Origin of the sequence: Pseudomonas sp. NFPP07, assembly GCF_900115645.1 — a bacterium.
Lineage (GTDB): Bacteria > Pseudomonadota > Gammaproteobacteria > Pseudomonadales > Pseudomonadaceae > Aquipseudomonas > Aquipseudomonas chlororaphis.
Genome location: NZ_FOXG01000002.1, coordinates 1 through 57,137 on the forward strand (window position 1 = coordinate 1; position 57,137 = coordinate 57,137).

50 protein-coding genes (1 of these 50 running past the window's edge) are annotated in these 57,137 nt (G+C 63.3%); 19 read left to right on the top strand and 31 right to left on the bottom strand.

Going from position 1 to position 57,137, the window contains the following annotated elements; genetic code table 11:
• Positions 1-349: 349 nt before the first annotated feature.
• The 7 genes from BM019_RS04955 to aceK form a co-directional block, all read right to left on the bottom strand.
• Positions 350-649 (bottom strand): hypothetical protein, encoded by a 300-nt coding sequence (locus BM019_RS04955; RefSeq protein WP_092417753.1) that lies wholly within the window; start codon positions 647-649, stop codon positions 350-352.
• A gap of 235 nt (positions 650-884) precedes the next feature.
• Positions 885-2,228 carry an OprO/OprP family phosphate-selective porin gene (locus BM019_RS04960; protein WP_092417754.1) on the bottom strand — a complete coding sequence of 448 codons (1,344 nt, stop codon included), beginning with the start codon at positions 2,226-2,228 and terminating at the stop codon, positions 885-887.
• A 952-nt stretch (positions 2,229-3,180) separates the two neighbouring features.
• Positions 3,181-3,414 carry an anti-sigma factor family protein gene (locus BM019_RS04965; protein WP_092417755.1) on the bottom strand — a complete coding sequence of 78 codons (234 nt, stop codon included), beginning with the start codon at positions 3,412-3,414 and terminating at the stop codon, positions 3,181-3,183.
• Entirely contained in the window at positions 3,408-4,022 is a 615-nt protein-coding gene (locus tag BM019_RS04970) for an RNA polymerase sigma factor (protein ID WP_007926857.1), read from the bottom strand. The genes BM019_RS04965 and BM019_RS04970 overlap by 7 nt, the downstream gene beginning before the upstream one ends.
• 65 nt (positions 4,023-4,087) lie before the next feature.
• On the bottom strand, positions 4,088-5,209 hold the full coding sequence (locus BM019_RS04975; RefSeq protein ID WP_092417756.1) for a beta-ketoacyl-ACP synthase III: 1,122 nt from the start codon (positions 5,207-5,209) through the stop codon (positions 4,088-4,090).
• Between the two features lie 331 nt (positions 5,210-5,540).
• Positions 5,541-9,452, bottom strand: a complete 3,912-nt coding sequence (gene hrpA, locus BM019_RS04980) for an ATP-dependent RNA helicase HrpA (RefSeq protein ID WP_092417757.1) — start codon at positions 9,450-9,452, stop codon at positions 5,541-5,543.
• Positions 9,453-9,674: 222 nt separating this feature from the next.
• Positions 9,675-11,396: a bifunctional isocitrate dehydrogenase kinase/phosphatase gene (gene aceK, locus BM019_RS04985; RefSeq protein ID WP_062823316.1), complete on the bottom strand. Its 1,722-nt coding sequence runs from the start codon at positions 11,394-11,396 to the stop codon at positions 9,675-9,677.
• A 200-nt stretch (positions 11,397-11,596) separates the two neighbouring features.
• On the opposite strand from aceK, the gene BM019_RS04990 reads away from it, so the two are divergent.
• Positions 11,597-12,511 (top strand): DMT family transporter, encoded by a 915-nt coding sequence (locus tag BM019_RS04990; protein ID WP_092417758.1) that lies wholly within the window; start codon positions 11,597-11,599, stop codon positions 12,509-12,511.
• Between the two features lie 712 nt (positions 12,512-13,223).
• Positions 13,224-16,967, top strand: a complete 3,744-nt coding sequence (locus tag BM019_RS04995; protein ID WP_092418005.1) for an autotransporter domain-containing protein — start codon at positions 13,224-13,226, stop codon at positions 16,965-16,967.
• 179 nt (positions 16,968-17,146) lie between these two features.
• On the opposite strand, the gene BM019_RS05000 is transcribed toward BM019_RS04995, so the two are convergent.
• The 4 genes from BM019_RS05000 to cysK form a co-directional block, all read right to left on the bottom strand.
• The gene (locus tag BM019_RS05000; protein ID WP_092417759.1) at positions 17,147-17,533 is read right to left on the bottom strand and encodes a hypothetical protein; all 387 of its coding nucleotides are present in this window, start codon (positions 17,531-17,533) and stop codon (positions 17,147-17,149) included.
• A 233-nt stretch (positions 17,534-17,766) separates the two neighbouring features.
• Entirely contained in the window at positions 17,767-18,630 is an 864-nt protein-coding gene (locus BM019_RS05005) for a DMT family transporter (RefSeq protein ID WP_092417760.1), read from the bottom strand.
• Positions 18,631-18,975: 345 nt separating this feature from the next.
• A complete protein-coding gene (locus tag BM019_RS05010) occupies positions 18,976-19,914 on the bottom strand; it encodes an aspartyl/asparaginyl beta-hydroxylase domain-containing protein (RefSeq protein WP_009042631.1) in 939 nt (312 codons plus the stop codon).
• 261 nt (positions 19,915-20,175) lie between these two features.
• Positions 20,176-21,150, bottom strand: a complete 975-nt coding sequence (gene cysK / locus BM019_RS05015) for a cysteine synthase A (RefSeq protein WP_007926882.1) — start codon at positions 21,148-21,150, stop codon at positions 20,176-20,178.
• 133 nt (positions 21,151-21,283) lie between these two features.
• On the opposite strand from cysK, the gene BM019_RS05020 reads away from it, so the two are divergent.
• The 3 genes from BM019_RS05020 to BM019_RS05030 all read left to right on the top strand — a co-directional run bounded on the left by BM019_RS05020 (position 21,284) and on the right by BM019_RS05030 (position 24,537).
• Positions 21,284-22,357 (top strand): DUF748 domain-containing protein, encoded by a 1,074-nt coding sequence (locus tag BM019_RS05020; RefSeq protein ID WP_092417761.1) that lies wholly within the window; start codon positions 21,284-21,286, stop codon positions 22,355-22,357.
• A gap of 143 nt (positions 22,358-22,500) precedes the next feature.
• Positions 22,501-23,346, top strand: a complete 846-nt coding sequence (locus tag BM019_RS05025) for an AAA family ATPase (RefSeq protein ID WP_007926885.1) — start codon at positions 22,501-22,503, stop codon at positions 23,344-23,346.
• A gap of 12 nt (positions 23,347-23,358) precedes the next feature.
• On the top strand, positions 23,359-24,537 hold the full coding sequence (locus BM019_RS05030) for a vWA domain-containing protein (protein ID WP_092417762.1): 1,179 nt from the start codon (positions 23,359-23,361) through the stop codon (positions 24,535-24,537).
• Between the two features lie 128 nt (positions 24,538-24,665).
• On the opposite strand, the gene BM019_RS05035 is transcribed toward BM019_RS05030, so the two are convergent.
• From BM019_RS05035 to BM019_RS05050, 4 genes are all read right to left on the bottom strand, one after another.
• Positions 24,666-25,583 (bottom strand): 5-oxoprolinase subunit C family protein, encoded by a 918-nt coding sequence (locus BM019_RS05035; protein ID WP_092417763.1) that lies wholly within the window; start codon positions 25,581-25,583, stop codon positions 24,666-24,668.
• Positions 25,580-26,287, bottom strand: coding sequence for a 5-oxoprolinase subunit B family protein (locus tag BM019_RS05040; RefSeq protein ID WP_092417764.1), 708 nt, complete (start codon positions 26,285-26,287; stop codon positions 25,580-25,582). The genes BM019_RS05035 and BM019_RS05040 overlap by 4 nt, the downstream gene beginning before the upstream one ends.
• Positions 26,284-27,033: a 5-oxoprolinase subunit PxpA gene (locus BM019_RS05045; protein WP_092417765.1), complete on the bottom strand. Its 750-nt coding sequence runs from the start codon at positions 27,031-27,033 to the stop codon at positions 26,284-26,286. Before BM019_RS05045 ends, BM019_RS05040 begins: the two co-directional genes overlap by 4 nt.
• A 68-nt stretch (positions 27,034-27,101) precedes the next feature.
• Entirely contained in the window at positions 27,102-28,388 is a 1,287-nt protein-coding gene (locus tag BM019_RS05050) for an MFS transporter (RefSeq protein WP_009042625.1), read from the bottom strand.
• 140 nt (positions 28,389-28,528) lie between these two features.
• Here BM019_RS05050 and BM019_RS05055 point away from each other — a divergent pair, with 140 nt between their 5' ends.
• Positions 28,529-29,443, top strand: coding sequence for a LysR family transcriptional regulator (locus BM019_RS05055; protein WP_009042624.1), 915 nt, complete (start codon positions 28,529-28,531; stop codon positions 29,441-29,443).
• Between the two features lie 296 nt (positions 29,444-29,739).
• Here BM019_RS05055 and BM019_RS05060 read toward each other — a convergent pair whose 3' ends face one another.
• Genes BM019_RS05060 through BM019_RS05070 form a run of 3 tightly spaced genes read right to left on the bottom strand, consistent with a single transcriptional unit; the run spans position 29,740 to position 31,590 of the window.
• A complete protein-coding gene (locus tag BM019_RS05060) occupies positions 29,740-30,282 on the bottom strand; it encodes a DUF2937 family protein (RefSeq protein WP_009042623.1) in 543 nt (180 codons plus the stop codon).
• Positions 30,283-30,293: 11 nt separating this feature from the next.
• Positions 30,294-31,070: a class II glutamine amidotransferase gene (locus BM019_RS05065; RefSeq protein ID WP_092417766.1), complete on the bottom strand. Its 777-nt coding sequence runs from the start codon at positions 31,068-31,070 to the stop codon at positions 30,294-30,296.
• A gap of 25 nt (positions 31,071-31,095) precedes the next feature.
• Positions 31,096-31,590, bottom strand: coding sequence for a hypothetical protein (locus tag BM019_RS05070; protein WP_007926901.1), 495 nt, complete (start codon positions 31,588-31,590; stop codon positions 31,096-31,098).
• 101 nt (positions 31,591-31,691) lie between these two features.
• On the opposite strand from BM019_RS05070, the gene BM019_RS05075 reads away from it, so the two are divergent.
• Both BM019_RS05075 and BM019_RS05080 read left to right on the top strand, forming a co-directional pair.
• Positions 31,692-33,746, top strand: coding sequence for a S9 family peptidase (locus BM019_RS05075; RefSeq protein ID WP_092417767.1), 2,055 nt, complete (start codon positions 31,692-31,694; stop codon positions 33,744-33,746).
• Positions 33,747-33,991: 245 nt separating this feature from the next.
• On the top strand, positions 33,992-34,465 hold the full coding sequence (locus BM019_RS05080) for a cyclic nucleotide-binding domain-containing protein (protein ID WP_007926904.1): 474 nt from the start codon (positions 33,992-33,994) through the stop codon (positions 34,463-34,465).
• On the opposite strand, the gene BM019_RS05085 is transcribed toward BM019_RS05080, so the two are convergent.
• The gene (locus BM019_RS05085) at positions 34,462-34,767 is read right to left on the bottom strand and encodes a hypothetical protein (RefSeq protein WP_009042619.1); all 306 of its coding nucleotides are present in this window, start codon (positions 34,765-34,767) and stop codon (positions 34,462-34,464) included. The two genes, BM019_RS05080 and BM019_RS05085, sit on opposite strands and share 4 nt — an antisense overlap.
• Before the next feature lie 75 nt (positions 34,768-34,842).
• Here BM019_RS05085 and BM019_RS05090 point away from each other — a divergent pair, with 75 nt between their 5' ends.
• The 4 genes from BM019_RS05090 to BM019_RS05105 all read left to right on the top strand — a co-directional run bounded on the left by BM019_RS05090 (position 34,843) and on the right by BM019_RS05105 (position 37,074).
• Positions 34,843-35,529: a spermine/spermidine synthase domain-containing protein gene (locus BM019_RS05090; RefSeq protein WP_092417768.1), complete on the top strand. Its 687-nt coding sequence runs from the start codon at positions 34,843-34,845 to the stop codon at positions 35,527-35,529.
• Positions 35,530-35,578: 49 nt separating this feature from the next.
• A complete protein-coding gene (locus BM019_RS05095) occupies positions 35,579-35,944 on the top strand; it encodes a YajD family HNH nuclease (RefSeq protein ID WP_007926907.1) in 366 nt (121 codons plus the stop codon).
• 184 nt (positions 35,945-36,128) lie between these two features.
• Entirely contained in the window at positions 36,129-36,596 is a 468-nt protein-coding gene (locus BM019_RS05100; RefSeq protein WP_007926908.1) for an RNA methyltransferase, read from the top strand.
• A gap of 100 nt (positions 36,597-36,696) precedes the next feature.
• Positions 36,697-37,074: a YgaP family membrane protein gene (locus tag BM019_RS05105; protein WP_007926910.1), complete on the top strand. Its 378-nt coding sequence runs from the start codon at positions 36,697-36,699 to the stop codon at positions 37,072-37,074.
• A gap of 125 nt (positions 37,075-37,199) precedes the next feature.
• Here the strand turns inward: BM019_RS05105 and BM019_RS05110 are convergent, their stop codons facing one another.
• A complete protein-coding gene (locus tag BM019_RS05110) occupies positions 37,200-38,438 on the bottom strand; it encodes a hypothetical protein (protein ID WP_092417769.1) in 1,239 nt (412 codons plus the stop codon).
• A 46-nt stretch (positions 38,439-38,484) separates the two neighbouring features.
• The gene (locus BM019_RS05115; RefSeq protein WP_007926912.1) at positions 38,485-38,934 is read right to left on the bottom strand and encodes a YcgN family cysteine cluster protein; all 450 of its coding nucleotides are present in this window, start codon (positions 38,932-38,934) and stop codon (positions 38,485-38,487) included.
• Positions 38,935-39,214: 280 nt separating this feature from the next.
• Here BM019_RS05115 and BM019_RS05120 point away from each other — a divergent pair, with 280 nt between their 5' ends.
• Positions 39,215-39,808: a nitroreductase family protein gene (locus BM019_RS05120; RefSeq protein WP_092417770.1), complete on the top strand. Its 594-nt coding sequence runs from the start codon at positions 39,215-39,217 to the stop codon at positions 39,806-39,808.
• Between the two features lie 161 nt (positions 39,809-39,969).
• On the opposite strand, the gene BM019_RS05125 is transcribed toward BM019_RS05120, so the two are convergent.
• The 5 genes from BM019_RS05125 to BM019_RS05145 all read right to left on the bottom strand — a co-directional run bounded on the left by BM019_RS05125 (position 39,970) and on the right by BM019_RS05145 (position 44,994).
• Positions 39,970-40,902, bottom strand: a complete 933-nt coding sequence (locus BM019_RS05125; RefSeq protein WP_009042614.1) for a D-2-hydroxyacid dehydrogenase — start codon at positions 40,900-40,902, stop codon at positions 39,970-39,972.
• A gap of 127 nt (positions 40,903-41,029) precedes the next feature.
• Complete coding sequence (locus BM019_RS05130) at positions 41,030-41,323, bottom strand: YcgL domain-containing protein (RefSeq protein WP_007926915.1); 294 nt, start codon at positions 41,321-41,323, stop codon at positions 41,030-41,032.
• A complete protein-coding gene (gene rnd / locus BM019_RS05135) occupies positions 41,320-42,453 on the bottom strand; it encodes a ribonuclease D (protein ID WP_092417771.1) in 1,134 nt (377 codons plus the stop codon). Before rnd ends, BM019_RS05130 begins: the two co-directional genes overlap by 4 nt.
• 123 nt (positions 42,454-42,576) lie before the next feature.
• Complete coding sequence (locus BM019_RS05140; RefSeq protein ID WP_092417772.1) at positions 42,577-43,260, bottom strand: class I SAM-dependent methyltransferase; 684 nt, start codon at positions 43,258-43,260, stop codon at positions 42,577-42,579.
• A gap of 84 nt (positions 43,261-43,344) precedes the next feature.
• Positions 43,345-44,994, bottom strand: a complete 1,650-nt coding sequence (locus tag BM019_RS05145) for a phosphoethanolamine transferase (RefSeq protein ID WP_092417773.1) — start codon at positions 44,992-44,994, stop codon at positions 43,345-43,347.
• Positions 44,995-45,259: 265 nt separating this feature from the next.
• Between BM019_RS05145 and BM019_RS05150 the strand changes: the two genes are divergently transcribed.
• Positions 45,260-46,042, top strand: coding sequence for a transporter substrate-binding domain-containing protein (locus BM019_RS05150; RefSeq protein WP_085530084.1), 783 nt, complete (start codon positions 45,260-45,262; stop codon positions 46,040-46,042).
• Here BM019_RS05150 and cynR read toward each other — a convergent pair.
• On the bottom strand, positions 46,015-46,929 hold the full coding sequence (gene cynR / locus BM019_RS05155) for a transcriptional regulator CynR (protein WP_092417774.1): 915 nt from the start codon (positions 46,927-46,929) through the stop codon (positions 46,015-46,017). The genes BM019_RS05150 and cynR overlap by 28 nt on opposite strands.
• 123 nt (positions 46,930-47,052) lie before the next feature.
• Between cynR and BM019_RS05160 the strand changes: the two genes are divergently transcribed.
• The 5 genes from BM019_RS05160 to BM019_RS05180 all read left to right on the top strand — a co-directional run bounded on the left by BM019_RS05160 (position 47,053) and on the right by BM019_RS05180 (position 51,756).
• A complete protein-coding gene (locus BM019_RS05160) occupies positions 47,053-47,712 on the top strand; it encodes a carbonic anhydrase (RefSeq protein ID WP_092417775.1) in 660 nt (219 codons plus the stop codon).
• A 74-nt stretch (positions 47,713-47,786) separates the two neighbouring features.
• Positions 47,787-48,257, top strand: coding sequence for a cyanase (gene cynS, locus BM019_RS05165; RefSeq protein WP_092417776.1), 471 nt, complete (start codon positions 47,787-47,789; stop codon positions 48,255-48,257).
• Between the two features lie 263 nt (positions 48,258-48,520).
• Positions 48,521-49,705, top strand: coding sequence for a cyanate transporter (locus BM019_RS05170; RefSeq protein WP_092417777.1), 1,185 nt, complete (start codon positions 48,521-48,523; stop codon positions 49,703-49,705).
• A gap of 16 nt (positions 49,706-49,721) precedes the next feature.
• Positions 49,722-50,633 carry a DMT family transporter gene (locus tag BM019_RS05175; protein ID WP_092417778.1) on the top strand — a complete coding sequence of 304 codons (912 nt, stop codon included), beginning with the start codon at positions 49,722-49,724 and terminating at the stop codon, positions 50,631-50,633.
• A 184-nt stretch (positions 50,634-50,817) separates the two neighbouring features.
• On the top strand, positions 50,818-51,756 hold the full coding sequence (locus tag BM019_RS05180) for a LysR family transcriptional regulator (protein ID WP_092417779.1): 939 nt from the start codon (positions 50,818-50,820) through the stop codon (positions 51,754-51,756).
• A gap of 24 nt (positions 51,757-51,780) precedes the next feature.
• Here the strand turns inward: BM019_RS05180 and BM019_RS05185 are convergent, their stop codons facing one another.
• The 4 genes from BM019_RS05185 to BM019_RS05200 all read right to left on the bottom strand — a co-directional run.
• Entirely contained in the window at positions 51,781-52,143 is a 363-nt protein-coding gene (locus BM019_RS05185; protein WP_009042603.1) for a 5-carboxymethyl-2-hydroxymuconate Delta-isomerase, read from the bottom strand.
• A gap of 93 nt (positions 52,144-52,236) precedes the next feature.
• Entirely contained in the window at positions 52,237-53,166 is a 930-nt protein-coding gene (locus BM019_RS05190; protein WP_007928849.1) for a LysR substrate-binding domain-containing protein, read from the bottom strand.
• Positions 53,167-53,260: 94 nt separating this feature from the next.
• On the bottom strand, positions 53,261-54,496 hold the full coding sequence (locus BM019_RS05195) for a fimbrial protein (RefSeq protein WP_239691042.1): 1,236 nt from the start codon (positions 54,494-54,496) through the stop codon (positions 53,261-53,263).
• Positions 54,497-54,619: 123 nt separating this feature from the next.
• On the bottom strand, positions 54,620-57,137 hold the 3' portion of the coding sequence (locus BM019_RS05200; protein WP_092417780.1) for a two-partner secretion domain-containing protein. It continues 524 nt past the right edge of the window; only the last 2,518 of its 3,042 coding nucleotides appear in the window; its start codon lies off the right edge, out of view; its stop codon occupies positions 54,620-54,622.

The following is a 57,137-nucleotide window of genomic DNA, read 5'->3' on the forward strand; positions in this document are numbered from 1 at the left end:
GCGGCACCCATGAAGTTGATGTTTATGTCACTGGAAGCGGAGGTAATCGAGGTGGTGCCATGACCTGGAAGTGGGCAGACGTGTTTGTCGCCCAGACGAGCAGAAGAGAGCATTCATCATCCTTGCGTTGCTGATCCATGGATAACTATGGCCCTTTGTAGGGCCTTGCGAGGCTATCAAGGTTCCGCAGTCAGGGCTGTAGGACGATTCTGAACTATTGTTCCGTGGCTGTTGTGGTTGTAGACGTGACCTCCGTATTTGCTCTTACGTGGCATGGTCTGATTTTCCTGCTTACTTCTCGGCTTCCTGTTCCTGGGTCAACACATGGGTCATGGCTACTTTTCCGTGGTCAATGGGGTAATTCGTTGCCGATAGCCGCAACCCGCTTATTGAACTTGTCCATGGCTGCAAATTTCATAGCGACCCGACCCGCAAAGGCAGATAGCCGTACATGCCTTGAGCGGCCCACTCCTGCAAAAGCATCTGCTAGTTCTAGAAGTTCGCGCAGATCGAAAGCGATTTTCTTGCCATCAGTCGTGATGGTACTAACGATGTACAGCATGTCTACGTCACCTTTCAGCATTGTCCCTACCGATGGTTTCACCGTTTGCCAGCACAGCAATGGTTTGAGGCCCGGTGCGATAGTCATTCGCCATTCTTTGCATGTCATTTCCATTGTGTCTGTGACTGTCGGTAGCCGACTCGCTGAATCAGCTCTCGACAGGCCTAGTAAGCTTCAGGCCTGCATTCGCTTAAATTTCAGTAGCCGACATTCACTCCAGCACGGTCTGAGGGACAGGCAAAAAAAAGCCCCGCCGAAGCGGGGCTGAAACGAAAGGAGCTTTAACGGATGAGAAAGAGCTCTTTACAGCGGTAAATGAACCTTAGAACACGTACTGCGCGCGTACGATGAAACCGTCGCCGTCGTCGTCACCGGTACGCGCGGCTGGAGTACCACCGCTGGCGGCCGTGGCGTTGGTAACCTTGTCGGTCTTGGCCTTGACGTAGGTGGCGGAGATTTTCACCGCTTCGTTGGCGTACCAGTTCACACCCAGGTTGTGCACCTTGACTTCGGCATCGCCGACGTCGCGGGTCAGGCTGGCGGTGGTGATGTTGTCGTCTTCGACGGTCATGCTGTCGTAGCGATAGAACAGTTCCCAGGCACCGAAAGCCTTGTTAGCCGGCTTGATGGCGTCGAACTTGCCCACCTTGTAGCCGCGGGATTCGCCGGTCAGGGTGTAAGCGCCCTGCACATAGAAGCCGTGGCCCTTGATATCTTCGTAGGCGTTGGAATCAGCCTTGGTCTTGCGGGTGATGTATTCACCCTGGATCGAGGCCGGGCCCATGGCGAACGCGGCTTCCAGACCCAGCGCGGTGTCACGGTCGAAGGAGCCGGCCGGCGAAGAGGAGCTGCCGCCCAGCACCGGACGGTTGCCATTACCACCGGCATCGTTACCGCCCAGGGTCTCGACGCCACGCATGCCCATGCGGGTGCGATAACGGGAGTCGAACGCGGTGTCGGAGACATCACGCGAAGCCACGTTCACACCGAAGTGCAGGACGTTGCCGGCATCGTGCATCGGAGCGAAGACGAAGCGACCGTTGACCTGCTTGACGCTGTCGCCGTCGGTGTCGTCGGTGTCCTTGCTGAACACGCCAGCCGAGGCATAGAAGGAATCGGCGAAGGTGCTGGAAGCCTGCAGACCCATACCGTTCTGGTGGGTGTTGGCCCAGTCGACCATGTCGTAGGCGATGTTACGTTCCGGCGCGGTGACCCACTTGGAGCTGGTGGCTTTTTCCAGGCCGAAGTCCGGGTCGAAGCGACCGACCTTGATCGACACCGGCTTGAAGCCGTTGTAAGCCAGCGAGGCTTCGTCGAAGTAGCCGTTATCGGAGTCGCCGGTGTTGTGGGAGAAGTCGTAGTTGATGGTGTAGGCCCAGTCGGTGTACAGCACGCCGGACAGTTCGAGGAAGGCGCGACGGAAGTAAGCGGCGTCGGCGGTGTCACCGTTCTTGGTGTAGACACCGTCGAAGCGGCTGTAGTCGGCTTGCAGGCGGCCACCGAGCTTGAAGCTGAACTCTTTGTCTGTGGTGGCGACCTCAAGGCCGCCCTTGGTCTTGACTACGATATCGGCGCCATCGGTGGTAACGGTGCCAGCGAAAGCCTGGGCGGTAACTGCCAGGGCCAGGGCGCTGGCGGCAAAACCGGCGAAGTGCTTACGGATCATCGAAGATTTCCCCTAATTGGTGGTCTGTAGCGCTGGAAAAAACACGCGAGTCAGGCCCGCTTGTGTTGGGAGGGAATCTTGGCGGCGGGTTATTTCAGGGGAGTTGCCGATAGATAAAGATTTGATGACAGCGGAACTTTTTTACTTCTAAACGAAATAAGGCAAAAAGCCTGTACTAGAGCGGTCGGCGGGGTATTTGGGGGGAAACGAAAACCCTGTAGCCGCTGGCGAAGCCTGCGATCGGCCGAACGGCCGCAGCGACTTCAAGATCGCTGAAGGCCTTCGGCCTTATCGCAGCCTGCGGCAGCGGCTACAGGAACTCGTCCACCTTGCAGACGTTGGTGTAGCCGCTGGCGAAGCCTGCGATCGAGCGCGAAGCGGTCGCAGTGACTTCAAGATCGCTGAAGGCCTTCGGCCTTATCGCAGCCTGCGGCAGCGGCTACAGGAACTCGTACACCTTGCAGGCGTTGGTGTAGCCGCTGGCGAAGCCTGCGATCGAGCGCGAAGCGGTCGCAGTGACTTCAAGATCGCTGAAGGCCTTCGGCCTTATCGCAGCCTGCGGCAGCGGCTACAGGAACTCGTCCACCTTGCAGACGTTGGTGTAGCCGCTGGCGAAGCCTGCGATCGAGCGCGAAGCGGTCGCAGCGACTTCAAGATCGTTGAAGGCCTTCGGCCTTATCGCAGCCTGCGGCAGCGGCTACAGGAATTCGTACACCGTGCAGGCGTTGGTGTAGCCGCTGGCGAAGCCTGCGATCGAGCGCGAAGCGGCCGCAGTGACTTCAAGATCGTTGAAGGCCTTCGGCCTTATCGCAGCCTGCGGCAGCGGCTACAGGAACTCGTACAACTTGCAGGCGTTGGTGTAGCCGCTGGCGAAGCCTGCGATCGAGCGCGAAGCGGTCGCGCTCTTGAGGGCCTCGAGGCTTCAGCGGCTACAGGAGGATGGTCGGGTGAATCAGGCGTTGCGCTTGCGCTCGGCAGCCAGGCGTTCGGCCAGGGCGTCGATATCGGCGACAGGCGCTTGCGGCATCTTGCGCAAGGTGGCCTGCATCAGGCGCATCTGCCGCAGGAAGCGCCGGCAATTGGGGCAGAACAACAGGTGATGGCGCTGGATCAGGCGCTGGCGAAAGCTCAGCTGACCATCGAGATAGTCGCTGGTGCGTGCCACTTGTTCCTTGCAGGTCAGCATTGGCCGGTCTCCTCGAAGTGCTCCACGGTGGCAAAAATCTTCAGCCGTGCCCGGTGCAGCAGCACCCGGACATTGGAGAGGGAAATGTCCAGAAGATTACAGATCTCCTCCAGCTCCAGGCCCTGGCGCTCACGCAGGGTCAACACGCTGCCTTGCAGTTCCGACAGGCTCAGCAAAGTGTGCTCCAGGCATTCGCGCAGCTCGGCCTCGGTGAGCAGGGCTTCCGGGGTGTCGGCGTGCCAGGCGAACGGCGCCACCAGCCAGTGCCCGTCAGAGGAAGAAAAACGCTCGTCGCCGATAGTGCCGTGGGGTGCCGGCAGGTCATCCAGCAGGACTTCGCGGCGGTTCTGTTTGTAGCGGCTTTTCGCCGAGTTGGCGGTGATGGTCAGCAGCCAGGTCTTGAGGCTGGAACGCCCCTGGAAACCGGCCAGGTTGCGCACCACCGACAGCCAGGCATCCTGCACCACTTCGTCGGCGTGGCGCTGGCCGACAATGGCGTAGGCCACGGCGCGCATGGCGCTCTGGTAGGTGCCGACCAGTTCCTTGTAGGCCTTTTGCTCGCCGGCCAACAGGCGTTCAAGCAGTTGCGTGTCGTCAGCTGCGGACATTCATGCCTCGTAATCGGAATCCAGGATCGCAACCGCTGAATCAGCGGCTGCGATCCATAAGACTGTCAACGCTTGCGCAGAAGCACACTGCCAATCGAATAACCGGCGCCGAACGAGCTGAGCACCGCCAGCGAGCCGCTGCTCAGGTCATCCTGGTTCTTGTGGAACGCGATCACCGAACCGGCCGAACTGGTGTTGGCGTAGGTGTCGAGAATCACCGGTGCTTCCTCTTCGGTGGCCTCGCGGCCCAGCAGCTTCCTGACGATCAGGTGGTTCATGCTGAGGTTGGCCTGGTGCAGCCAGAAACGCTTCACGTCGCTGACGTTCAGCTGGTTTTCCTGCAGGTGCTCGGCGATCAGTTCCGCCACCATCGGGCAGACGTCGCGGAACACCTTGCGGCCTTCCTGCACGAAGAGTTTGTCCGGCGCGCCGATGCCCTCTTCCGCGGCGCGGTTGAGGAAGCCGAAGTTGTTGCGGATGTTGTTGGAGAACTTGGTCAGCAGCTTGGTGCTGATGATGTCGAACTGGTACGGCGAGGTAGCCAGGTCTGCCCGTTCGATGATCACCGCGGTGGCCGCGTCGCCGAAGATGAAGTGGCTGTCGCGGTCACGGAAGTTCAGGTGGCCGGTGCAGACTTCCGGGTTGACCATCAGGATCGCCCGGGCCTGGCCCAGTTGCACGCTGTTGCAGGCCGCCTGGATGCCGAAGGTGGCCGAGGAGCAGGCCACGTTCATGTCGAAACCGAAACCAGCGATGCCCAGGGCTTCCTGGACTTCGATGGCGATGGCCGGGTAGGCGCGTTGCAGGTTGGAGCAGGCGACGATCACCCCGTCGATGTCCGCGGCGGTCTTGCCGGCGCGTTGCAGGGCCTGTTCGGCGGCGCCGATGGCCATCTGGCAGAGCACCGACCATTCGTCGTTGGAACGCTCGGGCAGGCGCGGAGCCATGCGCTGCGGATCGAGGATGCCGTCCTTGTCCATGACAAAGCGGCTTTTGATGCCGGAGGCCTTCTCGATGAAGGCCGCGCTGGATTCGGTCAGGGCCTGAACCTCGCCGCGCTCGATCGCTTGCGCGTTGTCGGCGTTGAACTGATGCACGTAGGTGTTGAAAGACTCCACCAGCTCTTCGTTGGAGATGCTGTTGGCCGGGGTGTACAGGCCAGTGCCGCTGATGACGACGTTATGCACGGTCGTTCCTCTATTCTGTTCAGGCAGAAGGTATTGGCACCGTCGTACCAAACCGTAAATGGTCTATCCCGACTGGCGGAACAGGACCTGACATCGCTTTATTCCGCTTTGCCCGGGCGGCGAACGCTCAAAACCGCGGGGCCGGCATTTATAACGGCGAAGTTTGCCATAAACGCCGGCGTTTGGCCCCATCGGCAAGCGTAATCGGCGCAACATCGCCGATCCTGTAGCCGCTGGCGAAGCCTGCGATCGAGCGCGAAGCGGTCGCGCTCTTGAGGCCCTCGAGGCCCCTGCGGGGCCTTACGCAGCCTGCGGCAGCGGCTACAGCGCATCAGGCTTCCACCTGGCTCCACTGTTTGTTCAGGCGCTTGTCGGAAATCGGCGCCTTGGTGCCCAATTGCTGGGCGAACAGCGAGACCCGGTATTCCTCCAGCCACCAGCGGTACAGCTCCAGCTGCGGGTCGCGCTTGCCTTCCTGGGCATGTTTGCTCGCCCGCGCCTGGTACTGGTTCCACAGGCCGGCCAGTTCGGTACTCCAGACCCGGTCCTTCTGCACCTGGCTGCCGAGTTTCTCGAAACGCAACTCGACGGCCTTGAGGTAACGCGGCAATTCCTTGAGCCACTGCGCCGGGGTCTCGCGGACAAACCCCGGGTACACCAGATGGCTTAGCTGCGACTTGATGTCGTTCAGCGCCACCGCCTGGGCCAGGTCGATCTTGCCCTTGAAGCGCTTTTGCAGGCCATGCCAGAGCTTGAGGATCTCCAGGGTCAGGCGCGCCAGGCGCTCGGCGTGCTCGGTCCAACTGCCGCGCTTGCGCTCGGCCAGCGAGGCCAGGCCGGCGCCATCGCGCGGCAGGCTGTCCTCGCCGTCCAGCACGCAGCTGTCGAGGCTGGCCAGCAGGATGTCTTCTACCAGGGCATCGACGCGCCCCAGTTCGCGATACAGCAGGCCCAGCTCGGTCAGCCCCGGCAGCTTGTTGCGCAGGAACTTGGCCGGCTCGGCCAGCTGTTGCAGCAACAGGCGCTGCAAGGCGCGGCGATGCTGGAACTCGGCTTCGGCCGGGGTCGAGAAACGCCCCTCCTTGACGGTCCCACCTTCTTCTACCAGCGCCGGATACACCGTCATCGACAGCCCGGCGATCTTCTGCTGGGTTTTCTCCGCCACCGCGGCGAACACCTTGGCTTCCACCGGCTGCTGGCTTTTCGCGGTTTGTGGCACGGCCAGGGCGGCCTGGCTGGCCTCGGCGAAACGCGCGGTCAGCTCGGCCAGGTCGCGGCCTTCGCCGAGAAACTTGCCCTGGGCATCGACGATTTCCAGGTTCATCCGCAGGTGGCTTTCCACCTGTTGCGCCGACTCGGCCCAGGCCTCGTCGCTGACCCGCGCCCCGGTCATGCGCAGCAGTTCGCGGCCCAGGGCCTGGGGCAGCGAGCCCTGGGCGAAGTCGATACGCGCCAGGGCCGCCTTGACGAAGTCCGGCACCGGTACGAAGTTCTTGCGCAGCGCCTTGGGCAGGTTGCGCACCAGGGCGATGCACTTGGCTTCCACCAGCCCCGGCACCAGCCATTCCAGGCGCTCGGCGGGCAAGGCCGGCAGCAGCGGCGCCGGCACCCGCAGGGTTACGCCGTCTCGTGGATGGTTGGGCTCGAAGTGGTAACTCAGGGCCAGTTCCAGATCGCCGATCTGCAGGGTGTCCGGGTACTGCATGGCGGTGACTTCGCTGGCCTCGCGGGCCAGCACGTCTTCCTCGCGCATGATCAGCAACTGCGGGTCTTTCTGGCTATGCACCCGGTACCAGCTGTCGAAGGTCGCGGTCTGGTGGATCTCCGCCGGCAGGCGCGCGTCGTAGAAGGCGAACAGGGTTTCCTCGTCGGCGAGGATGTCGCGGCGCCGGGCCTTGGCTTCCAGTTCGTCGAGCTGCTCGAGCAGCCGCGTATTAGCGCTCAGGCACTTGGCTTTCGACTGGATCTCGCCACGCACCAGGCCTTCGCGGATAAACAGCTCGCGCGACACCACCGGGTCCACCGGGCCGTAATGCACCGGGCGGCGGCCGACCACGATCAGGCCGAACAGGGTGATCTGCTCGTAGGCCACCACCTGCCCACGCTTCTTCTCCCAATGGGGTTCGAAGTGGTTTTTCTTGATCAGGTGCCCGGCCAGCGGCTCGATCCAGTCGGCGTCGATCTTCGCCACCATGCGCGCGTAGAGCTTGGTGGTTTCCACCAGTTCGGCGGTCATCAGCCATTGCGGGCGCTTCTTGCCGATCCCCGACGACGGGTGAATCCAGAAGCGCCGCTGGCGGGCGCCGAGGTAGTCGCCCTCCTCGGTCTTCTGGCCGATCTGGCTCAGCAGCCCGACCAGCACCGCCTTGTGCAGCTTCGGATAATCGGCCGGCTCCTTGTTCAGGCTCAATTGCAGGTCGCGGCAGATCAGGCTCAACTGGCGATGGGAGTCGCGCCACTCGCGCAGGCGCAAGTAGTTGAGGAAATTCTTGCGGCACCAGTTACGCAACGGGCTGGCGGTCAGCGCCTGGCGCTGCTCTTCGAAGCCGCGCCACAGATTGACCAGCCCGGCGAAATCCGAGTCGGCGTCCTTCCACTGCGCGTGGGCCTGGTCGGCCGCCTGCTGGCGCTCCGGCGGCCGCTCGCGCGGGTCCTGGATCGACATGGCGCTGGCGACGATCAGCACTTCCTGCAGGCTACCCAGCTTCGCCGCTTCCAGCAGCATGCGGCCCATGCGCGGGTCCACCGGCAGGCGCGCCAGCTGGCGGCCCAACGGTGTCAGCTGGCTGTTGCGGTCCACCGCCGAGAGCTCTTGCAGCAGGTTGAAACCGTCGCTGATGGCCTTGCCATCCGGCGGCTCGATAAAGGGGAACGCGGTGATTTCACCGAGGCGCAGATGGAGCATCTGCAGGATCACCGCCGCCAGGTTGGTGCGCAGGATTTCCGGGTCGGTGAATTCCGGACGGCCGTTGAAATCCTCTTCGCTGTACAGGCGCACGCAGATGCCCGGCTCGACCCGGCCGCAGCGGCCTTTGCGCTGGTTGGCGCTGGCCTGGGAAATCGCCTCGATGGGCAGGCGCTGGACCTTGGCCCGGTAGCTGTAGCGGCTGATGCGCGCGGTGCCGCTGTCGATCACGTAGCGGATGCCCGGCACGGTCAGCGAGGTCTCGGCGACGTTGGTCGCCAGCACTACCCTGCGGCCCGGGTGCGACTGGAAAATCCGCTGCTGCTCGGCCGGCGACAGGCGCGCGTACAGCGGCAGGATCTCGGTGTGCTTGAGCTGGGCCTTGCGCAGCATTTCGGCGGCGTCGCGAATCTCCCGCTCGCCCGGCAGGAACACCAGCACGTCACCCGGGCTGCGGCGCTCGCTGCGCTCATGGGCGGCGATTTCATCGAGGGTGGCGAGGATCGCCTGGTCCACCGTCAGGTCGTCCTCGACCCGGTTGCCCTCTTCGTCCTGCTCCAGGGTCAGCGGGCGGTACCAGGTTTCCACCGGGAAGGTGCGGCCGGAGACCTCGACGATCGGCGCGTCGTCGAAGTGCCTGGAGAAGCGCTCCAGGTCGATGGTCGCCGAGGTGATGATGACCTTGAGGTCCGGACGCCGCGGCAGCAGGGTCTTCAGGTAGCCCAACAGGAAGTCGATGTTCAGGCTGCGTTCGTGGGCTTCGTCGACGATGATCGTGTCGTAGCGTTCCAGGTAGCGGTCGTTCTGGGTTTCCGCCAGCAGGATGCCGTCGGTCATCAGCTTGATCAGGGTGTTGGAATCGCTCTGGTCTTCGAAGCGCACCTGATACCCCACCAGGGCACCCAGCGGCGTCGCCAGCTCTTCGGCGACCCGGCTGGCGACGCTGCGCGCGGCGATCCGCCGGGGCTGGGTGTGGCCGATCAGGCCGTGCTGGCCACGACCGATTTCCAGGCAGATCTTCGGCAACTGGGTGGTTTTGCCCGAGCCGGTTTCGCCAGCGATGATCAGCACCTGGTGCTTTTGCAGCGCCGCCTTGATCTCGTCGCGCTTGGCGGCGATCGGCAGGCTGTCGTCGTAGCGAATCGACGGCACGCTGGCGCGCCGCGTCAGCACCTGGGCGCAGGACGCCTGCATGCGCTCGACCCACTGCCCAAGCTTGGCCTCGTCGGGCTTCTTGCGCAGCTCAAGCAGTTGCCGACGCAACCGGTGGCGGTCGGCGAGCATGGCGTGGTCGAGGTTTTTCAGCAGTTGGTCGATTGCAGGCGATTCGGAAGTCATCGGGTACGCAAGGGTCGTCTTAATTTATGCAGGGGGCGGATTGTCGCAGATTTAACGAGCGAACGAGATCCTTGTAGCCGCTGGCGCAGCCTGCGTTCGGTTGCGAAGCCGCCGTAAACCTGCTTCCCGCGTATTGCTGATGTATTGCGAGCAGCGGTTTTGCGAGGACTTCGTCCTCGGACGCAGGCTTAGCCAGCGGCTACAGGGGCGCGCGGCGCTGGCTTATTCGCTGTCCCGGTCCTTGCGCCGGTACGGGAACACATCGATCACCTTGCCGGCGCGAATGGCGTCCTGCAGGCCTTTCCAGTAATCGGCGTTGTACAACTCGCCGTGCAACTGGTCGAACAGCTTGCGCTGCCCGGCGTCGGCGAACAGGAACGGTGGGAACTCCTCGGGGAACACGTCCAGCGGGCCGATGGAATACCAGGGCTCGGAGGCCATCTCGTCCTCCGGGGTACGCGGCGCCGGAATGTGGCGGAAGTTGGCTTCGGTGAGAAAACAGATCTCGTCGTAGTCGTAGAACACCACCCGGCCATGGCGGGTGACGCCGAAGTTCTTCAGCAGCATGTCGCCGGGAAAGATGTTGGCCGCGGCCAGTTGCTTGATCGCCAGGCCGTAGTCCTCCAGCGCCTCGCGCACCTGGGCCGGGTTGGCGTTATCCAGGTAGAGGTTGAGCGGGGTCATGCGCCGCTCGGTCCAGCAGTGGCGGATCAGCACCGTATCGCCCTCCACCGACACCGTGGACGGCGCGACTTCCAGCAGTTCCGCCAGGCACGCCGGATCGAACTTGCCCAGGGGAAAGCGGAAATCGGCGAACTCCTGGGTATCGGCCATGCGCCCGACCCGGTCGACGCTTTTCACCAGGCGGTACTTCTCGATCACCGTGGCGCGGTCGACGTTTTTCGACGGCGAGAAGCGGTCCTTGATGATCTTGAACACGGTGTTGAAGCCCGGCAGGGTGAACACGCTCATGACCATGCCGCGCACGCCCGGGGCCATGATGAACTGGTCGTCGGTGTTGGCCAGGTGGTTGATCAGCGCCCGGTAGAACTCGGACTTGCCGTGCTTGTAGAAACCGATGGAGGTGTACAGCTCGGCGATGTGCTTGCCCGGCAGGATGCGCTTGAGGAAACCGATGAACTCCGCCGGCACCGGCACGTCGACCATGAAATAGGAGCGGGTGAAGGAAAAGATGATTGATACATCGGCTTCGTCGGTGATCAGCGCGTCGATCTGGATCCCCCGCCCTTCGCGGTGCAGCAGCGGAATCACCAGAGGCCACTGCTCGTCATGGGTGTAGATGCGGCCCACCAGGTAGGCACCCTTGTTGCGGTACAGCACCGAGGAAAACAACTCCACCGCCAGCTCCGGGTCCTTGCACACCCAGTCCGGCAGGTTCTCCCGCAGCTGCGACTCTAGGCGCCGCAGGTCGCCGGGCAGGTCGGCGTAGGCTTCGCTGAAGCTGTAGTCGACGAAAATCTGTTCGAGCATCGTCGACAGATGACCTTGCGGCCGGTAGGTGCGGGTCTGCGCGGCCCGGGCGCGGCGCAGGCTCGGCCGCGTGGTGTGGATGAACATGCAGCCGTCGCTGATCAGGTCATGGCTGAACAGGCCGCAGAAGGCCGAGTTGTACCAGGTCTCGGACAGCTCATCGTCGAAGCGCAGGTCGATCAGGCTGATATAGGCGCTTTTCACCAGCGGCCATTGATTGACGTCGAGCAGGGTCTCCAGGTCGAAGGTCGCGCGCAGCCGCTCCACGGTCTCGCTGACCTTTTCCTCGTACAGGTTGATCCGTGCCGCCGAGGCGGTCTGCGCCTCCTGCCACTGCGCCTGCTCGAAGCGCGCCCGGGCACCGTCGGTGATCTGGCGAAAATGCTCGCGGTAATCGTCGAAGCCATCGAGGATCGTTCGAGCGATATCGGCGGCGGGCCATTTCTGCGGCATGGTGAGACCTCTACGGGAATTCGGAAAGGCCTGAGCTTAGCCAGTGAACCGGGTACAGGAGAAGTGCAATTTTGCGCAGATAGCGAAGGCGGCCGCCCATTCAACCGCAAGATAGCGATTGCCCGCGCCCTATCTCTCGGCAACACTCTCGCCCTGCTGAAAAAAGGGCCGTTGAACGGCCTATTAAAAGGAGTTGCGCCGTGAGACTTGTCGATACCCTGCGTTTGTTGTCCCTGGCCGCGATCTGGGGCGCGAGTTTTCTGTTCATGCGCATCATCGCTCCAGTGATCGGCAGCATTCCCACGGCCTTCTTTCGTGTCTCCATCGCCGCCACCGGCCTGTTGGTGATCCTCGCGCTGATGCGCATCAGCTGGGACTTCCAGGGCAAGTTCAAGACCGTGCTGCTGCTCGGCGTAATCAACTCCGGCATCCCCGCCACTATGTATTCGGTGGCGGCCCTGGTGCTGCCGGCTGGCTATTCGGCGATCTTCAATGCCACCACGCCGTTGATGGGCGTGCTGATCGGCGGGTTGTTCTTCCATGAAAAACTGACCCCGCCAAAAATCGCCGGGGTCAGCCTGGGCCTGTTCGGCGTGGGTATCCTGACCCGTGCCGGCCCCATGGCATTCGACCTGGAACTGCTGCTGGGCGCGCTGGCCTGCCTGCTCGCCACCACCTGCTACGGCTTCGCCGGCTTCCTCGCGCGGCGCTGGCTGGACCAGGCCGGCGGCCTCGACAGTCGCCTCTCGGCCCTGGGCAGCATGCTCGGCGCCAGCCTGTTCCTGCTACCGATCTTCGCCTACAGCGCCATCAGCCAGCCGCCCGCCAGCTGGGGCGGCTGGAGCGTCTGGCTGTCGTTGCTGGGCCTGGGCCTGGCCTGCACCGCCTTTGCCTACATCCTGTATTTCCGCCTGCTGAGCTCGATCGGCCCGGTCAAATCCATGACCGTGACCTTCATGATCCCGCCGTTCGGGGTGCTGTGGGGCGCGTTGCTGCTGGACGAGCCGCTGTCCATGGCTCACCTGTATGGCGGCGTGCTGATCGCCGCGGCCTTGTGGCTGGTCCTCAAGCCAGGGGCCCGGGTCGCCTCGCCCCGGGAACTGGCGGATCGTTGATCGCGTCGATTCCCCGGCATTGCGAGCGGTCCTGAAACATGGGCGCGCTCGCCACTTGCATGACAGTCTCGATCAGGCTTGAGCAGAATCGAACCGCATATCGGACACCGTAACTTCCGCCCCTCGGCAAAAGAACTTAAAACAATAAAAAATCATCGCCTTCTAAAAACAAATACTGATCTCTCGACAAAAACATCCCTTCAAGCAAAAAAACCATTACCCCGCCGTCTTTATTTTTTACCCCCTTCTTTACCCCCCTCGTCCAAACGCCATAAAACTTGAACACAATTCGCAAAAGAAGCCCGCGCCAGACAGTTCCACTGATAACAACAACGAACTAACCACAACCAACAAAGATTATTCTCGATCACCATAAAGATATTTCTGAAAAGTTTAAAAAAAGTTCCCAACCTCTCTCCCTACGTATATTCCCGCCTTCTTCTTTATTAAGTTACCGGCCCGTTCACAACTTCCCCGGACAACTTGATCAGTTATTCAACGCTTATGAACAGATCACTCAGGCCGCACTGTTACAGCACCGGTCCTATTGCACTTCATAGCCAGAAAACTCCTCTCCCGGCCAGGAAGCGCCTCGCGCCTCTGTGCAGCCATCGAACGCTTTCAACCCCCGGCGCGCGCCGCTGATCCATAGCGCACTCAACGCCATTTCCACCCCTCCGACCACACAGGCACCGCCTTGGAAAAGAAAACCATGACACCCCACAGCTTCAGACCCTCCAGCACCGCGCTCGCCGTCGCACTGGCGTTGAGCTCCTTCGCCCCGGCCGTACTCGCTACGACGAACTGGACCGGAGACGCGCATCACATTGCCTATGACCAGGACGGCAATCCCTATCGCGTCGACGACAGCAACGCCTGGGAAAACAGTGGCAACTGGAGCAACGGCGCTCCCGCCAGCAATGACGTCGTCAACATCGACCGACCGCTCGCCGGGCGCAACAACCAGGTCGCGCAACTGGACAGCGCGCGAACGGTCGGCAGCCTGAACGTCGGCACCGCCAACAATGGCCTGGGCCAGTTGAATGTCGGCGCCAACGGCAAGCTAAACATCGGTGACAGCTTCACCCTGGGCACCGTCCAGGGCTCCACGGGCAAGGCCACCTTCAACAACGGCGCGACAGTGAACAGCGGCGGCGACCTGATCGTCGGCAAAGGCGGATCGGCCGACCTGTCCCTCAAAAACGGCTCCAAGGCCCGCTCCCAGGGCGACACCCTGATCGGCGCAGACCGCGGTGCCTCCGGCACCCTTATCGTCGACAGCGGCTCGACGCTGACCAGCGACAAGCGGCTGGTAGTCGGCGGCGCCGGCAACGGCACCCTGCAGGTCAAGAACGGCGGCCAGGTCACCAGCCAGGACAGCATCATCGCCGCCGACCTGGGTTCCAATGGCAGCGCCAGCCTCGATGGCGCCGACAGCCTGTGGAAGACCCTCGGCGACATGATCGTCGGCCAGTCCGGCAACGGCTCGCTGTCGCTCACCAATGGCGCCAAGGTGCAGACCGCTGGCAATACCGTCCTTGGTGCGCTCAGAGGCGGTAGCGGTACGGTCGGCGTCGACAACGGCACGCTGTCCACCGACAAGACCCTGATCGTCGGCGGCGCCGGCAACGGCACCCTGCAGGTCAAGAACGGTGGCCAGGTCACCAGCCAGGACAGCATCATCGCCGCCGACCTGGGTTCCAATGGCAGCGCCAGCCTCGATGGCACCGACAGCCTGTGGAAGACCCTGGGCGACATGATCGTCGGCCAGTCCGGCAACGGCTCGCTGCTACTCACCAATGGCGCCAAAGTGCAGACCGGCGGCAACACCGTCCTCGGTGCACACAAAGGCTCAAGCGGTACGCTCAGTGTCGACAACAGCACGCTGTCCACCGACAAGACGCTGCTGGTTGGCGGCGCCGGCAACGGCACCGTGGAAATCAAGAACGGCGGCCAGGTCACCAGCCAGGACAGCATCATCGGTGCCAACCAGGGCACCAATGGCAGCGCCAGCATCGACGGCGCGGGCAGCCTCTGGGAAACCCTCGGCGACCTGACCGTGGGCCAGGGCGGTAATGCCAGCCTGGTGCTCGCCAACCAGGGCGTGGCCAAAGTCGGCAGCGGCATCCTGCGGATCGCCGCCGACGGCACCTCCAATGCCGCTCTTTATGTGGGAGCGACCAGCGACAAGGCCGCCGACGCCAAGGGCGCGGGCAGCCTGGAAGCCAAGCGCGTGGTCTTCGGCCAGGGCCAGGGCCTGGTCCAGTTCAACCACAACGACCAAAACTACCAGTTCGATGCCGGCTTCGAAGGTCAGGGCCACGTCAATCACATCGCCGGGCAAACCGTGTTCAACGGTGACTCCAGCGGCTTCACCGGCCAGTTGAATGTCAAGGGCGGCGAACTGCTGCTGAACAACCGCATGGCCGGGCAAGTGCAGGTCGACCAGAACGCCAGCCTGCACATCGGCGCCTTCAACGGCAGCCAAGGTGAAGTGCTCAGCGATATCGGCAACGATGGCCAGGTGGTGTTCGACCGCAACAACCAGTACCAGTACGACCACGTCATCTACGGCAGCGGCTCGGTCGAGCAGCGCGGCACAGGCAGCACCGTGCTCACCGGCGAAAACACCTACAACGGCGGCACGCTGATCAGTAATGGCACCCTGCAACTGGGTGCCGGCGCGAACGGCGGCAACAGCGGCTCGATTCTTGGCGATGTGCAGATCGACGCACCTGGCAGCCTGGTGTTCAACCGTGCCAACGACTACCGCTTCGACGGCGCCCTTTCCGGCACCGGTACGCTCTATAAGCGCGGCGCCGGGCGCACCGAACTGAGCGGCGACAGCTCCGCCTTCCACGGCCGCAGCTACGTCGATTCGGGCATCCTGGCCGTCAATGGCAAGCTCGGCGGCTCGACCGACGTGTATGACGGCGCAACCCTGGCCGGCAACGGCCAGGTCGGCAACGTCACCCTGCACAAAGGCGCGACCATCGCTCCCGGCAACTCCATCGGCACCCTGACCCTGGCCGGCGACCTCGACCAGCACAACGGTTCGACCTTCCACGCCGAACTGCTGAGTACCGGGGCCAACGACCGGCTGCTGGTGAACGGCGCGGCGCGGCTCGAGGACGGCAGCATCATCAAAGCGGACAAACTCGACAGCAAACGCTACGAGCTGGACCGTCGCTACCTGGTGCTGGCGACCGAGAAAGGCCTGAACGGGCGCTACAAGCTGACGGGCGATACCTGGGTCTCGACCTTCTATGACGTGGTGGACAACTACGACAGCCACAACGCCTACCTGGATGTGCAACAGACGCGCCTGTTCCAGGAAGCCGCCTTCACCCCCAACCAGCGTGCCACGGCCACCGCGGCACAAAGCCTGAAAGGCGCGGCCGTGCCGGCGCTGACGCCACCAGTACACAACAAACTGTTCGAGGCCATCGCCTACCTGCCCGATGACCACCAGGCTCGCGATGCCTTCGACCAACTGTCCGGCGAGTTCCACAACTCCACCCGTTCGGCGCTGGTCCAGGACAGCCGCCTGGTTCGCGACGCGGCGAACACCCGCCTGCGCTCGGCGGCTGCCGCTAAGGCCCGTGACACCGCGAGCGACACTCACTCCGGCCTGACCCCGTGGATCACCACGCTGGGCAACTGGGGCGAAGTCAAGGGCGACAGCAATACCGCCAACCTGCGCAGCGACACCAAGGGCTTGCTCACTGGTGTCGATACCGCGGTCGGCGACCGCGGCCATGTCGGCGTGCTGACCGGCTACAGCCGCACCGAACTGAAGAGCTCGTCACGCGACTCCTCGAGCGACAACGACAACATCCACCTGGGTGTCTATGGCGGAACACAGGTCAGCGGCTTCGACCTGCGCGGCGGCATGGCGTACACCTGGAGCCGGATCGACGCCAAGCGTTCGGTGAACTTCGCCGGCTACAGCGACCACCTGAAGTCCAAGCATGACGCCAACACCCTGCAAGCCTTCGGCGAACTGGGCCGGCGCTTCGACCTCAGCCCTTCGGTACAGCTGGAACCCTTCGCCAACCTGGCCTATGTGCAGGTCAAGAGCGAAGGTTTCAAGGAAAGTGGCGGCCCTGCGGCCCTGCGCGCCAAGCACGCGTCGGACGAGCAGACCTTCTCCACCCTGGGTCTGCGCGCCAGCGCCGACAAGCAACTGGACAACGGCAAGTTGCTCACCGTGTTCGGTAGCGCCGGCTGGAAACACGCCCTGAACGGCATCACGCCGTCCAACACCTACCGTTTCGACGGCAGCGATGCGTTCCGTATCGAAGGTGCGGCCTACTCGCGCAACAGCGCGGTGGTCGAAGCCGGAGTGGAAACCCGGGTGACTCCCGAGCTGAGCCTGGGCGCCGCCTACAACGGGCAACTGGGCAGCGGTGCCAGCGAACATGGCCTGAGCCTGAACGCCAGCTACCGCTTCTGACCCCACCCTGACCACGGTGCGGCGGCTACGCCGCGCCGTGTCGTGATTTGACCGGCAAGGCATACTTGCCGGTCTTTTTTTGTCTTTCGTCAAGGCATGCCTCCAGCAACAACGGGGGGCATCCGTGACGGTCATTCAATACCCGGCGCTCTAGCGCCGGGCATTGGCCTATACCTGACTTATGGCGACGTCAAGGTAATCAGATACATCCCCGAGTTGACCGGTTTGCCCGCATCATCGATCAGCGCATATTGCTGATCGTAGTAGCGCCCTTCCTTGCCGCTGTCCGTGACCAGCTTGACGTTGACTGGCGATTTGCCGATGGCCGTCACCGAGCTCGATGGGCCGACGCCGTGTACACGAATGTCGTTGCCGCGGGAAAACTGCGGGCACTGGCGAAGACTCAACGCCGCCCCGCCTTGGGCAGTCGAGCTTGGCGTGCAAGGTTCCTCGACGATGCTGCCGTGAAAATAAATCGTTCCCTGGATGCTTTGAGGGGCTGCGAAACAGATTCCACTCAAACCTAGAAACATGCCGACACCTGCCAAAACCAGCTTGCTACTCATTCTGACTATCTCCATTGGGCCTGAAGAGTATGTCGTCAGTGTAGAAGAAATCTTTAATTTTTAAGGTTTGTCTTATTCCCAAGCAATCAATAAATAGGGTAAAAGCGAACGCAAATTAATGGCAATGAGCCATCATTATTATCGACCGGCCCTGCCCAATCTGAAGGGTGCGCCCAGGCAAAAAAAAGGCGCAGCCCTCGCTCAAGTCGAAAGCTGCGCCCGGCCCTCATGAATCAGCTGTTTTTGCGGAACACAAACACCAACCCGATGATGATCAACAGCATGCCGAGCACGCTCAGCAGTGCCAGCCGATTACCGAAGAACAGATAGTCCATCACGGCCGTCACCGCCGGTACCAGGTAGAACAGGCTGGTGACATTCACCAGATTGCCGCGAGCGATCAGCCGGTACAGCAGCAAGGTCGCCAGCACCGAGACCACCAGCCCCATCCACAGCGCCGGGACGATAAAGCCGACGCTGTGCTCGAAGTGAAACGGCTGGAACGGCACGAACAGCGCGCACAGCAACAGCCCTGCCAGGTACTGCACCGGCAGGGTGCCCAGCGGGTTGTCGCTGATGCGCTTCTGCATGATCGAGCCCAGGGTCATGCTCACCAGGGCCAGCAGGCCGAAGAGCATCCCGGCCAGCGACATGCCGGCCAGGCCGATACCCTGGTACACCACCATGATCAACCCGGCCAAACCCAGCGCCAGGCCGAACATCCGGCTCCAGGAGCGCTGACGCTCCATGATCACCACGGTAAGGATGGGTTGTACTCCCATGATGGTGGCCATCACTCCGGGGGTGACCTTCAGGTCCAGGGCCAGCAGGTAGAAGATCTGGTATGCCCCCAGCAACACCAGCCCGGTGGCCACCGCGTACAGCATCGGCTTGCGCCCGCGGGGCAAACGCAGCTTGAGCAGGGGAATCAACAGCACCAGCCCGCACAGGGCGATGGCAAAACGGAACAACAGGAAGGCAAAGGGCGAGGCATGGGCCAGCCCCCATTTGGAGAAGATCGCCCCACTGCTCCAGAGCAGGACGAACAGGCTCGTGGAAGCCGCCGCAAGCGCGGACTTTTTCGATATGAACAACATGAATACCACCTGTCATCAGGCAAATAGCCAACTCAGCCGAGGCTGAAATTCAGTAGTTTTTTCTGGCGGGCGCGGGCAACAGCAGAGGTTGCCGATCAGCCCCGTACGACGACGCCCGGCGGCGATACGACGGCGCACACCGGCGTGCTACTGACAGGTGGGGGGTAATGACTGATCTGCACAGGCTGCGGGTTCCCGCACGGCACGACGCCAGCGTTGACCGCTGAATCGACTACCGCGTTGATGAGGGAATGAGGCATGTGCTGATCTTTCTGAAGTGGAAGGTGAATCTTCTGATGCACCGGGCGCTGACTATAACCAGCGCCCGATATTCATTGCAACGCCTTATCCGAACAGCCAGTAACCCAGGGCGGTCAGGACCACCACCGCCAGCACCGGACGCATGACGCGGTAGAGCTTCGGATTGCGGCGCTTCCATTGCTTGACCACGCCACTGATGCGGTCGCTGAAACGCTTGCTCCAGGCATAGGCCTGGTTGATCCCGCCGACGCGCTCGTCGTCGAGGTTCTGCGGCGCGGTGGCACGCCCCAGCCAGGCGCTGATCCAGCGGTTGATGCGGGTCATCAGCGGGTTGCTCAGCGGGCGCTCGATGTCGCAGAACAGAATGACCCGGGTCTTGTCGGTCTCGTTTTTGACCCAGTGCACATAGGTTTCATCGAACATCACGTCTTCGCCATCGCGCCAGGCGTAGACCTGGCCGTCGACGAAAATCCGGCAGTCGTCGGAGTTCGGCGTGGACAGGCCCAGGTGATAACGCAGGGAACCGGCGAACGGATCGCGGTGCGGGTTCAGATGGCTGCCACCGGGCAGCAGGGCGAACATCGCGCCCTTGACGTTGGGAATGCGGCTGACCAGTTCAACGGTCTTCGGGCACAGCAACTCGGCCGACGGCAGCGGTTTGTCGTACCACTTGAGGTAGAAACGCTTCCAGCCCTTCTTGAAGAACGAACCGAAACCGGCGTCGTTGTTCTTCTCGGCGGCGCGGATGTAACCCTCGTCGAACAAATGCATGGCTTCGTCGCGGATCACTTCCCAGTTATCCTTGAGCACATCCAGCTCGGGGAACTTGCTGCGGTCCAGATAGGGCTTGGAAGGCACACCGGAAAACAGGTACATCAAGGCGTTATAAGGAGCGAACAGCGCCGAATGGTTGACGAACTGACGCAGCACCGGCAGTCGAGCCTTGCCGCGTAAATGCACGTAGAGAGTGCTGCCGATGAATAGCAGCAACACCGCTGACTTGGCGGCAAACGAAAGGCTCATGCAATATCTCCTTGAAATAATTACCGGCGGGGCAGCATTCATCCGGCATGGCAGCCGGCCATGATAAACACTCCTGGCCCCTGGAAAAACCCGCACAAACCGACAATCAGTGTTAACAGTCGTGCAATAAAACGCTGATTAACACACGCCAGCTGAACGCCAGCTGATGCAGATCAGTACCCATGCAACATGCCCTGCACGCCTTCGATCGCCGGCAAGCGGGCTCCTGCGGAGCCTGCCGGCGATCAGCTTCCCACTGCCTTACTGCTGGTTCTCCTGCTCGGTGAACAGGTCGCTGAACAGCATGCTCGACAGATAACGTTCACCCGAATCCGGCAGCACCACCACTATGGTCTTGCCTTGCATCTCGGGGGTTTCCGCCAGGCGCACCGCCACCGCCATCGCCGCGCCGCAGGAGATGCCACAGAGGATCCCCTCCTCCTGCATCAGGCGCAGGGCCATGGCCTTGGATTCCTCGTCGCTCGCCAGCTCGACCCGGTCGACCATCGACAGGTCGAGATTGCTCGGCACAAAACCGGCACCGATGCCCTGGATCTTGTGCGGGCTGGGCTTGATCTCTTCGCCGGCCAGCTTCTGGGTGATCACCGGCGAGACGCTCGGCTCCACCGCCACCGACAGGATAGGTTTGCCCTGGGTCTTCTTGATGTAGCGGGAAACCCCGGTGATGGTGCCGCCGGTGCCGACGCCCGCCACCAGCACGTCCACGGCGCCATCGGTGTCATTCCAGATTTCCGGACCCGTGGTTTTCTCGTGGATCGCCGGGTTGGCCGGGTTATCGAACTGCTGCGGCATGAAGTATTTGTCAGGGTCGCTGGCGAGGATTTGCGCGGCCTTCTCGATCGCCCCTTTCATGCCCTTGGCCGGCTCGGTCAGCACCAGTTCGGCCCCCAGGGCCTTGAGCACCTTGCGTCGCTCGATGCTCATCGACGCCGGCATGGTCAGGACCAACTTATAGCCACGGGCCGCGGCGACGAACGCCAGGCCGATGCCAGTGTTACCCGAGGTCGGCTCGATGATGGTCATGCCCGGCTTGAGTTTGCCGCTGCTTTCCGCGTCCCAGATCATGTTCGCGCCGATCCGGCACTTCACCGAATAACCCGGGTTGCGTCCTTCGATCTTGGCCAGGATGGTGACGCCGCGGGGCGCGATGCGGTTGATCTGCACCAGCGGCGTATTGCCGATGGAATGGGCGTTGTCAACGAAAATGCGGCTCATGGCTGGGTCCTTGTACAGCGTGAAAGGAAGTCTTCAAGGGTATGCCTCGCACCCATGAGCGTCCAGTCGGGACGAACGACTGCGATGCCGGGGAGTCAATCGCTATAAGGCACATGGCTGGAGACTCATGCTCATGAAACGTCGCTACAGTTGGCCCCTGTGGACCCTCGCCGGGGTGCTGGTGCTGCTGGTTGCCCTGCACATCGCCCTGCCCTATCTGGTGCGCGATTACCTCAATGACCGCCTCGCCAACATGGGCGACTACCGCGGCCAGATCGCCGATGTCGACCTGGCCCTGTGGCGCGGGGCCTATCGGATCAACGGCCTGAAAATCGTCAAGGTCGACGGCAAGGTGCCAGTGCCGTTCGTCAACGCACCGCTGGTCGATCTGTCAGTGAGCTGGCACTCCTTGTGGTACGACCATGCGGTGGTGGCCGAAGTGCAATTCGTCGGGCCGCAGGTCAACTTCGTCGACGGCGCCACCAAAAAGAACTCGCAAACCGGTGAAGGCACCGACTGGCGGGCCCAGCTGAACAAACTGCTGCCCATCACCCTCAACGAAGTACAGGTCAGCGACGGCAAGATCAGTTTCCGTAACTTCAACTCCAAACCGCCGGTGAACATGAGCGCCACCCAGGTCAACGCCAGCGCCTACAACCTGACCAACGTGGTCGACACTCAAGGCAAACGCGACGCCCGCCTCGAAGGCAAGGCCCTGCTGCTGGGCCATGCGCCCCTGGAAACCAACGCCACCTTCGACCCGCTGAGCGACTTCCAGGACTTCGAGTTCCGCCTGCGCGTGCGGGATATCGAACTCAAGCGCTTGAACGACTTCGCCGCCGCCTATGGCAAATTCGACTTCAACGCCGGCCACGGCGACCTGGTGATCGAAGCCGAAGCCAACAAGGGCCAGCTCACCGGCTATATCAAGCCGCTGCTGCGCGATGTCGATGTGTTCAATTGGCAGCAGGATGTCGAGAACAAGGACAAAGGGATATTCCGTTCGATCTGGGAAGCCCTGGTGGGGGTCAGCGAAACCGTGCTGAAAAACCAGGGGAAAAACCAGTTCGCCACCCGGGTCGAACTCAAAGGCAACGTACATCAGCGTGATATCAGCGCATTCCAGGCTTTTTTGCAGATTTTACGCAATGGTTTCATCGAGGCCTTCAATGCCCAGTATGAGCGTCCCAAGCCATCCGCTGACTGAGTCACCATGTGACGCCTCATTCAGAGACTGAATGGGGCGTCTGCGTTCACAGTCGGCCGGGCGCCGCGTTATAGTCGGCCATTCGTGTTTTATTCTTCCGACCTGCTCGATGCACGTCGGCGTTACCGTTCGAGGAATTGCAGATGAAGTTCGAAGGCACCAGCGCGTACGTCGCCACCGATGACCTGAAGCTGGCAGTCAATGCCGCCATCACCCTGGAGCGGCCGCTGCTGGTCAAGGGCGAACCGGGCACCGGCAAGACCATGCTCGCCGAGCAACTGGCCGAGTCCTTCGGTGCCAGGCTGATCACCTGGCACATCAAGTCCACCACCAAGGCTCACCAGGGCCTGTATGAATACGACGCGGTGAGCCGCCTGCGCGATTCGCAGCTGGGCGTGGACAAGGTGCATGACATCCGCAACTACCTGAAGAAGGGCAAGCTGTGGGAGGCCTTCGAATCCGAGGAGCGGGTGATCCTGCTGATCGACGAAATCGACAAGGCCGACATCGAGTTCCCCAACGACCTGTTGCAGGAACTCGACAAGATGGAGTTCTACGTCTACGAAATCGACGAGACCATCAAGGCCAAGCAGCGCCCGATCATCATCATTACCTCCAACAACGAGAAAGAGCTGCCGGACGCTTTCCTACGCCGCTGCTTCTTCCACTACATCGCCTTCCCCGACCGCACCACCCTGCAGAAAATCGTCGACGTGCACTACCCGGACATCAAGAAAGACCTGGTCAGCGAGGCGCTGGACGTGTTCTTCGACGTGCGCAAGGTGCCGGGCCTGAAGAAGAAGCCTTCGACCTCCGAGCTGGTGGACTGGCTCAAGCTGCTGATGGCCGACAACATCGGCGAAGCGGTGCTGCGCGAACGCGATCCGACCAAGGCCATCCCGCCGCTGGCCGGCGCCCTGGTGAAGAACGAGCAGGACGTGCAGTTGCTCGAACGCCTGGCATTCATGAGCCGTCGCGGCAGTCGTTAAGAGGCTGATGCCATGTTGCTCAACCTGTTCAATGAAATGCGTGCCGCCAAGGTTCCGGTGTCGGTGCGCGAGCTGCTCGACCTGATCAACGCGCTCAAGCAGCGCGTGACCTTCGCCGACATGGACGAGTTCTATTACCTGTCCCGGGCGATCCTGGTGAAGGACGAACGGCACTTCGACAAGTTCGACCGCGCGTTCGGCGCCTACTTCAACGGCCTGGAAAAACTCGACGACCACCTGCAGGCACTGATCCCCGAGGATTGGCTGCGCAAGGAGTTCGAGCGCTCGCTGACCGATGAGGAACGGGCGCAGATCCAGTCCCTCGGCGGCCTGGACAAGCTGATCGAAGAGTTCAAGAAGCGCCTGGAAGAACAGAAGGAACGCCATGCCGGCGGCAACAAGTGGATCGGCACCGGCGGCACCAGCCCCTTCGGCTCCGGCGGTTTCAACCCGGAAGGCATCCGCGTCGGCGACGCCGGCAAGCGCCAGGGCAAGGCGGTCAAGGTCTGGGACCAGCGCGAGTACAAGAACCTCGACGACTCGGTGGAACTGGGCACGCGCAACATCAAGGTGGCCCTGCGCCGCCTGCGCAAGTTCGCCCGCCAGGGCGCGGCGGAGGAGCTGGACATCGATGGCACCATCGACCACACCGCCCGCGACGCCGGCCTGCTGAACATCCAGATGCGCCCGGAACGGCGCAACAGCATCAAGCTGCTGTTGCTGTTCGATATCGGTGGCTCCATGGATGCCCACGTGAAGATCTGCGAGGAGCTGTTCTCGGCCTGCAAGACCGAGTTCAAGCACCTGGAGTACTACTACTTCCACAACTTCATCTATGAATCGGTGTGGAAGAACAACCTGCGTCGCGGCTCGGAACGCACCTCGACCCAGGACGTGCTGCACAAGTACGGCGCCGACTACAAAGTGATCTTCGTCGGCGACGCCGCCATGGCGCCCTACGAAATCACCCAGGCCGGCGGCAGCGTCGAGCACTGGAACGAAGAGGCCGGTTATGTGTGGATGCAGCGCTTCATGGAGAAGTACAAGAAGCTCATCTGGATCAACCCCTATCCGAAAGACACCTGGGGCTACACCGCCTCGACCAACATCGTGCGCGAGCTGATCGAAGACCAGATGTACCCGCTGACCTTGCGCGGCCTGGAAGAAGGGATGCGGTTTCTCTCCAAATAGGATCCCGTCCAACGCGATCCCTGTAGCCGCTGCCGCAGGCTGCGATAAGGCCCGAAGGGCCTTCAAGCGGACTCAAGAGCGCGTCTGCTTCGCAGCCGATCGCAGCCTGCGGCAGCGGCTACATCGGTTCAGACAAACCGCCGCAAAAACTCGATCTGCTGCCGATACGCTGTCTCCTGCACCACCGGCGTCAGGCGCACTTCGCTGCCCGGCAGGCATTGCGCCAGCCGCGCCAGCGCCAGGGGCGTCAAGGCCCCCAGCCGTGGATACCCGCCAATGGTCTGCCGGTCGTTGAGCAGCACGATCGGCTGGCCGTCCGGCGGCACCTGGATCGCCCCCAGGGGAATGCCCTCGGAAATCATCGGCGCCCCCTGATAACGCAGTGACGGCCCCAGCAGGCGCATGCCCATGCGGTCGGCGCGGCTGTCCAGGGTCCAGGCGCTGTTGAAGGCATCGAACAGGCTCTGCCCGCTGAACTGGCCGATCTGCGCCCCGAGAATCACCTCCAGCGGCGCCTTCGATTGCAGGTCCGGCAGTTGCTTGCCCGACAGCACCTTGAGGTTCACCCCTGCCCCGCAATACTCCAGCCGCGCGCCCACTGCCAGTGGCCGGCCGAAACCGTCGAGCCCGCCCAGTTCCTCGCGGACCACGCTGGCGCAACTGCCCAGCACCTTGGGCGCATTGAAACCGCCGGGCGCCGCCAGGTAGGCCCGCACCCCCTGGTACGGCTGGGTGAAACGCAACCGCTGGCCCTTTTGCAGGATAAAACTGCGCCCCGGGCTGAGCGGACGCCCGTCGATACAGGCCCCCAGGTCGGCGCCCGCCAGTGCCAGCAGGCACAACTCCTCGGCGACCACGCTGAAACCGCCCAGGGTGATCTCGATCACCGGCGCATCCAGGGCGTTGCCCAGCAGCCAGTTGGCCCAGGACATCGACACCCAGTCCAGCGCGCCGCCCTGGGTCACGCCCAGGTGCCGCACGCCAAAGCGACCGGCATCCTGCAACAGGCACAAGGGCGTGCTGGCTTCGATCGTCAGGCGGCTCATGCCAGTGCCTCCAGAAGTGGCGTGTCGTCACCGCCCAGGCGGATGAATTCGGCGTGGTCCACCGCGGCGAAACGCACGCTGTCGCCCGGTTGCATCAGGCTGTAGCCATCGCGCTCGCGATCGAACAGGCGGCTCGGTGTGCGCCCGATCAGGTTCCAGCCCCCCGGCGACACCACCGGATAAGCCGCGGTCTGCCGCTCGGCAATGCCGACGCTGCCCGCCGCCACGCGCTTGCGTGGGGTATCCAGGCGCGGCGCGGCCAGCACTTCGTCCACCAGCCCCATAAAGGCGAACCCCGGGGCGAAGCCCAGGGCGAACACCTGGTATTCACGCTCGCTGTGGCAACGGATCACCTCGTTCACCGACAGGCCGCTGCGCCGCGACAACAGGCTCAGCTCCGGGCCGACGCTGAGGTCGTACCAGACCGGCAGCACATGGCGCTGGCCGCCGGTGCGCGAGTCCGGCGTGAGGTCGGTCAGGGCCAGATCGATCAGTTCCCGCGCCTGGGACGGGCTCAGGGCAGCCAGGTCGTAGTGCACCATCAGCGTGGTATAGGACGGCACCAGATCGATCAACTGCCCGCCGAAGGCCGTCCGCAGGCGCTCGCTGGCGGCGAGCATCCACGGCATGTTGGCCTCGGCGATGGCATCGAACAGGCGCACCATCAGGCAGTCGATCGCCACCACTTCAAGGCGTATTTTCATGCTGGCAACTGCTGAAGGGCCGCGCGGATACGCTGCACGGCGGCCACCGAACTGGCGTTGTCGCCGTGCACGCACAGGGTATTGGCCTTGAGGTGCAAGGCGCTGCCGTCGCTGGCCAGCAGCGCGTCGCCGCGGGCGATGGTCAGGGCCTGGGCGATGATCTTTTCCGGGTCGTGATGCACCGCCCCCGGCAGTTGCCGCGACACCAGGTGACCGGCGTTGTCGTAGGCACGGTCGGCGAAGGCTTCGAACCACAGGGTCACGCCGAACTCGTCGCCCAGGGCCTGGGCCGCGCCGTTGTCACGGGTAGCCATCAACATCAGCGGCAGTGTCTTGTCGTAGGCGGCCACCGCCTGGATCACCGCGCGCAGCTGCGCCGGGTTGGCCATCATGTCGTTGTACATGGCGCCATGGGGTTTGACGTAGCTCACCCGAGTGCCCTGGGCCCGGCAGATGCCGTCGAGGGCGCCGATCTGGTAGTGCAACAGGTCCTGCAGTTCCTGGGCGCCGTAGGCCATGGAGCGGCGGCCGAAACCGGCCAGGTCCTGGTACGCCGGATGCGCACCGATGCGCACGCCATTGGCCAGGGCCAGGCTGACGGTCTTGCGCATGATGCTCGGGTCGCCGGCATGGAAACCGCAGGCGATGTTGGCGCAATCGATAAACGGCATCACCTCGGCATCCAGGCCCATGGTCCAGTTGCCAAAGCTTTCGCCGATGTCGCAATTCAATAACAGGCGGCTCACGGTCAGTGCTCCTGTAGCGTTTGTCATGTTGGCTGCGGGGATCGCGCGGGATGCCCACAGATTATCAGTTAGCGCGCTTCGAGTTGTTTGCCGCGGGTTTCCGGCAGGCTCAGGGCCGCCAGGACCACGATGCCGTAGGACACGGCGGCGAAGGTGCCGATGGCCGCGCCCAGCGGGATGTGCTGGCTGAGCAGCCCGATCAGCAGCGGGAACAGGGCCGCCAGCGCCCGGCCGCTGTTGTAGCAGAAGCCCTGGCCCGAACCGCGGATCCGCGTGGGGAACAGCTCCGTCAGGAAGGCGCCCATGCCGCTGAAGATCCCCGAAGCGAAGAAGCCCAGGGGGAAGCCCAGCCACAGCATCACCGCGTTGCTCACCGGCATTTGCGTGTACAGCAGGACGATGGTGAAGGAACCGGCGGCGAACAGGACGAAGTTCTTCTTGCGCCCGAGAATATCGGTCAGATAAGCACTGATCACATAGCCCACATAGGAGCCGAAGATCACCATCGCCAGGTAGCCGCCGGTGCTCAGCACGCTCAAGCCGCGCTCGGTCTTGAGGAAGGTCGGCAGCCAGAACGTGATGGCGTAGTAGCCGCCCTGGGCGCCGGCCGCGAGCAGCGACGCGCGCAGGGTGGTGCTGAGAATGCCGGGGGCGAAGATTTCGTAGAAGCGCGAGGGGTTGTCGGGCACTTCCCGGGCCCGGGTTTGCCGGTAGACCTCAGGGTCCTTGACCAGGCGGCGGACGAAAATCACGAAGATCGCCGGCAGGATGCCCAGCAGGAACAAGGCGCGCCAGGCGTCTTCCGGCGGCAGCAGGGAATACATCAACGCATAGAGCAGTGCCGTGATGCCCCAGCCCAAGGCCCAGCCGGACTGCACCATGCCCACCGCCTTGCCGCGGTTTTCCGCGCGGATCACTTCGCCGATCAGCACCGCGCCGGCGGTCCACTCGCCGCCGAAACCGAAGCCCATCAGGGTTCGGGCGATCAGCAGTTGCTCGTAGTTCTGCGCCAGGCCACAGAGAAAGGTGAAGAAGGCGAACCAGAGCACGGTCAGTTGCAGGGTGCGCACCCGGCCGATGCGATCGGACAGGATGCCGGCGATCCAGCCGCCCAGGGCGGAAGCCAGCAAGGTGCTGGTGTGGATCAGGCCGGCCTCGGCGGAGCTGATGCCCCACAGCGCAATCAGGGTCGGGATGACGAAGCTGAGCATCTGGGTGTCCATGCCATCCAGGCCGTAACCGGCCTTGCAGCTCCAGAACGTGCGGCGTTCCTGCTGGTTGATGTCGCGGTACCAGTCGAAGGGGCCGGCGCGGCCTTTGGCCTTGCTGGCGGCGAGCGTGTCGGGCGCACTCATGGCAAATCTCCACCTTGGTTTTATTGGTATTGTTCTGGGCCCCGACGACGCTTATCGTGAGACGCAGCGATTTTTGGCGCCCGCGCCCTGCCCCGTCCAACTAATAAAAACCGCCTCCAGACATAAGAAAAGTTGATCGCATGAACCTCAAGTTTCTCGAAACCTTTGTCTGGGTGGCGCGCCTGAAAAGCTTTCGCCTGACCGCCGACAAACTCTTCACCACCCAGGCTTCGATCTCCAGCCGCATCGCCGTGCTCGAGGGCGAACTGGGGGTGAAGCTGTTCCTGCGCGACTCGCGCGGCGTGAGCCTGACCCCGGAAGGCCTCAAGGTGCTCGACTATGCCGAGCAGATGATGGACACCATGCAGGCGCTCAAACAGTCGATCGAGACCCGTTCGAGCAAGGTCGGGCGGATTCGCATCGGCGTCATGGACACGGTGATCCATACCTGGCTCAGCCCCCTGGTGGCGCGGATGATGGACAGCTATCCCCAGGTGGAAATCGAGCTGGTGGCCGACACCTCGCTGAACCTCTGCGACCAGTTGCAAAAAGGCTTTCTCGACCTGGTGCTGCAAACCGACCTGCTGCGCCAGGAATCCATTCGCAGCCTGGAACTGGCCAGCCACCCCATGGGCTGGATAGTCGCCAGCCACTCGATCTACAACCGCGAGTACGCCAACCTGGCCGAGCTGGCCCGGGAACGCATCATCACCTACTCGAAGAACTCCCTGCCGCACCAGGAAGTGCTGAGCCTGATGCAGGCCAACGGGGTGGCCGCGCCACGGCTCAACTGCGTGAACTCGGTGTCGGCCATTACCCGCCTGCTGCGCGACGGTTTCGGCATCGGCGCCTTGCCGCCGGTGCTGGTCAGCGAGGAACTGGCGCGCGGCGAACTGACCCTGCTGGCCATCGACCAGCGCCCGCCGAACCTGCAGGTGGTGGTGTCATGGCGGGTGGGGGTCGAACTGGTGGAAGAGGTGGTGGTGCTGTGCCAGCAAGTGCTGGAAAGTTATGCGCGCAAGGTGGGGCCGGACTATATCGTGCTGGCGGGCTGATCTACCGCGAAGGCCTTTGTAGCCGCTGCCGAAGGCTGCGATCGCGGGCGCAGCCTGCGTGAATCGGCTCGATGAGCGTTTGTCAGCCAGCCATCTTTGCGGTTGCTGCGCAACCGATCGCAGCCTGCGGCAGCGGCTACAGGGATCGCGGCGTCCGTGTAGCCGCTGCCGAGCCTGCGAGGCTGCGAACGGCAACGCAGTTGCCGCACAACCTGCATCCGCGATCTGCCTGGAAAAACGCGTCGGCTGGTTTACGACGGCTGCGCCGTCGATCGCAGCCTGCGGCAGCGGCTATATCACAAGCCCTTCAAGTCACGCTCTTCGATCGGCCGGCTCTGGCGCAGGCGCTTGCCGCCAAGCACCACCCAGTCGATCAGGCGATACAGGCATTCCAGGCCGAACGACAGCAGCAAGGCGCCGCTCATGGCCCAGATCATCGCTTGCGGGGTCAGCAGGATCTGGTAGCTGTAGCCGTTCCAGGTTTCCTGGCGGATATCCGGGTCGGCGGCCAGCACCACTTGCAGCAGGCGGATGTACCACGGGCCCTGCATGGCCTGGAACTGCTTGTCCAGGGCGCGCTGGCGAACCAGCAGATTGCCCAGGCTGTCGGCGTCGCTGCGAAACACCGGGTCGTCGCTGGCCCGATAGTGGGCGACCAGCGCTTGCAGATCGCCCTTGAAGAACTGGTTGGCGGTGCCCTGGAACCCTTGCAGGCCGGCCTGGGCCTCGATCAGGTGAGCCTCGACACGCTTGGCGTAATCGCTGATGAAACCCGGCACCTGTACGCCGATCAACAGGCCCGCCGCAAACAGCACCAGCCGCAGATAACTGAGCAACATAGGGGATGTCCTTATTCGGTCTGGCCGTGCAGCACGCATTCACCGCGCCGCCACAGGCTCCATTGGCCCGGCTCGTAGCGAGTCCAGGTTTCGTTTTCGGTCAAAGGTTCGGTGGCGATCACCGTCACCACGTCGTTGGGCGTGGTTTCCGCCTGGAAGTCGACGATCACATCGACGTCCTTCAGGCGGGCCGGGCCAAAGGGAGCGCGGCGGGTGATCTGCGCCAGCTTGGTCGAGCAATAGCAGAACAGCCAGTCGCCGTCGCTGAGCAGGCAGTTGAACACGCCCTTGCCGCGATATTCGGCGCAGGCGGCCACCAGCGACGGCAGCAGTTCCTCGACTTCCACTGGCTCGGGAAAGGCTTCGCGCACCCGGTTGAGCAGGTCGCAGAAAGCCGCTTCGCTGTCGGTATCGCCCACCGGACGGTAGAAGCTGATGGGGGGCTGGAAGTCCGCCAGCTGGCCGTTGTGGGCGAAACACCAGTTGCGCCCCCACAGCTCGCGCACGAACGGATGGGTGTTGGACAGGCAGACCTTGCCGACGTTGGCCTGGCGAATGTGGCCGATCACCACTTCGCTCTTGATCGGGTAGCGCTGCACCAGATTGGCCACTTCCGACTCGCTGCTCGCCGCCGGGTCCTGGAACAGGCGCAGGCCGCGGCCCTCGTAGAAAGCGATGCCCCAGCCGTCGCGATGCGGGCCGGTGCGTCCGCCGCGCTGCATCAGCCCGGTAAAGCTGAACACGATATCGGTCGGTACATTGGCGCTCATGCCCAATAACTCACACATGCTCGGACTCTCGCTTCAATGCGTGTTACAGACGCGGCTCGATCCGCGAACGCTGGGGGTTGCTGGGCACTGGCGGGCGGCCGTAGCGATCGTCGCCGGCGCCGCCGAAAGGCTGGTCGTCCGGCTCTTCGGCACGGGCCGCGGCCTTGGCGGCTTCGGCCTGTTCCTGGCGGGCCTTGGAGGCGCGCTCGATCGGCCAGCGGATCAGGACGAACACCAGGTAGATGCCGAAGGCGATCACGCCGTACATGAACAGGTCGGAGACCGCGCGCCAGGCGTTGTTGCCGACCTTGAACAGCATGTCCAGGGCGGTGATGGCCACGGCCGGGGCGAACATTTCCTTGGCCGGGTCGACCACGGTCGGGCTGAACAGCAGCACCGCCACCAGCACTCGCAGCGGCTCGCGCAGCCAGCGCCACATCCAGCGGGTCAGGCGCATCCACACCAGCAGGCAGCCCAAGGCGGCGAAGGCGTAGAGCCCCCAAGCGATCAGATAGTCGTTCTCGGTCATGGTGTCCATGGCAAGGCAGGCAAAGAGGCGCTTATGATAACGGCTTTTCGCATGCCAGGCTGCACCGCCGTCTGCCGCGCCCTTAATTGTCACCGCCCCGAGAGCCCTTCATGCCCGTATCCGCCCACGTCACCAGCGCCCCGATCGCCCGCAAGGCCGAAGGTCCGGACCCGTACGCCTGGCTCCAGGAACGCGACACCGATGCCGTGCTCGATTACCTGAAGGCCGAAAACAGCTACCAGGAAGCCGCCCTCGCCGACCAGGCGGCGCTGCGCGAAACCCTGTTCCAGGAAATCAAGGGCCGGATCCTCGAGACCGACCTGTCCCTGCCCTCCCCCTGGGGTCCGTACCTGTATTACACCCGCACCACCGCCGGCGACGAATACGCCCGGCACTATCGCTGCCCGCGCCCGGCCGACGACAGCCTGAGTGTCGACGAAAGCCAGGAACAACTGCTGCTGGACCCCAACGAGCTGGCCAAGGGTGGTTTCTTCTCCCTCGGCGCCTTCAGCATCAGCCCCGACCACCAGCGCCTGGCCTACAGCCTCGATACCAGCGGCGAAGAGGTCTACACCCTGTTCGTCAAGGAGCTGTCCAGCGGCAAGGTCAGCGAACTGGCGTTCACCGATTGCGACGGCAGCATGACCTGGGCCAACGACAGCCTGACCCTGTTCTTCGGCGAGCTGGACGACACCCACCGCCCGCACAAGTTGTTCCGCTATCGCCTGGACGGCACCGCCGCCGAAGAGGTGTTCCATGAGCCGGACGGGCGCTTTTTCCTGCATTGCTACCGCTCAAGCTCGGAGAAACAGCTGCTGCTGTCCCTGGGCAGCAAGACCACCAGCGAGGTCTGGGTACTCGACGCGGCGCAGCCGCAGCAGGCCTTCACCTGCCTGGCGCCGCGGGTCGAGCACCATGAATACGACGTCGATCACGGCCTGCTCGACGGCCAGTGGACCTGGTTTATCCGCAGCAACCGCGACGGCATCAACTTCGCCCTCTACCAGGCGCCGGACCAGGGCACGGTGCCCAGCCAGGCCGACTGGCAGAACCTGATCCCCCACAGCAATAGCGTGATGCTCGAAGGCCTGAGCCTGAACAGCTCGGCCATGACCCTGAGCCTGCGCGAAGGCGGCCTGCCGATCATCGAGGTGCACCCCGAGGGCCTGCCGGCCTATCGCGTGCAACTGCCGGATGCGGCCTACAGCCTGCATGTGCAGAACAGCCTGGAATTCGTCAGCCAACGCATCCGCCTGCGCTACGAAGCGCTGAACCGTCCGGCGCAGATCCGCCAGCTGGAACTGGCCGGCGGCGCACAGAAAGTGCTCAAGGAGACCCCGGTGCTGGGCGTGTTCGACCCGGATGCCTATGTCAGCCAGCGCCTGTGGGCGACCGCGGCCGACGGCACCCAGGTGCCGATCAGCCTGGTGATCAAGCGCGAAGCCCTGGGCCGGCCGGCGCCGCTGTACCTCTACGGCTACGGCGCCTACGGCGAAAGCCTCGACCCGTGGTTCTCCCATGCGCGCCTGAGCCTGCTGGAGCGCGGCGTGGCCTTCGCCATTGCCCACGTGCGTGGCGGCGGCGAGCTGGGCGAAGCCTGGTACCGCGCCGGCAAGCAGGAACACAAGCAGAACACCTTCAGCGACTTCATCGCCTGCGCCGAACACCTGATCGCCCAGGGCCTGACCACTTCCGAGCAACTGGCCATCAGCGGCGGCAGCGCCGGCGGACTGTTGATCGGCGCGGTGCTCAACCAGCGCCCGGAACTGTTCAAGGCGGCGATCGCCGAGGTGCCGTTCGTCGATGTGCTCAACACCATGCTCGACCCCGAGCTGCCGCTGACCGTCACCGAGTACGACGAATGGGGCAACCCGGAGGAGCCCGAGGTCTACGCGCGGATCAAGGCCTACGCGCCGTATGAGAATGTCGAGGCCAAGGCCTATCCGGCGACCCTGGTGATCGCCGGCTACAACGACAGCCGCGTGCAGTACTGGGAGGCGGCCAAGTGGGTGGCCCGGTTGCGCGCCACCAAGACCGACGACCACCTGCTGCTGCTCAAGACCGAGCTCGGCGCCGGCCACGGCGGCATGAGCGGGCGTTACCAGGGATTGCGTGACGTAGCGCTCGAATATGCATTTGTTTTCAAGATTCTGGGCATTGCCTGAGGAACTCCGGCCGGCGCTCCTGTCTTAGGCTCTGTACGAAAAGTCGGCGAGCGAAGGTCAGGCAAGGCAAAAACAGGCGAGGAAGCGGAGTGTAGGGGCCTACATGAGCATTCCGAGCCTGTTTTTAACGCAGCATGGCCGAGCGCAGCCACTTTTCGCACAGAGCCCAACACTGGGCCGCCGGCCCCAGGCCATACCGCACCTGCCCGGGACCGCAACAGACACAAGAAAAAGACCGTGACGACATGCCAGAACCTACCTTGTTGAACAATGAAATCCGCGACTGGCTGATGGACTGCGGATTGTTCGATCAGCTCTTGCCGGCCGACTTCAATGCCGCCGCCGGTTACTTCAGCATCAGCAGCATCGCCCAGGGCCAGGAGATCTTCCGCGAAGGCGATGCCGGCAGCTTCATGTGCATCATCCATTCCGGCCAGGTGGCGGTGCAGAAGACCAACAGCGAAGGCGTGCGCGTGACCATCGCCACCCTGCGCAGCGGTCGGGCCTTTGGTGAGATGGCGGTGCTCGATGGCGAGCGGCGTTCGGCCAGTTGCGTGGCCGCCAGCGATTGCCGGTTGCTCAACCTGGGCAAGGACTCGCTGGAGAAAATGCTCAACGACGCGCCGAAGATCGCCGCCAAGATCATCCGCGCCCTCGCCGTGTCACTGTCCAGGCGCCTGCGCATGGCCGACGGGCAACTGCTGTCGCAACAGGTCTAGCTACCCGGGGTCCTGGTTTTCGTCTCGTTCTGCTGCAACCCTGGCAAGGTCTGGTCCTTCGGCGGCTTGGGCATGTCGATCGGCGGCAGCAAGGGCGCACCGCCATGGGCCGTGGCCTTGGGGGTGCTGGGGGGCGTGACCTGCGGATAAGGGGTCGGGGTCGCGGTGCCGGGCGAGCCGGCGGCGGGGGCCGGAGTCACGGGCACCGCCTGCAGTTCCTCGGCGTGCACGGCGCTCATCGCGAGCGCCGCACTTAGCAAGAGCGCTGCGCGGGCAATGACCGTTAGAATAGTGCGCTTCATCAATGGCTCCATCGCTATTGTCAGCCCTCAGGCTACTCCCAACCGGGGCGGTTTGCCTTCCTCATTGAGACCCTCATGAAACGTTTCGTTCTGCTGGACACCACCCCAATTCCCGAAAATGGCGGTGCCTTGTGCCTGTTCGAATACGGCGAGGATTTTGTCATCAAGATCCAGGGCGGCGACGGCGGGCAATTGATGAACACGCGCATGCACGGCTCCGAAGACGCCCTGGCGGAAATTCCCTGCCGCAAGGTCGCCGGGCGGCCGAATTCGCGGGTGCTGATCGGCGGCCTGGGGATGGGCTTCACCCTCGCCTCGGCCCTCAAGCACCTGGGCAAGAATGCCGAAGTGGTGGTCGCCGAACTGGTGCCGGGGGTGGTCGAATGGAACCGCGGGCCGCTGGGGGAGAAATCCGGCCGGCCGTTGCTCGACCCGCGCACGGTGATCCGCCTGGAAGACGTGGCCAAGGTGCTGCAGGCCGAACCCCAGGGATTCGACGCGATCATGCTCGACGTCGACAACGGCCCCGAAGGCCTGACCCAGAGGGCCAACAGCTGGCTGTACTCCGCCGCCGGGCTGGCGGCCTGCGCCCGGGCCCTGCGGCCCAAGGGCGTGCTGGCCGTGTGGTCGGCCAGCGCCGACAAGCAATACTCCGACAAGCTGCGCAAGGCCGGCTTCAAGGCCGAAGAAGTGCAAGTCTTCGCCCACGGCAACAAGGGCACCCGCCACACCATCTGGATTGCCGAGAAGCTCAAGGCCTGAGCTAAACTGGGCTCATTACCGTCATTAGTCTTTGCCTAAAGGTGAACCCATGAGTTCGACCAACACTTCCAAGCTCGACCGCATCCTCGCCGACGCCCAGCGCGACCGCGAGATGGGCTACCGCGACAAGGCCCTGAAGATGTACCCGCACGTCTGTGGACGCTGCGCCCGCGAGTTCTCCGGCAAGCGCCTGAGCGAGCTGACCGTGCACCACCGCGACCACAACCACGACAACAACCCACAGGACGGTTCCAACTGGGAACTGCTGTGCCTGTACTGCCACGACAACGAACACTCGCGCTACACCGACCAACAGTACTTCGGCGAAGGCTCCCTGAGCACGCCGAAAGTCGCCAAGGCCACCCACAACCCCTTCGCCGCGCTGGCGGGGTTGATGAAGAAAGACGACGAATAACGTCCTCACGGCTGTTTTGTCCGCTCCTTTCTTTCGCGAGCAAGCTCGCTCCTACAGCTCTTGCGTACCTCTGTAGAAGCGAGCTTGCTTGCGCTGGCGTCGGCCGGGACGCCGCTATCCACGAGCCTCACGCCCCTCGTCCAATCCCCGTATAATCGCGATTTTTCTCGAAGGCACCCCGCTCGTGGCAAACAAAAGGTACAGCTGCATTGGTTTGTATAACCCCAAGTCGCCGGAGAACGTCGGTTCGGTGATGCGCGCCGCCGGTTGCTATGGCGTCGCGTCGGTGTTCTACACCGGCAAGCGCTATGAACGGGCCCGCGACTTCGTCACCGACACCAAGAAGGTCCACCAGGACATCCCGCTGATCGGTATCGACGACCTGAAGAAGATCCTGCCCCTGGGCTGCGTGCCGGTGGCGGTGGAACTGGTGGAAGGCGCCCGCTCACTGCCGGAATACACTCACCCGGATCGCGCGCTGTACATCTTCGGCCCGGAAGACGGCTCCCTGGACAAGGACATCCGCGACTGGTGCGAAGACGTGGTCTACATCCCGACCACCGGCTGCATGAACCTTGCCGCCACCGTCAACGTGGTGCTCTACGACCGCCTGGCCAAGGGCAACAACACCCGCTCCGGCCCCAAGTTTTGAACGCTGTTTTGAGCCCTGCTTCGAGTTCGCCGCACATTCGATGGAACAAGCGCCGCGCCAGTGCAGTCAGCTTTATATCCATCCCTCCTGGAGACAGATCATGAGCGACAGCAAACAACTGGAACCCATCGCAACCACCCCTTTCCAGAGCCCGGCGGAGCAGAACGTACAAGGCTGGGAGCGCATCGGCTCGCTGGCCGGCGGCGTGGTCATGGTCGGCAAGGGCCTGCGCCGTGGCGGTGTGTTCGGCCTGATCCAGGTGGCCATCGGCGGGGTCGCCCTGGCCCGTGGCATCACCGGCCACAGCTCGGCGAAAAGCCTGCTGGAGAAGAGCCGCCAGGATATGAATAACGTACGGGCGAAGATCGAGCGTGCCGGCGCGGAGCTGAAAACCCTCAAGGCCAATGCCGAGGCGGCCACCCGTACCGCGACCGTAACCGGCAACGATTCGTTGAAATCGCCCAAGGCCGGGGTTTGATCGGCGGCCTCGAACGCCGCGTTGAATGAACCGGCGCTATCGCGAGCAAGCTCGCTCCTACAGGGGATTGCGCAAAACCTGTAGGAGCGAGCTCGCTCGCGATGACCGCAAAGCGGTCGACTCCACTAGCGCAACAAATCGCTGTCGAGCACCTTCGACGAGCCGTCCAGCACGCTCTCGCTGAGCTGGATGAACTCTTTGGTGCTGACACGCTCCAGACGCATCACCGCCCGGGTCACGTCATCCAGCGAACGCTTGTTGCGGGTCTTCAGGCGGATCTCCCGATCCAGTTCCTGCAACAGCAGCACCGCCCTGGCCACCACCGGCGCGTCCACCTGCTCGCCGCGCAGGCTGCTGACGCCGTGGCCGCTCTTGGCCAACCGAGTTTCCAGGGCCTGGTAACGCTCGTCACTCATGCCGCCGGCGCGGCGCATCAATTCGATGGCGTAGTATTCCGCCAGGCCCTCGCCGATCCAGTCGCTGCGCTCGCTGTCATTGATCCGGGCAAAGACCTGGATCACTTCGCGCAACAGCGGACTGGTGCCGCTCTCGCTGACCAGCGGCAGGCGGCTGTGCAAGAACAGCGAATCGTGCCCGGCCAGGCTGCCGCGCCACATCGGGTCGGCCGCGCCGACGATCAGCAACTTGGTTGGATGACGGGGAAAGGTCGCCTGGATCTGCGGCCAGACGAAGGTCAGCAGGGTCAGCACATCCATGCGCCGCATGCCCTGCCCTTGTGGCGAGGCCACCGTGACCTCGGTTTCCCCCAGCCGGGTACGGCGGCTGCCCAGGGCACCGGCCAGCATCCAGCCGGTGGGCCGGTCGAACAGGCGCGCGGGATTATCGATACGGAAACGGTTCTTGCCGATCCGCGGCCAGGCGGTTTCCACGCTTTTCCAGCCCGCGGGCAACTCGAATTCCAGGCGCGACACCAGTTCGATGCCGTCCTGCTGGTCGAGTTTCGCCGCCGGCACCAGCATATCGCCACGCAACAAGGCCCAATGCGGGGTCATGCGGCTGTCGAAGCTGTCTTTCTTCAGGTTGTGGCTGATGCGCACCCGGTAGCTGAGGCTGGCCTTGCCGCCGGCCGGGCGCCATACGCCGCGCTGTACCGCGGGAGGCTTGGCCGCGCCGGACTGCCATTGGCCGTCGGCCTTGAAGTCGCTGTAATCGCCATGCGTGCCCAGGTCGAAATCCAGGCTGCGCACCGCCGCGCCGTCCGCCAGGGTCAGGCGCACCTCGGCCTGGTCGCTCTGCGGCAACAGGCGCACGTGGTAATCCAGATCGACTTTTTTCGCCGCCCACCCCGGCGCACTGAGCACCAGCAGCCAGCCGGCCAGCGCCAGCCTTGCCCCCACAGCCATACACACTCCTTCGTGAAACAACCTTGAACGCGAGCGCGGCGTACCTTCAGCCGGCGCGGAAAATCAGATGATCTTCCCAGTCCTCTTCGGCCACGCTGCCTTCGGCGAGCATGCGTCCGGATTGGGAAATACGCTCATGGTGCACCGCGTCGCGGTCACCGCACACCAGATGGTGCCAGAGCGGCAGATCCTTGCCCTCGCTGACCAGGCGATAACCGCAGGTCGGCGGCAGCCATTTGAACTCATCAGCCTTGCCCGGGGTGAGCTGGATGCAATCCGGCACCGAGGCGCGGCGGTTGGCGTAGTCGCTGCACTGGCAGGTCTTCAGGTCCAGCAGTTTGCAGGCGATGCGGGTGTAGTAGACGCTGTTGTCTTCTTCATCCTCGAGCTTCTGCAGGCAGCACAGGCCACAACCGTCGCACAACGACTCCCACTCCTCCTGATCGAGTTGTTCGAGGGTTTTGCGGATCCAGAAGGGTTCAACTTTGGCGGCCATGGCTCAGGTAATCGGTATCGGACAGGGAAAAGGCCGCCAGTCTAGTGCCCAAGGCCCCGCGGGCCAAGCGCTGGCGACTGTCGGTAAGGCACTACTTGTCAGGCCGCATGCCGCGCAGTAGCTTTGCCTGTCGCAAAGCCCTATGTCCGCGTGCCATTAACGCTCGACCGCGTCGCACCGGTGAATCGCCCAGGGCCAGGAAAAAACCCCATTGCCCAGTTCAACTGCGCTCGCCGGTTTATCCACCTTTCATTCTCAAACGTAGCCAGGAATCTCTGTCATGAGCGCCAATCCCCGCGTTGCCGAGTACGCCATCCACCCGCAGTTCACCGAGCGCTGGTCGCCGCGCGCCTTCACCGGCGAGGCTATTCCCGAGGAAACCCTGCTGAGCTTCTTCGAAGCCGCACGCTGGGCGCCGTCGGCCTACAACTCGCAGCCGTGGCGCTTTCTTTATGCGCGCCGCGACACGCCGAACTGGGAACGTTTCCTCGGCCTGCTCAACGAGTTCAACCGTGGCTGGGCGCAGCACGCCTCGGCCCTGGTGATCGTGATCTCGAAAACCACCTTCACCGCGCCTGGCGCCAGCGAGGAAAGCCCGGCCCTGTGGCACACCTTCGACACCGGTTCGGCCTGGGGCCACCTGGCGCTGCAAGCCAGCATCAGCGGCTGGCACACCCACGGCATGGCCGGGTTCGACCAGGAGCTGACCCGCAAGGAGCTGAAGATTCCAGAAGGTTATGCCCTGCATGCCGCCGTGGCCGTCGGCAAGCTGGGTGACAAGGCGAGCCTCGCCGAATACCTGCAGGCCCGCGAAGAGCCAAGCCCGCGTCGCCCGCTGAGCGAAACCGCGGCCGAAGGTGATTTCAGCCTGTAAACCTGCTGCAATCCCTGTAGCCGCTGCCGCAGGCTGCGATAAGGTCCGAAGGGCCTTCCGAGGCCCTCAAGAGCACGTCTCCTTCGGAGCCGATCGCAGCCTGCGGCAGCGGCTACAGGGTCCACGCAAAAGGCGGCATCAGCCCCCCTCTGCGCAGCGCCTCAATACCCCCGGGTGAAATCCACTTCACCACGCAACGCCGTGTCGGCCTGATAGGCCCGCAGGTTGTCGATGAACAGCTGCGCCATCAGGGTCGGCGAGGTCGGCGCCGAGCTGTGCCCGGTCAGCAGCAGGCCCCAGGCAGTCCAGAACGGGTGGCGTTGCGGCAACGGTTCCTGACGGCAGACGTCGATCACCGCCCCCGCCAGATGCCCTTCCTTCAAGGCTTCCACCAGATCCGCATCGACCACCGCGACCCCGCGACCGACGTTGATGAACAGGCCGGTCGGCTTGAAACGCTTGAACAGCGCCGCGTCGTACAGGTCATGGGTGTGTGGGGTGTTGGGCAGCAGGTTGACCACATAATCCACTTCGCCCACCAGGCGTCCCAGCTCCGCCAACGCCGCCACTTCGACAAACGGCGTCTGCTCCCGGGCTTCGCTGGCGATGCCGTACAGCTCGACGCCGAATGGCAGCAGGAACTGCGCCACGCTCTGGCCGATATCGCCCGCGCCGACGATCAGCACCTTGCGCCCGGCCAGGCTCTGGCCCGTGCGGTTATCCCACTTGCGCTCGACCTGGCTGACCAGGCGCGCGAGGACTTCGCGCTCGTGACCGAGCATGTAGGTGAGCACGTATTCGGCCATGACCTGGCCGAAGATCCCCACGGCGCGGGTCAGCCGGTAATGGCGTGGCAGGCCGTCGGCGAGCAGCGGCGTGATACCGGCCCAGGTCGATTGCAGCCACTGCGGCTGGTGGCCCTGGCGCAACAGGGTGGCCAGCAGGTCCGGCTGGCCGAGCCAGACCGGGCAGTCCGCGGCCAGCTTCGACAATTCGGCGGAATCGCCGCTGGTGAGCACTTCCAGGTCAGGTGCCAGCTGACGCAACAAACGGGCATAAATAGCGTGATCGTGTTCGGCAATCAGAACGCGCATGGTTCAAACCTTACAAAACGGTGCAGGCAGCCACCGACGGAGTATCGCTCCATCGATCGCGGCAGCCGCCAGATAGAATCAGTTCCATTTTCAACGATGCCCCGGACAGGGCCTCTACAGGTGTCCGTCAGACCGGATCATTACGGCGCAGCAGCTCTTCGGGCAAGTGCTCGATGTACTCGTCCTCGGCCGGTGGCATCTGCAGGTGGTAACCCTGCTTCTCAAGGTTTTCCAGCACCTGGTGGATGTCCTCGCGCGACAGCTTGCGCTCCGGGCTCAGCACCAGGTCGAAGGCGTGCTGCGGCTTGCCGAACGCCGCCAGCAGGTTTTCCGGCACGCGCTCCAGGGCATCGCTCTTGAGCACGTAGAGGTACATCTCGTTCTTGCGCGGGCTTTTGTAGATCGAGCAGATACGTTTCATGGCTGTTCTCCGGCGGTGGCCAGGCTGTCGAGCAGCGCCTGGCCCATCAATTCGCGGCGCCAGCCACGCAGCGAATCGGGCAATTGGTAGGGTCCGTTGGGGAAGCCGCTCTTGAGCAGGCTTTCCAGGGTTTTCTTGCGCAGCATCAGTTCCGGGGCGATGCCCAGGCGCTCGGCCTCGGCCTGGCCCACGGCGCGCAGGCGCTTGAGCAGAGCCGAGGCTTCCATCGGCAACGGCTCAGGGACGGCCGGCGGCCACTGGTCGGGGCCGACGCTGGCGGCACGCTTGATCAGGCCCAGCAGGAACTCGCCGTCCTGACGCACGGTGCGCGGGTGCATGTCTTCGATTTTCGCCAGGGCGCCGAGGTTGTCCGGCTGGCTCTTGGCCAACGGCCACAGCGAGTGCTCGCGCACGATCCGGTTGCGCGGCAGATCCCGTGCCCGTGCCTCACGCTCGCGCCAGGCGCAGAGTTCACGCAGCACCGCCAGTTGCGCGCGGGACAGTTTCCAGGCCAGCTTGGCGTCGCGGTAGACCTCATAGGGATCGACTTCGCGGCGCAGGTTGGCCACCAGCTCGGCGCCGTCTTCCAGCACCCAGTTGTATTTGTCCTCGGACAGTTTCGGCCGCAGCCGGGTGAACACCTCGGCCAGGTGCACAGCGTCTTCGGCGGCGTAGCTGACCTGGGTTTCCGACAGCGGACGCTGCAGCCAGTCGGAGCGGGTCTCGCCCTTGGGCAACTCGATGCCCAGCACTTCCTGGACCAGCCGCGAGTAGCCCATGGAGAAACCCAGGTTCAGGTAGGCGGCCGCCAGTTGCGTGTCGAACAACGGTGTCGGCAGGCTGCCGGTCAGGCGCAGCAGGACTTCGAGGTCCTCGCTGCAGGCGTGCACCACCTTGACCACCGCGCTGTTCTCCAGCAAGGCCGCCAGCGGCTGCCAGTCGTCGATGGTCAAGGGGTCGATGAGGTAAGCGCGCTGGCCATCGCCGACCTGCAACAGGCCGGCGATCGGATAGAAGGTGTCGACCCGCATGAATTCGGTGTCGAGGGCGACGAATGGCAGCTTCTGCCACTCGGTGCAGAATTGACCGAGGCTATCGTTGTCGCGAATCCAGTGAATATCGATGGCCACACGGCTCTCCCTTGAAGAATGGCGCGCAGTATATATCGCCCTTGGCGATTTCTGAGCATTCACTCGACAAGAGCCTGCGCGAAATCGGCGCCCGGGCCACAAGAATAGTCCGAACGCCGTCGGCTACCCCTGTTTGCGCAGAACGTAAACCCGCCAGGCGGCACAGCCGGGAATGAAATCCTGGTGGCTGAGCACTTCGAACCCCGCGTCCTTGAACTCGGCCTCGACCCGCGCCCGGCTGACGTCCATGCGTGGAGCACGCTGCAATTTCAGGGTGTCGTTGCCCTCCAGCCGGTCGCGCATGACTTTCAAGCGACTGTCGATGCGCACCGCGAGGATCACCGAGTCGCGACTGACCCGATGGAATTCGCCCAGCAACGCCAGGCGCGCCTCGCTGCTGGCGACATGGGGGAACAGTTGCAGGCAGACGATGCAGTCCACCGCGTTGGCCGACAGGCCGATGCTGAACGACGAACTCTGGAAAGTCCTGACCCGCCTGAGCAGGCTCGCCGGGTGGTGGGTCTGGGCGTGGTTGAGCATGTCCTGGGACGGGTCCGCCGCCAGGATCACCCGATTACTGTGCTCGCCCAGCACCGGCCAGAAACGCCCCGCGCCGCACGCAAGATCGAGAATCAGCCCCGGCTCGCCCGCCACCTTCAATGCGCGGCGAACCAGCCACTCGTCGCGCCACAACGACAGGCGCCGCCCCAGCCCGAGCGGGCGCTCGTCGCCACAGACGCGCGCGTGCGCCTGGTCATAACGCCTGGCGAACTCGAGCTCGAGGGGGGATGGAGGGTGCGCGGACATGGATCTGCTGGCTCTTGTAAGTCTTGGATGAAAAACAGGTTACCGCCCCGATCGTGAAAAAAAGGTCGAACGCCGATCACGGCTTCATTGCCGCGCCAGCACGCCGTCGACCACGCTGCCCCGGCAGCCGGCGAACAGATCCAGGTCGGGCTGGTAGACCCGGCTGTCGACCTCCAGCAGACCGAGCATCGAGTGGAACAGGTTGTCCTGGCTCAGCGGTTTTTCCCGGCTCAGTTGCAGGCAATGGGTGTCCACCGAGAAGGCCTTCTGATAGCTGTCCGAGAACCAGGCCAGCATCGCCACGTGTTTCTGCTGCGACGGCGCGAGCATGTAGGGCGTGCCATGCAGGAACAGGTTGTATTCGCCCAGGGACTCGCCGTGGTCCGACAGGTAGAGCATGGCGGTATCGACCTTGTCCTGGTTGCTGCGCAACAGGTCGATCAGGGTCGCCAGCACGTGGTCGGTGTACAGCAGCGTATTGTCGTAGCCGTTGACAATGCTCTCGCGGCTGCAATTGTTCAGGGCGTTGCTCTGGCACACCGGGGTGAAGCGCTCGTATTGCTTGGGGTAGCGCTTGAAGTATTCCGGCCCGTGGCTACCCATCTGGTGCAGGACCAGCACGGTGTCCTTGTCCAGGGTATCGATGAAATGCTGCAGGCCCTGGAGCAGGATCTCGTCGCGGCATTCGCTGTTGGCACAGAGCGCCGGGTCCTTGAGTTTGCTGACGTCATCGAGGGTCACCCGGTCGCAGGTGCCCTTGCAGCCGGACTGGTTGTCCCGCCAGATCACCTCGAGCCCGGCGCGCTTGAGCACGTCCAGCAGCCCTTCCTCGTTCTTCGCCTTGCTGGCGTCGTAGTTCTTGCGCCCCATGTTGGAGAACATGCAGGGCACCGAGACCGCGGTCTCGGTGCCGCAGGACGACACATCGGTAAAGGCGATCAGGCCGTTTTCCTGGCTGAGTTTCGGCGTGGTGTCGCGCTCGTAGCCCAGCACGCCGAAGTTCTCGGCCCGGGCACTTTCGCCGACCACCAGCACCGTCAGCGACTTGCGCGCGTGGTTTTGCCAGGTCGGATTGCGCTGGGCATCTTCACCGATCTTGACGAAGGGCTGGCGCGCCGAGACCACTTGCTCACGCAGATAACCAAAGGAAGCGCCCACGTAGTTGCTCGGCACTATCATCAGGCGCAATTCATGGTGATTGCGAAACAGCGAGGCCAGCCCCTGATAGTTGGCCAGGGCGACCCCGCCAATGGCCGCCGCGCATATAACGGAAACCAGCAACTTGCTCAATAACTCGCGGTGCCAGCGACGATAATTGATCGGGGTTTTCCACAATAACCAGGAAGGCAATACACCCAGCAACAGAATATAAACAAGCAACTTCAGCGAGAGTAAATCACGCACTTCCGTTGCATTGGTTTCGGCGAAGTTGCGAAACATTCCGGCATCTATCAGCACTCCGTACTGGCTCATGAAATAAGCCACGCCGGCACTGACCATAAACAATAAAACCAGCACCGGCTTAAGTACCCGGCGAAATGCCAGCCAAGTCAGGATAAGGTTGAACGCACAGAAGATCATCACCCCGAAAGCCACGCGCATGGCGATACCACGGGCGTCCGAGGCGGTAATGCTAAACAGGTGCTGCCAGAGCACAAAGTTGCAGCCAAGCAATAAAAAGGCGCAGGCAATCAACGTCACCCATTCGGGACGCAGGGGCTTGATGTTCAGCATGATGATCGGCGTGTTCCTTGAAAGAAGTGCGTCGTCAACATGCCCGTTATTCAATGACTGCCCACGACAGCACGAACTTTAGGTAGCCGACCATCAACGTTTCGTGAAAAAGAAGCCAACAAATAGTTGGCATGGCCCTTTGCCAAAACTTTTTCGGCGAAAACAATCCGCAGCGCCCAGGCAAGCGATGCGCCTTGCCCCGTTCGAGCCCGGCGCAAATAATGAGCCGCCCTCGGCCACTCCCTCGTCATCAAGGATCGACCGCATGAAAGCACGCCTTCTGCTCTGCTCGCTGCTGACCCTCAGCGCCCCGGCCTTTGCCGCGCCAAGCACCTCGCACCTGGACCAGGTCATCGAACGCGGCCACCTGAACGTCTGCACCACCGGCGACTACAAGCCCTACACCTACCTGCGCACAGACGGTGCCTACGAAGGCATCGATATTTCGATGGCGCAGTCCCTGGCGCAAAGCCTGGGGGTCGAGGTGAAGTGGGTGAAGACCACCTGGAAAACCCTGATGCCGGACTTCCTGGCAAACCAGTGCGACATCGCCGTGGGCGGTATTTCCGTGTCCCTGGAGCGACAGAAGAAAGCCTTCTTCAGCGACACCCTGGGCGTCGACGGGAAAATCCCCCTGGTACGGTGCGCCGACAAGCAGCGCTACCAGACCGTCGAGCAGATCAACCAGCCTTCGGTGCGCCTGATCGAACCGCCGGGAGGCACCAACGAAGTCTTCGCCCGGGCCCACCTGCCCAAGGCCAGCCTGACCCTGTTCGCCGACAACGTGACCATCTTCGAGCAACTGCTGGAGAACAAGGCCGACGTGATGATCACCGACGCTTCCGAAGCGCGCTTCCAGCAGAAACTCAAGCCGGGGCTGTGCGCGGTGAACCCCGAGCAGTACCTGCAATACAGTGAAAAAGCCTTCCTGTTGCCACGGGACGACGTCGCCTGGAAAAGCTACGTCGACCAGTGGCTGCACCTGAGCAAGGCCACCGGTTTCTACAGCGGCGTGGTCAATCAGTGGCTGGCGGCGCCCACGCCCTGAGCCGTCAGCCGCTCGCAACAAGCAGCCGTCAGCAGCTCGCGAAAAGCCTGGCACGCGGCGCTGCGATAGGCGCCCTTGCGTCCCAGCAGCGCCACGCTGCGGGGCGCCAGGGGCGGTTGCAGGATCACCGGCCTCAAGCCCGGCTGCTCCTGGGTAATGGCCAGCGGCAGGATGGTCGCCAGTTGCCCACGGCGGACGATTTCGACAATAGCGCCGATGGAGTTGGCTTCGATGGCGATGCGCGGCGTCATGCCCTGCTCGCGGCAATAACGGTCGATATGCTGGCGGGTGGCGAAATCGCCGCTGAGCAGCACCAGCGGCTGCCGCGCAAGCGCAGCCGCCGTCAGTTCCCGCGGTAGCTCGGGCTGCTGCGCGCGGCTGACCATCAGGCTCAGGCTCTCCTCGAACAACAGCTGGCTGTCGATGTCCGGCAGGTGCTGCCCGGCAAAGGCAATGCCCAGGTCCAGGCGGTCTTCAGCCAGGGCCGCTTCCAGTCGGTCCTGGGTCATCTCTTCGAGGCTCAGGGCGATCCCCGGATACCGCTGGTTGAAACGGGTCAGCAGCGGCCCCGCCAGGTACGTGATGAAGGTCGGGGTCATGCCCAGGCGTAACGAGCCGCGCTGCAGATCCTGCACGTCATGCATGGCGCGCCTGGCCGCCTCCAGGTCCTGCAGGGCCAGCCGCGCATAACGCACATAGACCTCGCCGGCGTCGGTCAGGCGCACGGTGCGCCCCGAGCGGTCGAACAGCGGAGCGCCGAGGCTGTCCTCCAGTTGCCTGATCTGTTGCGACAGCGTCGGCTGCGACACGTGCAAGGCTTCGGCGGCGCGGGTGAAGTTGCCGTGCTCGGCGACGGCCAGCAGGTAACGGATATGACGTAGCAGCATGGTGTCTCCAGGCCAGGACCGCCAACTATAGGCAGTACTTATGGCCAGCATAACAAGCCGGTCTTGGACGCTATAGCTGAAATTTTCCATCCTTGCGCCATCAGCGATGCAAGGAGAACCACCATGCAGCACATCATCGACGGCTTTCTCAAGTTCCAGCGCGAAGCCTTTCCGAAACGCAGCGAGCTGTTCAAGCAACTGGCCACCACCCAGAACCCCGGCACCCTGTTCGTCACCTGCTCCGACAGCCGGGTAGTGCCGGAACTGCTGACCCAGCAGGAACCGGGCGATCTGTTCGTGATCCGCAACGCCGGCAATATCGTGCCCTCCTACGGGCCGGAACCGGGCGGTGTGTCGGCCACTGTGGAGTACGCGGTGGCCGTGCTCGGGGTCAGCGACATCGTGATCTGCGGGCATTCGGACTGCGGCGCCATGACCGCCATCTCCACCTGCAAATGCCTGGACCATCTGCCGGCCGTGGCCAACTGGCTGCGCCATGCCGAGTCGGCCAAGGTGGTCAATGCCGCCCGCAGCCATGCCTCGGACGCAGCCCGCCTGGATGCCCTGGTGCGGGAAAACGTGATCGCCCAGTTGGCTAACCTGAAGACCCATCCCGCGGTCGCCCTGGCCCTGGAACAGGGCCGGCTGAACCTGCATGGCTGGGTCTATGACATTGCCAGCGGCGCCATTGCCGCGCTGGATGGCCCGAGCCAGGACTTCGTGTCCCTGGCCGAACACCCCGACGCCTGTGCCTTGGTCGGTAAACCGCGACACGCGGCTTGAACGCTTCCTTTTCAACGACCCTTTTTCAACGACTCGTTCAACAACCGTTTCACCATCCCAACGAGGAACTCGACATGCTGCAATCCCAATTCGCCCAAGCCCCACGCCTGGCCCTGGCCGACACCATCATCGACGCCAAGGCGCGCAAGAACCTGTCGTGGCAACAGCTCACCGACGGCACCGGCCTGAGCCTGGCGTTCGTCACCGCCGCCCTGCTCGGCCAGCACGCCTTGCCGGCCGCCGCCGCCGACCTGGTCTGCAGCAAGCTCGACCTGGACCAGGACGCCAGCCACCTGCTGCAAAGCATCCCCTCGCGCGGCAGCATCCCCGGCGGCATCCCCACCGACCCGACCGTGTACCGTTTCTATGAAATGCTCCAGGTCTACGGTTCGACCCTCAAGGCGCTGGTCCACGAGCAGTTCGGCGACGGCATCATCAGCGCCATCAACTTCAAGCTCGACATCAAGAAAGTCGAAGACCCGGAAGGCGGTTCCCGCGCGGTGATCACCCTGGATGGCAAGTACCTGCCGACCAAGCCGTTCTGATCGCCCGAGGCCCGCGCACCGTCGCGGGCCCCTGTAGCCGCTGCCGCAGGCTGCGCTGGGCTGCGAAGCAGCCCCCAAACCTGCACACGCGGTCTGCCGGAAGCACCGCGTTGCCCGGTTCGCCAGTCCTGCGGCCTGGAGCGCAGCCTGCGGCAGCGGCTACAGGTGTTATTTGATTTTTAGATAGTCCTGCACACTTTCTGATTTGCCCCGGCCACGCCCCTCCCCGCCTAATCAACATCTGAATGGTTCAAGGTCTGGTTATGGAAAACGTTCGCGCGACAACCCGCCCCGTCTTCTGGCTGATGCTCAGCGTGACGCTGGTGGCCTTGAACCTGCGGCCGTCGATGGCCGCAGTCGGCCCGTTGCTGTCCGGGATTCGTGGCGATATCGCCCTGAGTTTCAGCGGCGCCGCGCTGCTGACCATGCTGCCGGTCATGGCCATGGGCCTGGCGATGTTCTTCGGCGTGCGCATCGGCCAGCACCTGGGCGACCACCGCAGCGTGGTGATTTCGCTGCTGGTCATTGGCCTTGCCACCCTGTCGCGGCTATTTCTCGATTCGGCCGCCGAACTGATCCTCAGTGCCGTGCTCGCCGGCCTCGGCATCGCCCTGATCCAATCGCTGATGCCGGCACTGATCAAGTCGCGCTTTCCCGACAATGTCTCGCTGTTCATGGGCCTGTACGTCACCTCGATCATGGGGGGAGCGGCGGTCGCGGCGTCCTTTGCCCCGCTGGTGATGACCCGCACCGGCAGCTGGCGGCTGGGCCTGGCGATCTGGGCGGCGCTGGCGGTCCTGGCGCTGCTGTTCTGGTACGCGCAACGGGCGGCCATGCCAAAACTGCCGGACGCCGCGACGCACCACGAATCCTTTGCAGGCAACCGCCGCGCCTGGCTGCTGGCGGTCTTCTTCGGCCTGGGCACGGCGTCCTACACCTGCGTCCTGGCGTGGCTGGCCCCCTACTACGTGGAGCAGGGTTGGAGCGAACAGGACGCCGGCCTGCTGCTGGGATTTCTCACCGCCATGGAAGTGGTCTCGGGCCTGGTGACGCCGGCCATCGCCAACCACAGCCAGGACCGCCGCCGGGTGCTGGTGGCCTTGCTGGTGCTGATCATCGCCGGCTTCTGCGGGCTGATCCTCAGCCCCCGGCACCTGAGCCTGCTCTGGCCGTGCCTGCTCGGCCTGGGTATCGGCGGATTGTTTCCCATGAGCCTGATCGTGTCCCTCGACCACCTGGACAATCCGCGGCGCGCCGGTGGCCTGACGGCCTTCGTGCAAGGTATCGGCTACCTGATCGCCGGCCTGTCGCCGCTGCTCGCCGGGATCATCCGCGACCGCCTGGGCAGTTTCGAATGGGCCTGGTGGTCGCTGACTGCGGTCATAGCGCTGATGATCCTGATGGTCCTGCGCTTCGATCCGCGGCACTACCACCGCCACTTCCAATGAACCGGGGAACGCTGCGATGAAACCCGTCAGCTTTCTCAACGCCCATCTCGGCATGCTGCTGTGGGCGGTGCTGATCGCCGCCTCGTTTTTTGCCGCGGCCCAGGTCGGCCAGGCCATCGACCCGCTCCTGCTGACCGGCCTGCGCCTGCTGTTGTCAGCCCTGATGTTCGTGCCGGCGCTGTGGCTCAACGGCGCGTTCCGGATCAGCCGCGCCGGGCTGCGGGCGCATGCCATGCTTGGGTTGCTGCTGGCGATCTACTTCGCTTCGCTGTTCGAGGCGCTGCGGCATACCTCGGCGGTCAATACCGGCATCCTGTTCGCCCTGGTACCGCTGCTGACCCTGCTGTTCGAGGGCCTCCTGCTGAGCGACAACCCTGGGAAAAACCGCCTGTTGCCGATGCTGCTGGCGGCCGCCGGGGCCACGCTGCTGACCTTCAGGGGCTCAGGGCCCGAGGGCATGCCGTCGTTCTACGCGGTCGGCGTGTATGGGGTCGGTTGCCTGGCCATGGCCTGTTATTCGCCGCTGAGCCAACGGCTGAAAACCACCAGCCTGAAAGATCGCAGCCCGGCCGCCATGACCTTCTGGAACATGCTGTTCGGCGCGCTGTTCCTGTTCGCCTTCTGCCTGCCGGGTGGTGGTTGGCGCAGCGCCATGCTGTTGACCCTCGACGACGGCCTGTGGCTGCTGTACCTGGCCTTGTTCGCCACCCTGGCGACTTTTTGGCTGCTCCACCGGGCCATCGGGGTGATCGCACCGGCCACGGTCATTTCCTACATCTACCTGAGCACCCTGTTCATCACCCTCTTCCACTGGTTCGGGCTGGGCCGGCATCCCTTGCCGAGCGAGCTGCTTGGCGCGCTGCTGGTAGGCCTGGGCATGCTCGCCCTGATCCTCGGCAGCCGCCGGCCAGTCCCGGTGCCCGGTTGAAGACGCAACACCAAGGGACAAGCCGCTACGCGCCGCGCCATACTGCACAGGTCGTGTTCTCGGAATTAATTGTCCCTTCGCTATCCGTGAAACCCCGGGGCAAGGATTCAATTAGGACGATCGTTCCGTTAGCATCAGGCAGGTTTGCGCACGACCGCGCGAGGTGCTCAACGAGACGGAACTGATGCTGAACAGTAACTTGCTTAGAAAGCTCGATATGCAGGACCTGATGGTGTTCGTCGCCGTGTACGAGCAAAGCAGCGTGACCGGGGTCTCGGAAACCCTGTGCGTGAGTCAGTCGACCGTCAGTTACTGCCTGAAAAAACTGCGCACCGGCTTCGAGGACGAGCTGTTCATCAATACCCGCACCGGCATGCGTCCGACCTACAAAGCCACCACCATGTACAGCCATGTGCTGAAGATTCTCGAGAGCATCAACCTGTGCCATTCCGGGGTCCAGGCTTTCGACCCGACCCGCCAGGCCGTCACCTTCAATGTCTGCGCGCCGGAATATTTCGAACTGCTGATCCTGCCGCGGCTGCTCAAGGGCTTCGACTTCGCCGACCTGCCGGTGTCGGTCAATGTGCACAAGCTGGAAACCGATATCCCCGCTGAGGAACTACGCGACGGCAGCCTGGACCTGGTGATCTGCTTCGGTCCGAACTTTCACCACAACCACCCCGACCTCAAGTCGCAGATGCTGCTCGAGGATGACCTGGTGTGTGTCTTCGACAAGCGCGCGACGCCGCCGCTGGAGCCGCGCTTCAGCCTGCAGTCGTTCGTCGAGCGTCGGCATGTCTACCCCACGCCCTGGACCTCGACCACCAACATGGTCGATGGCTGGCTGGCCCGCCAGGCCCACCGGCGGCAGATCGTCGCGCGCTCCAACAGCTACAGCGCGGCGCTGAAAATGATCACCGGCACCGACTTCATCCTGACCCTGCCGCGGCGCATCCAGGCGCTGCTGACCAACGACGCGGTGTTCAGCCATTGCGAAGCGCCCAACGGCCTGCCGGGCTTTACCCTGGACATGCAATGGAGCGCCCACACCGACCAGGACAGCGCCAACACCTGGTTCCGCGAGCAGGTGGTCAAGGTCTGCGCGCAGCAGGGCCTATTGTAGATTCAGGCCCTGCGGCATTCCGGTTCAGTGACCGATGCTGAGCTTGCCGTAGGAGTCGCGGTCGATATCCAGGATCTCCACCGCCAATTGCAACTCGACGCCAGCCGGCCATTCGCAGAGTTCCTGCAGCACCGCCAGCAGGCTTTGCGAAAGCTGCTTCTTGATCTCTGGCGAACGCCCGCTGAGCAACGACAGCTTCACATGCACGAACGCCCGCTCGCCGAGGCCGGTGCCGACGCGAAACGTCTCGACCTTGCGCGCGCGGCTCTTGATGTCGTATTCAGCGAACTGCCCGGATGCCACCAACGCGTTGTTGAACCGCAGCAAGGCCTTGTCGGCATCCAGTTGCGGCAGGTTGGCGGTGTATTCCATATGCAGATGAGGCATGGCAGAGCTCCCTGAAAGGTGGGGGTGAAAAGGCGCTCCATACTACACGCCCCGCGACCGCCTGCCTGAGTCCTCTACCAAGGGATAAGAGATTCAACGCGCCTTGAGCGGCGCCAGGTCGCGGTCGCTCATGAACGCCTCCAGCCGCGAACGCAGCCAGCGTTCGGCCGGGTCGGTGTCGACATGGCTGAGCCAGACCATGGACAGGTCCAGGGTCGGGGTCTTGAACGGAAACGGCTCCTGGAACAACTGCCCCGACGCCGCCATGGCCGCCGCCGTGTAGTCCGGCAGGCTGGCGATCATGTCGGTCCCCGCCAGCAACGCCGGCAGCGAACTGTACTGCGGCACCGACAGCACCACATGGCGCTGTCGGCCGATCTCGGCCAGCCATTCATCGGCAAAGCCGCTGACATTGGCCGTGTGCGACACCAGTACATGCGGACGGGAACAGTATTCGTCGAGGGTCAGCGGCGTGTCGCTGGCATCGGCGCGCAGCACGCTGGGCTGGATATGCCGCAGCAGCTTGCGCTTGGCATTGGCCGGCAGCCCGCGGGTCTGGCTGATGCCCACGGTGATGTCGCCGGCGGCCAGCAAGTCCGGGATCCGCCAGTAGTCCGCGTGCTGCACCACGAACACCACCTTCGGCGCTTCCTGGCGCAAGGTCCGCAGCAGTGGCGGCAACAGGCCGAACTCGACGTCGTCGGACAGGCCGATGCGAAAGGTCATGGTGCTGCTGGCGGGATCGAAATCGTGGGTCAGGCTCAGGGCCGAGGACAAGGCATCCAGCGCCGGCGACAGGTGCTGGATCAGCTCTTCGGCGCGAGCGGTCGGCTCCATCCTGTGGCCCACGCGAATGAACAGCGGATCGTTGAAGATCGCGCGCAAGCGATTGAGCGCCGAGCTGATGGTCGGCTGGCCGAGAAACAGCTTCTCCGCCGCCCGGGTCACATTGCGCTCGAGCATCAGGGTTTCGAACACCACCATCAGGTTGATATCGGCCTTGCGCAGTTCGTTGCGATTCATCCGTGTGCTCCATCCCCAGGTCGGAGCCCAGTGTAGAAAGGCCCCGCAACGGCGTCTATCGCCATCGAAGGGGTTTGGTTCAACCCTGAATGACTCAGGGGAAGGTAAAGGTGAACTCCGCCGCGCCATCGGCATCGCCGACCTTGACCTCGGCATCGCTGCCGGTGCGGATGTAGCCAGCCCGCAGCGGGATGATCGCGCTGTCGCCCACCCGTTGCATGTCGTAGAGGGTGCCGTCGTATTTGACCCGCTGCCCGTTCAGGTCGTTGATCATGATGATGCCGAAGCCCTTGGCGCTGTTGGGCGAAGCCGTCAGATTGAGCACCGACGGGTCGGTGTGGCCGGGCACTTTGTCGGTGAAGGTGATCTGCGGCCTGGCATTCAATGCGCACTGGCTCAGTTCGATGCGAAACGGTACCGGCGACGAGGTCGAACCCACCTTGGGAAAATTGGCCAGGGAGAAACGCCCGAGCCTCACCGGGATGGTCCTGTACGACTCCACCACACAGGTGTTGGGAACGATGATCCCGCCTCCCCCGCCCATATTGATGATGTCGGGGCCCATCAACGGGTAGGGTTTGCGGCAGATGCCGATGGGCATGTTGTCGTTCGGAATGGTGACCTCCCCTCCCAGGCTGGCCACATCCTTGAGCAGGTCGACCGCATACAGCATCAGCCCCGAGCTGCCGGCGACACGGTCGATCACCAGTTCGCCGCTGGGCAACTGGCTGGGGGGCACCGTGAGGATCAACGATTGCAGATAGTTGGTCACCATCAGCGAACGCTGGTTCTGGCCTGCGCTGGGGTCATAGATAACCCGGTTCTTTTCCAGCGCTACGGGCTTGGACACCTGGGTGATATTCCTGAGGACGCCGTCGGAGGAGTTCACCGCGATCTTGAAACCGATGCCGTCGATGTTGGTTGGGGCGATGGCATCGGGCAGCGGCGTACCCGCGGTCCAGTATCCGGCGGAGACCAGCTCATGGGCCTTGTTACCCGTATCCCCGCCATATCGGTAGTTGGTGATCAGGGCCACCGGTCGTTGCCACAGGACGGAGCCTACCGGCGTGGTGCTGGTCAACGGCGTCACTTCCACCCAGGGCCGGCCGGCACCGTTACTGAACGAGCAGTCGATCGCCTGGCTTTCCACCAAGGCGGCCTGGGCCGTCGCGCCGATCAAGCCCGGGAGCAGGCAAGCCAGTACCTGGGCACTGCGGTAGAACCGACGTACGTGGCCGGCGGGCCTGAACGCCAATAGATGGACCATGGGGCCATTCTCCATGCTCTGCTTGAGCCCGGCTGCGTTGGCCGGCCGGGTTTCGTTGCTCATGGAAGACCCGCATCGCGGGTCATCCTGAAAGAGGTGATGAATCCTGAAAAACCGATACGCCATGCCGCGGCATGGCGTATCGGGAACCCGCGATACCTGGGTATCAGTGGGTGGTGCCAAGGATTACTGGATGATTCCCTGGTTCAGGCCGAACAACGGTACCTGGGCTGCCTCGCCCAGTGCCGAGTTGTATTTCATCTCGCCATAGTTGACGCCGACCAGGCCGCCGTAAGTCTGGTAGCTCGGGTAATTGCTGTTGCCATTGATCTTGCCGCTGGCCACCGATTGACGAACATTGCCCATGTTCAATCCCACCAGGCCACCGAGCCTCGTGTAGTAACCGCCGCTCACCGAGCCCAGGGCCAGGGAGTTGGAGATCTGGCCATGGTTCAGCCCCACCAACCCACCGATGCTACTGTACCGATCACCGTAGACAGTGCCCTTGGCCGTAGCGGTTTCGATAGTCGAGCCCAGGGTGCGACCGTTGGTACCCACCAGGCCACCCACGAAGCTGTTGCTCCCGGCCCGGACTTCACCACTGGCTTCGACCGAACTCAGGTCACCGTCGTTGTTGCCGATCAACCCGCCGACATTGCTGTTGCTGCCTGCCACGACCTTGCCGCGGGCCACGACGTGGCTGACGGTACCGCCGTAGTTGCTGCCGACCAGCCCGCCGGTATTGCTGTTGGCGCCCGCGGTGACATTGGCCAAGGCCTCGGCGGTGTCTATTTGGCCGTAGAAGTTCTGGCCGACCAGGCCACCGACATTGGTGCCCGAAGTGTCGTAGACCGTACCGCTGGTCTTGACGTCGCTCAGCGTGCTGTTCTGGTTGTAACCGATCAGCCCGCCTGCCGAGGCGCTGCCGTAACCGTTGACCGCGCCGCTGAAGCTGGACTCCCTGACCGCACTGTTGGTATTGAACCCGATCAAGCCACCAATGTTGCTGGCGCTGTTACCCCGTACCGTTGCCGAGGAGCTGGACCGCTCGACCGTGCCCGCCTGGTTGTAACCGATCAGCCCGCCCATATTCGTGCCCACATAACTGCACGAGTAGTTACCGACTGAACCGCTGCTGGAAGAGTCGGCGATGTAACCGCCCCTGTTGCTACCGACCAGACCGCCCGCACCACCAGCGAAGTTGCGCGCCAGGTACCCGCCGATGGCGACATTCGTCAGACTGTTGGTAATGCTCGCGGGGCCCGCACCACCTGAAACGTTTTCACCGACCAGGCCCCCCACCGACGTGGTATAGCCGTTGCCATTCACGTAGGAGTTGACCGCCACCGATGCGCGATCGATCGCACCGCCTAAATTGAGCCCGACCAGGCCCCCCACGACGTTGGTATTCGAGGCGTTGGCGTTGACGCGCAGGCCAGTGGCGCTGACGTTGGTCAAGGTCCCGTTGTTCAGCCCCACCAGACCGCCGATATAGCTGAAGCCTGCTCCGGAGGTATTGCCATTGACGGTCATGTTGGCCAGTTTCAGGTTACTGATACTGCCCGAGTTGCCGGCGAACAGACCAACCATAGGCCCGGTATTGGTCACCGTGAAACCGCTGACGGTATTGCCCAGGCCATCGAAGACGCCAGAGAACGCCATATTGCCGCCAATGGACTTGAAGTTGCCGTAACCCTTGATGTCGGTGCCCAGGACATACAGGCCATTGAGGTTGTTATTGACCGCCTGCAGTTGGGCGGTGTTTTGAATGACATCGTAAAGCGCGCCGTTCGAATCGAACGAGGCCCCGGTACCGGACAGAGTAACCTTCGCGTTCTGCCCCAGAGCATAACCACTGCCATGGTTCATCCCGAGGCTGGCATTGGCACCACTGAGGGTCACGTTGCCGTTGAGTTGGATGGTTTTTTCAGCATTCATCTCGACCCGGGCCTTGATGCCGGTGCTGGCCAGCCCGCCATTGACCTCGATGTTACGCTTGGAAGACAGCTTCAGCTGATTGCCGCTGTTCCAGGTGACAGGACCGCCCACCACCACATCGCCGACACTGCTGGCCAGCTCGATGTTGGTGGTCGCCAGGTTGTTCGACAAGGTATCGGCGTAGGCGGTGTCGCTGCCCGATGCCGCTGTCGGATTGACCTTGACCTCGCGCGAGGTGATCTTCCAGTTGCCGGTCTGACCGTTGCTGGCCAGGGTATTGACCCGGGTCGCCAGTTGCACCTCGGTATTCGCGCCTTTGACCTCGATCACACCGCCGTTACCCACGGTGCCGATGGCGCTGGCGGTCATCGCCCCGCCCACCAATACCTTGCCCATGTCGCCGCCATCGAGGGTGATCTTGCCGGCCGTGCCACGCAGGGTATTGGCCTCGATGGTGCCCTGGTTGTTGACCACGGTCTGCAACATGGTGCCGGCACTCTTGGCGGTCATCAGCACCTGGCCGCCGTCAGCCTTGAGCAGGCCACCGTTTTTCACCAGGGCATCCACTGCGGCACCGTCGACTTGCAGGTTGAGCAGGTTGTTGCCGTCGAAATTCACGGTGAACTTGTCCCCCGCGCCCAGCGCCACTCGGCCCATTTGCGCCTGGATCACCCCATTGTTGCGAACGTTGGTCCCCAGCAGCGCCACGCTGCCGCCCTGGTCGGCAATGATGTCGCCGTTGTTGATGATCTCCGCCGGCGAGTTG

Excerpts from the sequence above, each read along its gene's own strand:
- BM019_RS04955 (WP_092417753.1), bottom strand. The coding sequence starts at position 649 with ATGACTATCGCACCGGGCCTCAAACCATTGCTGTGCTGGCAAACGGTG.
- BM019_RS04960 (WP_092417754.1), bottom strand. The coding sequence starts at position 2,228 with ATGATCCGTAAGCACTTCGCCGGTTTTGCCGCCAGCGCCCTGGCCCTG.
- BM019_RS04965 (WP_092417755.1), bottom strand. The coding sequence starts at position 3,414 with ATGCTGACCTGCAAGGAACAAGTGGCACGCACCAGCGACTATCTCGAT.
- BM019_RS04970 (WP_007926857.1), bottom strand. The coding sequence starts at position 4,022 with ATGTCCGCAGCTGACGACACGCAACTGCTTGAACGCCTGTTGGCCGGC.
- hrpA (WP_092417757.1), bottom strand. The coding sequence starts at position 9,452 with ATGACTTCCGAATCGCCTGCAATCGACCAACTGCTGAAAAACCTCGAC.
- aceK (WP_062823316.1), bottom strand. The coding sequence starts at position 11,396 with ATGCCGCAGAAATGGCCCGCCGCCGATATCGCTCGAACGATCCTCGAT.
- BM019_RS04995 (WP_092418005.1), top strand. The coding sequence starts at position 13,224 with ATGACACCCCACAGCTTCAGACCCTCCAGCACCGCGCTCGCCGTCGCA.
- BM019_RS05000 (WP_092417759.1), bottom strand. The coding sequence starts at position 17,533 with ATGAGTAGCAAGCTGGTTTTGGCAGGTGTCGGCATGTTTCTAGGTTTG.
- BM019_RS05005 (WP_092417760.1), bottom strand. The coding sequence starts at position 18,630 with ATGTTGTTCATATCGAAAAAGTCCGCGCTTGCGGCGGCTTCCACGAGC.
- BM019_RS05010 (WP_009042631.1), bottom strand. The coding sequence starts at position 19,914 with ATGAGCCTTTCGTTTGCCGCCAAGTCAGCGGTGTTGCTGCTATTCATC.
- cysK (WP_007926882.1), bottom strand. The coding sequence starts at position 21,150 with ATGAGCCGCATTTTCGTTGACAACGCCCATTCCATCGGCAATACGCCG.
- BM019_RS05020 (WP_092417761.1), top strand. The coding sequence starts at position 21,284 with ATGAAACGTCGCTACAGTTGGCCCCTGTGGACCCTCGCCGGGGTGCTG.
- BM019_RS05025 (WP_007926885.1), top strand. The coding sequence starts at position 22,501 with ATGAAGTTCGAAGGCACCAGCGCGTACGTCGCCACCGATGACCTGAAG.
- BM019_RS05030 (WP_092417762.1), top strand. The coding sequence starts at position 23,359 with ATGTTGCTCAACCTGTTCAATGAAATGCGTGCCGCCAAGGTTCCGGTG.
- BM019_RS05035 (WP_092417763.1), bottom strand. The coding sequence starts at position 25,583 with ATGAGCCGCCTGACGATCGAAGCCAGCACGCCCTTGTGCCTGTTGCAG.
- BM019_RS05040 (WP_092417764.1), bottom strand. The coding sequence starts at position 26,287 with ATGAAAATACGCCTTGAAGTGGTGGCGATCGACTGCCTGATGGTGCGC.
- BM019_RS05050 (WP_009042625.1), bottom strand. The coding sequence starts at position 28,388 with ATGAGTGCGCCCGACACGCTCGCCGCCAGCAAGGCCAAAGGCCGCGCC.
- BM019_RS05055 (WP_009042624.1), top strand. The coding sequence starts at position 28,529 with ATGAACCTCAAGTTTCTCGAAACCTTTGTCTGGGTGGCGCGCCTGAAA.
- BM019_RS05060 (WP_009042623.1), bottom strand. The coding sequence starts at position 30,282 with ATGTTGCTCAGTTATCTGCGGCTGGTGCTGTTTGCGGCGGGCCTGTTG.
- BM019_RS05065 (WP_092417766.1), bottom strand. The coding sequence starts at position 31,070 with ATGTGTGAGTTATTGGGCATGAGCGCCAATGTACCGACCGATATCGTG.
- BM019_RS05070 (WP_007926901.1), bottom strand. The coding sequence starts at position 31,590 with ATGGACACCATGACCGAGAACGACTATCTGATCGCTTGGGGGCTCTAC.
- BM019_RS05075 (WP_092417767.1), top strand. The coding sequence starts at position 31,692 with ATGCCCGTATCCGCCCACGTCACCAGCGCCCCGATCGCCCGCAAGGCC.
- BM019_RS05080 (WP_007926904.1), top strand. The coding sequence starts at position 33,992 with ATGCCAGAACCTACCTTGTTGAACAATGAAATCCGCGACTGGCTGATG.
- BM019_RS05085 (WP_009042619.1), bottom strand. The coding sequence starts at position 34,767 with ATGAAGCGCACTATTCTAACGGTCATTGCCCGCGCAGCGCTCTTGCTA.
- BM019_RS05090 (WP_092417768.1), top strand. The coding sequence starts at position 34,843 with ATGAAACGTTTCGTTCTGCTGGACACCACCCCAATTCCCGAAAATGGC.
- BM019_RS05095 (WP_007926907.1), top strand. The coding sequence starts at position 35,579 with ATGAGTTCGACCAACACTTCCAAGCTCGACCGCATCCTCGCCGACGCC.
- BM019_RS05105 (WP_007926910.1), top strand. The coding sequence starts at position 36,697 with ATGAGCGACAGCAAACAACTGGAACCCATCGCAACCACCCCTTTCCAG.
- BM019_RS05110 (WP_092417769.1), bottom strand. The coding sequence starts at position 38,438 with ATGGCTGTGGGGGCAAGGCTGGCGCTGGCCGGCTGGCTGCTGGTGCTC.
- BM019_RS05115 (WP_007926912.1), bottom strand. The coding sequence starts at position 38,934 with ATGGCCGCCAAAGTTGAACCCTTCTGGATCCGCAAAACCCTCGAACAA.
- BM019_RS05120 (WP_092417770.1), top strand. The coding sequence starts at position 39,215 with ATGAGCGCCAATCCCCGCGTTGCCGAGTACGCCATCCACCCGCAGTTC.
- BM019_RS05125 (WP_009042614.1), bottom strand. The coding sequence starts at position 40,902 with ATGCGCGTTCTGATTGCCGAACACGATCACGCTATTTATGCCCGTTTG.
- BM019_RS05130 (WP_007926915.1), bottom strand. The coding sequence starts at position 41,323 with ATGAAACGTATCTGCTCGATCTACAAAAGCCCGCGCAAGAACGAGATG.
- BM019_RS05140 (WP_092417772.1), bottom strand. The coding sequence starts at position 43,260 with ATGTCCGCGCACCCTCCATCCCCCCTCGAGCTCGAGTTCGCCAGGCGT.
- BM019_RS05145 (WP_092417773.1), bottom strand. The coding sequence starts at position 44,994 with ATGCTGAACATCAAGCCCCTGCGTCCCGAATGGGTGACGTTGATTGCC.
- BM019_RS05150 (WP_085530084.1), top strand. The coding sequence starts at position 45,260 with ATGAAAGCACGCCTTCTGCTCTGCTCGCTGCTGACCCTCAGCGCCCCG.
- cynR (WP_092417774.1), bottom strand. The coding sequence starts at position 46,929 with ATGCTGCTACGTCATATCCGTTACCTGCTGGCCGTCGCCGAGCACGGC.
- BM019_RS05160 (WP_092417775.1), top strand. The coding sequence starts at position 47,053 with ATGCAGCACATCATCGACGGCTTTCTCAAGTTCCAGCGCGAAGCCTTT.
- cynS (WP_092417776.1), top strand. The coding sequence starts at position 47,787 with ATGCTGCAATCCCAATTCGCCCAAGCCCCACGCCTGGCCCTGGCCGAC.
- BM019_RS05170 (WP_092417777.1), top strand. The coding sequence starts at position 48,521 with ATGGAAAACGTTCGCGCGACAACCCGCCCCGTCTTCTGGCTGATGCTC.
- BM019_RS05175 (WP_092417778.1), top strand. The coding sequence starts at position 49,722 with ATGAAACCCGTCAGCTTTCTCAACGCCCATCTCGGCATGCTGCTGTGG.
- BM019_RS05180 (WP_092417779.1), top strand. The coding sequence starts at position 50,818 with ATGCTGAACAGTAACTTGCTTAGAAAGCTCGATATGCAGGACCTGATG.
- BM019_RS05185 (WP_009042603.1), bottom strand. The coding sequence starts at position 52,143 with ATGCCTCATCTGCATATGGAATACACCGCCAACCTGCCGCAACTGGAT.
- BM019_RS05190 (WP_007928849.1), bottom strand. The coding sequence starts at position 53,166 with ATGAATCGCAACGAACTGCGCAAGGCCGATATCAACCTGATGGTGGTG.
- BM019_RS05195 (WP_239691042.1), bottom strand. The coding sequence starts at position 54,496 with ATGAGCAACGAAACCCGGCCGGCCAACGCAGCCGGGCTCAAGCAGAGC.